The organism is Pilosibacter rotomagensis, assembly GCF_045062245.2.
Lineage (GTDB): Bacteria > Bacillota > Clostridia > Lachnospirales > Lachnospiraceae > Pilosibacter.
In genome coordinates this window covers 1,636,241-1,693,911 of sequence record NZ_CM170323.1, presented here as the reverse complement: position 1 = coordinate 1,693,911, position 57,671 = coordinate 1,636,241, and the positions used below count along the sequence as shown (strand labels likewise).

Genomic DNA, 57,671 nt, shown 5'->3' with positions numbered 1-57,671 from the left:
TTTCTTAACGAGCAGGTAAGCTGCACCGATTAAAAGGGCAATTACGGAAACCTCACCGATGGTTCCCGGAATCTTACCAATGAACATAGCTGCAAGATCATATGTATCACCGGCTTTGATCGCCGCAAGAGGAGTTGCACTCGCAACTGCGTCTGTTACCGGGTCTGTGAACTTTGTCATAGCCTGTGCAAAGGAGATCAGCATAAAGCATCTCGCTGCCAGAGCCGGGTTCATCCAGTTCTGACCAAGTCCGCCGTAAAGCTGTTTTACGACGATGATTGCGAATACACCGCCAAGGATCGGCATCCATAACGGAATTGCCGGCGGCATATTTAAGCCTAAGATCATACCTGTGACAAGGGCACTGCCGTCACTGATGGTAACCGGCTTGTGCATCAGTGTCTCAAAAAGGTACTCACTGAGTACACAGGAAAGAACCGTTGCAACAACAACGATAAGGGAATAGATACCGAACTGCATCACGCCCCAGATCGTAGCCGGAAGCATTGCGATCGCCACATCGTACATTAAGTTCTTCGTGGAAACACCGCAGCGTACGTGAGGGGATGATGATACGTTTAATAATTTACTCATTTGTCACACCTCCTACGCTTTCTTTCTTCTGGCTGCCATGACAGCTTTACGCATCTCTTTGAATGCCTGTGTCAGCGGTCTGTGGGCAGGACAGATGAAAGTACAGGAGCCGCATTCGCAGCACTCCATACCATTTAATTTTTCGAACAGGGCAAGATCATTTCTTTCTGCTGCCGCCATCATCATCTGCGGAACAACATGACCTGGACATACCTCGATACAGCGTCCACAGCGGATACACGGAGATTCCGGATTTGCCGCAACCTGATCTTTTGTGAAGCAGGTCAGGGCAGAGGAGTTCTTCATAACCGGAATGTCCAGAGAGAATAATGCCTGTCCCATCATAGGACCACCGGAGATCATCTTCTCCGGCTCTTCCTTAAAGCCGCCTGCAGCTTCAAGGATCTCGCGGTAGCACATGCCAAGCGGAACCTGGAAGTTCTGCGGGTTTTTAACCGCATCACCGGTAACAGTAATGATCTTACGAATTAACGGTGTGCTCTCGCAGACAGCGTTATAAATAGAAATAACAGTGTCTACGTTATCTACGATACATCCTGCATCCGCCGGAAGCATCGTGGAGTTGATCTCGCGTCCGCCTGTAACCGCATAGATCAGGAAACGCTCGCCGCCCTGCGGATACTTTGTCTTTAACGGACATACCGTGATCTTTGGCTCGTCTTTTACGAGACCTTCCAGAAGCTTGATCGCCTCCGGCTTGTTCTCCTCGATTCCGATCACGCCTTTCGCGTTCGGGAACATGCTTAACATGACTTTGATGCCGCCGATCAGTCTCTCCGGCTGCTCCATCATCAGGCGATAGTCACTTGTCAGATACGGCTCACACTCAGCCGCGTTTACGATAATGTGATCGATCGCATTGTCATCCTTCGGTGCAAGTTTTACGTTGGTCGGGAAACCTGCGCCGCCAAGACCTACGATACCGGCTTCTTTTACGATATTCCGGATCTCTTCCTTGGAAAGTTTTGTGTAATCGCGTTTTTCGCCAAAACCTTCGATTGCTGTGTACTCGTTATCGTTCTCAACGATAATGGACTGTACGATTGCTCCGTTCGCAACCAGACGCGGTTCGATTCCCTTTACTGTACCGGATACGGAACAGATAACATTTGCGGAAATGAAGCCGCCTGCTTCAGCGATCTTCTGGCCAACCAGGACCTTGTCACCCTTGGCAACAAGCGGTTTCGCCGGAGCACCGATATGCTGGGAGAGAGGATAAACCAGCTCACCCTTCGGCTGGATCACCTGAATCGGCTTATCTGCGGACAGTTCTTTTCCCTCATAAGGATGAACGCCGCCTATAAATGTGCTCAGACCCATTTAACAAACCTTCTTTCTATAAAATTTCATAGTACCCATCACCTCGTAGTATAGCATATTTGGAATTTTTCTACAATTAGAAATCGGTTAACTTTTTAACAGAAATGGCCTTTTTCGGCGTTTGTATCAAAAAAAAAACAAAAATAAGGTGGGAGACCACTTAAGAAAATGAAGTTTTCAACAAAAAAAGCGGACAGGAACCGCGATTCCGTCCACTTTTTTCCATTTTCTGTTAGTTTTTACTAATTTAATTCAGCCATACCTGTATACAATCGGTAATAACGTCCTTTTTCTTTCAGGAGATCCTCATGATCACCGCGCTCAATGATCTCTCCATTCTCCAGAACCATGATGGCGTTGGCGTTGCGCACGGTGGAGAGGCGGTGGGCGATCACAAAGGTGGTCCGTTCTGCCATCAGACGATCCATGCCCTGCTCGATGTGCTTTTCCGTTCTCGTATCGACGGAGCTCGTCGCTTCATCGAGGATCAGGATCGGTGCCCTGGATACCGCCGCTCTCGCGATATTAAGAAGCTGCCTCTGGCCCTGGCTCAAGTTCGCGCCATCGCTCTCAAGAACGGTGTCATAGCCCTTGGGAAGCCGCATGATAAAGGAATGGGCAGATGCCATCTTCGCCGCCTGAATAACTTCCTCGTCGGTGGCATCAAGCCTTCCGTAGCGGATATTCTCCATGACCGTTCCCGTAAACAGGTGGGTGTCCTGAAGAACCATGGCGATGTGGCGGCGCAGCTCGTCCCGCTTAATATGGCAGATATCAACGCCGTCGATGGTGATGGTCCCGCTCTGGATATCGTAGAAGCGGTTGATGAGATTCGTGATCGTCGTCTTCCCGGCTCCCGTGGAACCCACGAAGGCGATCTTCTGCCCCGGCTTTGCGTAAAGGCTGATATCCTTTAAGATGACCTTGTCCGGGTTGTAGCCGAAGGTCACATGATCTAACACCACTTCCCCGTGCATGCCGTCCATGGATACTGCGTCCTTATCATCCTCCGTCTCCGGCTCCTCATCCATCACGGAGAAAACGCGCTCCGCTCCGGCGAGGGCTGAGAACACGTTGGAAACCTGCATGGAGATCTCGTTGATCGGTCTCGAGAACTGTCTTGAAAAATTCAGGAATACCGTGAGCCCGCCGACATCGAAGTTTTTCACCACGCAGAGGATCCCGCCGATGCACGCCGTCAGGGAATAGTTTATCTGGCTTAAGTTGTTCATCACAGGTCCCATCATGCCCCCAAGGAATTGGGCGCGGATCTGTTTTTCGCGGAGATCCCTGTTTAATATATCAAATTCTTCCTCCGCGATCTCCTCATGGCAGAAGACTTTTACTACCTTCTGTCCGGTGATGGTCTCCTCGATGTATCCGTTTAAAGCACCGAGAGCCGACTGCTGGGCGCTGAAGTATTTCTGACTCCGCTTTGCGACTTCTCCGCCGGCCCGCAACATGAGCGGGATCATGATCAGGGTCACAGCTGTCAGCCAGATGTTCGTGTAAAGCATGAGGAACAAGGTTCCGATGATGCTTAAGGTTCCGGAAAAGAGCTGCACAAGAGTACTGCTCAGCATATTTCCGATGGTGTCCACGTCGTTTGTGAAGCGGCTCATCAGATCCCCATTGGAATTTGTATCGTAAAATCTCACCGGAAGCTTCTGCATCTTTGTAAAGAGGTCTGTCCGGATCCGCACAAGGGCGCTCTGGGCAACCTCTAACATCAGTCTTGACTGGAGATAATTTGCGATAACCCCCAGAAGATAGACGCACGCCATCATGGTCAGCCCTTTAAAAAGTCCCGCCACATCTCCGGGACTTCCGTCCGGCGGTGCAATAAAGCGGTTGATGATCGGGCGCAGCATATAGGAACCGGTCAGTGTCGCCACCGTGTTTACAATGACACAGAAAAATGCGATCCCCATCCGGAGCCTGTCCGCTTCCAGATAAGAAAGCAGGCGCTTTAAGGCCGCTCCTGTGCTCTTTGGGCGTCCTCCGCCTCTGGGAGCACCCGGTCCTCTTCCCATTCCTCTCCTTTTCGGTGCGGCTGCCACGCGTCCGGCATATCGTTTTTTCAGACTCGCTTCGCGGTCTGCTCTCGTGACGCTCATACTGCCGCCTCCTCTCCTGCCCCAATGGACTGATTTCCGATCTGGGTCGTATAGATCTCGCTGTATGTCTCACAGGTCTTTAAAAGTTCCTCGTGGGTTCCGTGACCGATGATCTTTCCGTCCTCCAGTACCAGAATCTGGTCTGCCTCCTGAACGGAGGAGATCCTCTGGGCGATGATGATCTTTGTGGTATCCTTGAGATCATGATAGAGACTCTCCCGGATCTTCGCCTCCGTCGCCGTGTCAACAGCGCTGGTGGAATCATCCAGGATCAGGATCTTCGGGCGCTTTAAGAGTGCTCTCGCGATACAGAGACGCTGTTTCTGACCGCCGGAGACATTGACGCCGCCCTGCCCCATCTCGGTGTCGTACCCGTTTTTGAAGGTCTTAACGAAGGGATCTGCCTGGGCGCTCTCTGAAAACCGGATCACATCCTCCATCGGCGCGTCCTCATTTCCCCATCGGAGATTTTCCTCGATCGTTCCCGAGAAAAGGACATTTTTCTGAAGGACCATGCCGACACCCTCACGAAGGTGTTTTAAAGAGTACTCTTTGACGTTCACGCCGTCGACAAGGACTTCACCTCCGGTCACATCATAGAGTCTCGGGATCAGCTGCACAAGGGAGGTCTTTCCGCTTCCCGTGGAGCCGATGATCCCGATCGTCTGTCCCGGTTCTGCCGTAAAGGAGATCCCTTCCAGAACGAGATCCTTTCTCCCGTTCTCTCCGCTGTAGCCAAAGCTTACATTCTTAAACTCCACACGGCCTTCCGTGACTTTTTTATCCTTATTTTTCGCATTATCATCATTTAAGCCGATCTCTGTGTCGAAGATCTCATTGATCCGCTTCATGGATGCGCTGGCGCGGGAGCTCTGTAAGAATACCATGGAAAGCATCATGAGGGACATCAGGATCTGCACGATATACGTCGTAAACGCAGTGAGATCCCCCACCGGCATCTTTCCGGCAATGATGATATTTCCTCCATACCAGACGACAGCCAGTGTCGTCACGTTCATGGCGAACATCATCACCGGCATCGTAGTGATCACGATCCGGAGGGCCCGGAGACTGCTCTCCTTTAAGTCGCGGTTCAGTCTGCTGAATTTTTCGATCTCATGAGCCTCCCGGACAAAGGATTTGACCACGCGGACATTCGTCAGGGATTCCTGAATCCCGGAATTCAAACGGTCCAGTCTCCTCTGCATCTCTCCAAAACGCGGGAATGCAGTCTTTAAGATCAGAATGATCGCCGCGAGAAGAAGTGGGATCACGATGAGGATGATGACCGCAAGCTGACAGTTCATCATAAACGCCATGATCAGGGCGCCGAGGAACATTCCGGGCGCTCTAAGCGCCATACGGAGCCCCATCATCAGGACGTTCTGAACCTGCTGGACATCGTTCGTGAGCCTCGTGACGAGAGAACCGGTGCTGTAACCGTCGATGTTCTCAAAGGAGAACTGCTGAACCTTTCTGAAGAGGTCGTTTCTCATGTCACTGGTAAAGGAGATGGACGCCTTTGCGGAAAAGTAGGCGCCGAGGATCCCACCCACCGCCATAAAGAGAACGGTCAGCACCATCAGGGCCCCCATCTTTCCGATATAGGCGAGATTCCGATCCGCAACGCCGTTGTTGATGATCATGGACATAAATTTCGGGAGCATGACCTCTCCCGCCACCTCGGTGAGCATCATCAGCGGACCAATCACGAAGGCACTGAGATACGGGGTGATGTATTTTTTGTATCGTTTCAATTCTGTTGTTTCCTTTCTGGTCAGATCTGCATTCGTTGGATTCTTTTGATGCAGTTTATCACGCATCTTCCCTCGGAAGTTTTCTCCTAACGATATAGAAGCAGATCATATGGGCCGTCGCCGTGACGATCCAGGTAAACGGATAAGATAAGTACAACACCGTCAGGTTATGGTATACTTGGAACACCGTAAAGATCCAGACGATCCGGAGTCCGCACGCTCCCAGAAGGGAGACGCACATCGGTATGACGGAATATCCGAGACCGCGGATGCTGCCCACCATCGTATCCATGATCCCACAGAGGAAATATGTCGTTCCAAAGACCACAAGTCTTCTCATTCCGTATACCATGACCTCCGGGTCCGAGGAATAGATCCGGATCAGGGCATGTCCGCAAAGATAAGCCGGAATTCCCATTCCGAGTCCCACGGCCGTTACAACGCCAAGGCAGGTAAACATGATCCGGTTGATCCTCGAATACTTTTTGCCGCCGAAGTTCTGGCTTGTGAAGCTTAAGTTTGCCTGATAAACCGCATTCATGGCATTATAGATGAATCCCTCAATATTCTGGGATGTCGTATTTCCTGCCATTGCGACAGAACCGAAGGAATTCACAGAGGACTGGATCAGAACATTGGAAATAGAAAATACTGCGCCCTGCATCCCCGCCGGAAGGCCTACCTGAATGATCTGGCGGAATTTTGAGCGGTGGATCTTCAGAGCTTTTAAATGAAGCTTCAGACAACCCTCACTCTCCATCAGGCAAAGGATCACCAGACACGCCGAAATCGCCTGAGAGATCGCGGTCGCCAGAGCAACTCCCGCCACATCCATCCGGAACATGATCACAAAAAAGAGGTTTAAGACCACATTGATCACGCCCGCCGCCGTAAGGAAATACAGCGGGCGCTTCGTGTCTCCCACCGCGCGGAGAATCGCGCTTCCGAAGTTGTAGATCATATTCGCAGGCATGCCGATAAAGATGATCCGCATATAGATCGTAGATTTATCGATCACATCGTCCGGGGTTCCCATGAGTTCCAGCATTGGTCTCGAGAGAAGCTGACCCACAATGATCAGAAAAAGACCGCTGACGATGCTGAGTGCCATGGCCGTATGGATCGTATCCTGCACGTCTTTTTCCCGCTTCGCTCCGTAATATCTCGCCACGATGACATTGACACCCACGGACAGTCCGATAAAGATATTGATCATCAGGTTGATCAGCGCCGTTGTGGAACCCACCGCCGCCAGAGACTGGCTGCCCGCGAAACGTCCCACAACGATCACATCCGCAGCGTTGAACAGAAGCTGCAGGATTCCGGAAAAGATCAGCGGAATCGTAAAGGTGAGCAGTTTTCCAAGGATCGGGCCGCTGCACATGTCCATCTCGTAATTTTTCTTCATAATACTCCTTTTCCCGTATCTGTATTTTCTTTCCGGCAGCATCCGGAAAGAAAAGCAGACTGGCATTTCCCGTCCCTGTCCGTCCGCTCATTCTATCCACGGCTGCTCCCGGTGCCGGAATGCGTAAGGCACATTCCTTTTATCTATTACGCAAATTATAGACGATTTTTACAAATAATGCAATCCTGCCACAACACGCTTCAGTCCTCAAGGACATACACCCGGAAGAGGCCGGACCACGGATTTCCGATAATATAGCAGGTGTAGGCTCTTCCAGCACGAACATTGACGTTGAAGGTGAGAAGTGGATTCGGCACGGTGCAGGTCGGACAGGAAACGCCGACGATAGAAGAAAGGACAAGGACCGGAAGCTCGCCTAATGCCGAAACTGCATACTGGGAACCTGTTACAAAGAAGGTATAGGTTCCGCTGGATGTCTGTTTATAGCTCGTCACTTCCTTGTATCCGATCCCCGCAAATGCTGTCTGGTTGTTGAAGGTCCGCACATCGTAGCTGGATCCCGCGTAGGACATGTTCGCGACACGGAGGCAGCCGTAACCTGACGGAACGTTCGTACAGCCCATGTCGGAGACACGGGTCAGGGACACTCCGGAAACCGTGTCTAAGATCACCATCGTGAGCCTCTCACCGGACACAAAGGCAATCGTCTGCTGATAATAGATCTGACCGTTGGTCCTGCGCACAGTGACGGTATGGAATCCGTCCGTCACGCGGATATAAGAAGAGATCGTGGCAAATTCGGAACCGGAAAAGATATTCCGGCCATCGATATAGACGTCCAGAGTTCGGCCCGACGTGCTGGCATTTAAAAACCGGACTCTGCTGTAGTAATTTCCTCCTGAGACCGTCGGATATGTGACCGGAAAAGAAATCGTCGGAAAGCCCGGGCGTCCGATGGTATTGTCGGGATAGACAGGGCGACCGCCAGACGGCGCGACCGGTGTCGTTGGGATTCCAGCGAGATCGTCATCCCCAGGATAAACAGGTCTTCCGCCCGGTGAAGCGATGGGCGGCACAGGGATTCCCGCAAGATCATCGTCTCCCGGATAAACAAAAACTCCTCCTAATGGCTCGACCGGTGTCTCCGGTACATTTGCGTCATTCTTCCCTGCTACAACCTCCGCTGTATTCTCTCCCGACGGTTCCGGCATTGATGTTGGATTCTCTGGCATATTAACACCTCAATATCTTTTTTACTACAAAATATGAAAGCAGAACGGAAAATGTTCCCTGCACATGTTTGAACCTCCATGAGCTTTCCGAGGAATTGATCTTTTTGTATGAAAAATTTATTCAAATTTTTTTGTTTTTATCGTTGACAAACCTGTTGATCCATGATACTATATTGGAGGTTCGAAAAACACAGTAAATGTGTTCGCTGCCTTGGCTCAGCTGGTAGAGCGTCGCCTTGGTAAGGCGGAGGTCGGCAGTTCAAATCTGCTAGGCAGCTTAAACCATGAGGCTTTCCGGAATATCCGGGAAGCCTTTTTTCGTGTTACAGGGAATTTCCTGTTGTACGAAAAGGTACGAACGCGCCAGTGATGTACACACACGCAGGACGCCCGGACATGTCAGAGCAATTGTTTATTACAATTGATAAGACTCCCGCCTCTTTCAGGCGGTGAGTACTTGCAGGAAATCCTTCGCGCACAAAAAAGACCCGGGAAACTCCTCTCCACGGGTCTTTTTTCATAATCAAAATTTTAAATTCTATGCCTTCGCCAGTCTCTGTCTCACGATCTCATACGCGAGAACACCTGTCGCAACGGACGCGTTCAGGGAATCGATATCACCCTTCATTGGGATCGACGCGATCATATCGCATTTTTCCTTCACAAGACGGCTCACGCCCTCCCCCTCATTTCCAATCACAAGGCCGATCGGTCCGGTGAGGTTTAAACGGTACATGCTCTCTCCACCCATGTCAGCGCAGACGAACCAGATGCCGCGTTTCTTTAAATCCTCGATCGTCGCCGCCATATTGGTGACCTTTGCGACCGGCGTATAGTTTAACGCACCTGCGGAGGTTCTCGCAACCGTCGCAGTAAGTCCCACCGCACGGCGTTTCGGAATGATCACTCCGTGAGCGCCCGCAAGGTTCGCGGTACGGATGATCGCTCCAAGGTTGTGCGGATCCTCAATTCCGTCAAGCAGGAATAAAAACGGCGGCTCGCCCTTCTCTTCCGCGATTTTCAAAATATCTTCCACTTCAGCGTACTCGTAAGCAGCGGCATACGCCATCACGCCCTGATGGTGTCCCGTCTCGGACATGGAATCCAGACGTTCCTTCGGAACAAAGTTTACGATCGTGTCATGCTTTTTCGCCTCTCTCACGATCGTGCGCACCGGTCCGTCCTGACATCCGTCAAGGACAAACAGCCGGTCGATGGTCTTTCCAGAGCGGAACGCCTCCAAAACAGCGTTGCGCCCTTCAATCGTCAGTTCTTCATATCTCATCGGAGTTCTCCTCTTTTTGTTTTTCCGTATCGCCGGAGTCAGCTTTTCCGGTCTTTGTCATTGCCAGCGCCACAAGATCCACCATGCGTTCCGTTCTTCCGGACAGGTAAAGATATCCCATCAGAGCCTCAAAGCCTGTCGCCATCCGGTAATCCTTCATCGTCGCGTTCTTCGCCATGGAAAAGGATTTTGCATTTCTTCCCCGCTTATAAACGGCATGTTCCTCCTCCGTGAGGTCTTCCTCGATCGCCATCAGGAATTCCGCCTGTGCGGCAGCCTTTACGAGAGCCGAAGATTTTTTGTGCAGCTTATTGACCTGCATATTTCCCTCGCTCACAACGATCGTCCGAATCAGGATCTCATACACCGCATCCCCGAGATAGGCGAGGACCAGTGGGGAATACTGGTTCGCGTCCGTCTCTTTTAAGTGAAATTTTTCCTTTAAGAGGATTAAGCTCTCTTCCATTTTACGCCCTCTCTTGTGTCCTCGAGAACGATTCCCATGTCGAGAAGCTTTCCTCTGATCTCATCTGCAAGTGCAAAGTTCTTTGCCTTTCTCGCCGCCTGTCTCTGGGCGATCAGGTCCTCCACCTCGGAGTCAAGAACCTCTTTCTTCTTCTCCGTGATGATTCCCATCACATCGCAGAGTCTCTGGATCTCATTCTTCATCCAGGAAACATATGCCTTTGTGCTCGTCTCGGATACTGTAGAGTTGGAGAGCTTGATAAGTTCGAAGATCGCAGAGATCGCGTCCGCGGTGTTGAAATCATCATCCATCGCCGCCTCATACTTTGCAACGAGCTCCATTGCCTTTTTCTGATTCTCCTGCTCTTCCGCTGTCATCGCGTCTCCGGATACCTTTGCCTCCATCTCGCGGAGTTTCTCCATTCCGGTTAAGATCCTCTCAAGACCGTTCTTGGAAGATTCCATCAGATCTGCGCTGAAGTTTAACGGACTTCTGTAATGTGCGCTCAGCATAAAGAAACGGAGTACCTGGAGATCATATTTCTCGCTGATCTCGCGGACAGTGAAGAAGTTTCCGAGAGATTTGGACATTTTCTTATTGTCGATATTTAAGAATGCGTTGTGCATCCAGTATTTCGCGAAGGGCTTTCCGTTTGCTGCCTCACTCTGGGCGATCTCATTCTCATGGTGCGGGAAAATTAAGTCCTCGCCGCCCGCATGGATATCGATCTCATCACCGAGGTATCTCTTTGCCATAACGGAGCACTCGATATGCCAGCCCGGACGGCCTTCGCACCACGGGGACTCCCAGTACGGCTCACCTTCTTTTTTCGGCTTCCAGAGAACAAAGTCGTTCGGGTCCTGTTTTCCTTCCTCACCGGTTACCTTGATCTCACGGAAACCGGACTGAAGATCATCCAGGTTCTTGTGGGACAGCTTTCCGTAATCTTTAAACTTGCGGACACTGTAATAAACCGTTCCGTCCGCAGCAACATAGGCGTAGCCTTTCTCGATCAGGGTGCTGATCATGTTTAACATGCCGCAGATCTCTTCCGTCGCGAGCGGATTCTTTGTCGCCGGTTCGATATTCATGCCTTCCATGTCTTTTTTGCACTCTGCGATGTAGCGTTTGGAGATCGTCTCGGCGTCAACGCCTTCCTCGATCGCTTTCTTGATGATCTTGTCATCGACATCGGTAAAGTTGGATACATAATTGACATCGTATCCTTTATATTCAAAGTAACGTCTCACCGTATCAAATACGATCATCGGTCTTGCGTTTCCGATATGGATAAAGTTGTACACGGTCGGCCCGCATACATACATTTTTACTTTTCCCGGCTCGACCGGAACAAATTCTTCTTTTCTCTTTGTAAGTGTATTGTAGATCTTCATACCTTAGCTCCTTCATCTATCTTTCTGTCTGTGAGTCTCTTTTCATCCCTGCTGTTTACAGCCCGGGCAGCCTCCACAGCCCCCGGAGATCACTCCGACGCGGTCCTCCGGCGCGTAATCCGCAACCGAACTCAAAAGCGCGATCGCCTGGGCGGAGATTCCTTCCCCGGCCCCGGTAAATCCAAGACCTTCCTCCGTCGTCGCCTTCACGCTCACCTGATCAGGCTCGATCCCCAGCGCATCCGCGATATTTTTCGCCATCTGCGGACGGTACGGCAGAAGTTTTGGTCTCTGCGCGATCACCGTGGAATCGATATTCTCGATCAGATATCCGTTTTCCTGCAGGATCTTTCCGACTTCTTTTAAAAGTTCAACGCTCGAGATCCCTTTATATCTTTCATCTGAATCCGGGAAGTGCTGACCGATATCTCCGAGAGCCGCAGCCCCTAAAAGCGCGTCCATCACCGCGTGAAGAAGGACATCCGCATCCGAATGTCCTAAAAGTCCCTTTTCATACGGGATCTCCACACCGCCGAGGATCAGTTTTCTCCCTTCTACCAGACGATGTACATCATATCCCTGTCCGATTCTCATGAGAATCTCCTTTCCATAGCTGTTCATCTTCTTCCGTTTATGGGCAGTCCAAGACCGACCCCGATACCACCTCAAGAACCGATCATCCGCATCCGCTTCGGGATACAGCGCACCACGAGATTCTGCTGGCACATACAGCTCTCACCGTCCATATGGACCGCGAGCGGTCTTGCCAGATGGACTTCCGCCTCGCTGCACTCAAAGACCCGGATCCCACGTTCTTTTTTCCGGACCCCCATCACAAGGTCCCGGAGGATCGGGATCATTTTTGTCTTTCTCGCGCTGTTTCCGATATAAACCGTCATCTTGCCATCATCATTCATCAGTTCGCTGTTCTTCCGTTTCTTCTTGTCTTCCCTGCGGACCATAAACGTAATGAAATATATATGATTAAACTCCACTTTCTGCGTCCCGTCAAGCAAAATATATCCTTTTGTCGGTTTTGCGAGAAAAAGCTGCTTGAGGCCAAGGCCGAATCTGAGTATTTTCGTCAGATGAAGTCTCGTCATCTGGTTTCTCACCGGGCAGCACAGAAGATTATGGCAGATCGCCGCGTCCAGTCCGATCCCGCACCGGCCCGCAAACCGCCTGCTCACGATCTCCTCATCTCCGAATGTTGCGACCCCATAGTCCAGCATCCGGTAATATTTCGGATGAAGGATCCGTTTTGCCTGACAGTTGACCTTCCAGAAGGATTCAAATCCCTTCGACAGCGCATTCCGAAAACCCGCCGGTACATATCCGAATGTCAGGAGTCCCCGGAAGGATACGCCATTCAGCACTTCATTATAAGTTCCTTCCCCGCCGACGATCACGATCACTTTCGCGTCATCCCGCTCGGCAGTCAGTACTTTTGCGATCTCAGCCGCGTCCCCCTGGTGTTCCGTAAAAAAGACCCGGTACTCCCGGCTGTCCATCTCCAGCTGATGTTCCAGTCGTTTCCAGATCCGGTATCCTCTTCCGGCACCGGCACTGGGATTTACGATAAACTGATACATAACGTCCTCCGAATCTTATATGTTCAGAATTTTCCGTGCAGCCATACACATCCTGACCGGGTCAGTACCATATGACATACGATATAGATTATAGTATATCACATAACCGCTAAAAAAAGGCTAAATTTTTTCTAAACTTCATGCAAGTGCACCGCGGGCACGTTACTGTTCGTTCCTTGCACAGACAGTAACTGATTTTGCCGAGGCTTCGCATTCCAAATCAGCGAAATGCACACACCACTCTATTGTCCGGAATTTTCAGTTCAGAAAATTCCTGCCCGCATACAGTAGCACGGACACATCCGCGTTGAAACGTAAGGAAATAGTAAATATCTCTTTCTTGTCAGCCAATATCTGTATCGATTATAATAAAAACAGATATAAGAAGCAAAGATATATAATTTTATGAACCCAAGCTCTGAAAGGAGGTCCCTGCTATGAAAAAAAGAATGCATGTCAGGCTTTTCATGTTGCTGTTCTATCTGATCTTTACAGTCACAGCACTTCCGATCACCGCAAAAGCTGATACGGGTCCAAAGCCCTCGGTGCGCATCCAGTTCAAAAATATGGGCGATGATCTGTGCTACGGCACACTGCTTTCAAAGGAGAAACGTACAGGACCTGCACGTGTCTGGGACGGCACCGCCAGAAATGAGCAGCTCTATGATCTTGACCGGAACATCTGGAAAGCTTTTGTAGATTACAAGGATCCTGACGGATATTATTTCCTTCAGAGGGGCTGGACGGTAAGCGAAACAGGCGAGATTGCGTGGACCTATTATCCACCCGAGGATTTTAAGATCCTCCTGTATTATCCGGAAACCGGGACCTTTGTATCAAGCGGAAGCTATGGGCGTTATGCATTTGATACTTATTACACCGTTGACATGGAGGGCGTCCGGATCGGATCCGTGGAATACAATGAGGGCCTGAGCACAAACGAGCGGATCAACGCGTATCGTTCCTATAATTATCGAAAGGAGCTTTTATCGCTCGCGGTCCGTATCCTTCTTACGATCGCAATTGAAATGGTCGTCGGGCTGTTATTCGGCTTCCGGCAGAAAAAACAGCTGCAGATCCTTGCGCTTGTAAATATCACGACGCAGCTTCTCTTAAATCTGCTTCTCAATATCATTCATTACAATGCCGGTCCGTTGGCCTTTATCACAAGCTATGTCTTTTTCGAGGTCATAGTCTTTGCGCTGGAGGCAGGTCTGTATTGCAGGTTTTTGAAGAGAGTGTCCCCCAAAAAGGAAAACGGTGACTTCGTTCTCTATTCGTTTATCGCGAATTCAGCATCATTCTGGGTCGGATATTATCTTGCGACAGTATTACCGGGAATCTTTTAAGTGAGAATCCAGGCACCGACAGAGCCTCCCTTATGTCTGCAAGATCATTGCGGATGTTCTTTCCCGTTTTGGTGCAGCAGAATATTTCAGAAAAATTATTATGATCGAAAAAAATCCCGGGATTCTTCTCAGATTCTCGGGATTTCCAATCGTAGCGGAAGGGAGATTTGAACTCTCGACACCACGGGTATGAACCGTGTGCTCTAGCCAACTGAGCTATTCCGCCATAGTAGCGGAAGGGAGATTTGAACTCTCGACACCACGGGTATGAACCGTGTGCTCTAGCCAACTGAGCTATTCCGCCATGATCAATATGAAATTTTTCATATAAATGGGACCTATAGGGCTCGAACCTATGACCCTCTGCTTGTAAGGCAGATGCTCTCCCAGCTGAGCTAAGATCCCATTAAGTAGCGGAAGGGAGATTTGAACTCTCGACACCACGGGTATGAACCGTGTGCTCTAGCCAACTGAGCTATTCCGCCATAACATATGTATTTTCATATGAATGGGGCCTATAGGGCTCGAACCTATGACCCTCTGCTTGTAAGGCAGATGCTCTCCCAGCTGAGCTAAGACCCCATTACTTCCGACTGACGTTTCCGTCAAGCGCGATTGCTTGTACAGTTTAACCTATTTTTTCGGAATTGTCAACAGTTTTTTTAAATTTTTTGTGATGATATTTTTCCTTTTCTATACTACACGATTTTTAAAAAAGACTGACATCTTCTTTTTTTCTCTTGCATTCCCGATACATCTTGTTATATAGTATAACGTATAGGGAACCAGTTTATGGATTCCAATATTATGAAACCTGCACAGGAGGGATTATCATTATGCCAAGAGGAAGAAAGAAAGTCGAAGTTGCTCCGCAGGATCTTTTAAACGAGGTCCTCACTTCCATTGAAGAGACAGAGCAGAAATTAAAAACATTAAAAATGCAGAAAAAGGACATCGAAAAACAGATCGAAGCTAAAGAGATGGCTGAATTATACGCGATCGTGAAAGAGAAAAACATGTCGATCGAAGATGTAAAAACGAAACTCGGCGCAGAATAAGTTTTGCACTTCTGCCTGAACATAAAAGGAAGATCCACATTTCCCAGATATCAGAGATGCGGATCTTCCTTTTTTATTCTATTTTACCTGTTTCGCGAAACCAGCAGTCCCACGCAGATCTCAGTCAGGTCCCGATCATTCTAATTCTTTTAAGATCGACTCCCCGATCATATTCTCCGCTTTCTTCAGTCCGAAGTTATCGAGCACTGTCGCGCCGATGACACCGAAGGTCTTCTGTTCCTCAAACATTCCCTTCTCTTTCATAGATGGGGAATAGGCAATAAATGGAACTTTTTCTCTCGTATGGTCTGTTCCCGTGTAAGTCGGATCATTTCCGTGATCCGCCGTTATCATCAAAAGATCACCTTCCCGGAGGTTTTCAAGGAGTTCGCCAAGCTTCACATCAAAGCGCTCCAGTTCTTCCCCATAACCCACCGGATTTCTCCTGTGGCCCCAGAGGGCATCAAAATCCACGAGATTCACAAAGCAGAGTCCCTTGAAATCCTTATCTTTGCAGATTTCAATAGTCTGTTCCATTCCATGGACGGAGCTCTTGGATCGGAATGCCTCCGTGATGCCCTGGCCGTCGAAGATATCCCGGATCTTTCCGACAGAGATCACATCGTATCCGTTGTCCTTTAAGATATCGAGCGCCGTTGTCCCGGTCGGCTTTAACGCATAATCGTGGCGGTTGCTGGTGCGGACAAATTCGCCTTTCTTCTTTCCGACATAAGGTCTCGCGATGACGCGGCCCACGCGCCACTCTTCCTTCATCGTGATCTCTCTGGCGATCTCGCAGCAGCGGTACAGCTCGTCAAGCCCGAATGTCTCCTCATTTCCGCAGATCTGAAGGACGGAATCGGCAGATGTATACACGATCATGTGACCGGTAGCGATCTCCTCCTCTCCCAGCTCATCCAGGATCGCGGTTCCGCTGGCGCTCTTGTTTCCGATCACCTTGTGTCCGGTGCGTTTTTCCAGCTCCTCGATCAGCTCTTTCGGGAATCCATGATCCGTGAACGTCTTAAAAGGCTTCGTCGTGTAGATCCCCATCATCTCCCAGTGGCCGGTCATCGTATCTTTGCCGTTGCTCGCCTCCGAGAATTTTGTGAACCGTCCCATCGGCGCATCCACCGGGTCCACGCCCTTTAACGGTCTTAAGTTTGCGATCCCGAGTTTCTGAAGATTCGGGATATTGAAATGTTCCATATGTTCCGCGATGTGTCCGAGAGTGTCCACTCCCACATCTCCAAATTTTTCAGAATCCGGCATTGCACCGGTTCCGAGTGAATCAATTACGATCGTAAAGATCCGATTATATTTCGGCATCTAAATCTACCCCTTTCTTTGCCTGTTCTACAAGTCTGCTTGTTCCGAGGCGGTCAGCCCCCAGACGGACAAACTCCGCCGCATCGCAAAAGTCTGCGATACCGCCGGCCGCCTTGATCTTCTTTTCTGCGGCCATGTGGGCCTTCATGAGCGCCACATTCGGCTTTGTCGCCCCTGCGGCGGAAAATCCTGTGGATGTCTTGATAAAGTCCGCGTCTGAGGCTGATACAGCCTCACACATCTTTATCTTCTCCTCCTCTGTGAGGAGACATGTCTCGATGATGACTTTCAGGATATGATAGCCGCAGACCTCTTTCAGGGAGTTGATCTCTTCCAGGATCTTATCGTACTGTCCCATTTTGACCCAGCCGATATTGATCACCATATCGATCTCCTCCGCTCCGTCCTTCAACGCCTCTTTCGTCTCAAACACTTTGACCGCCGTCGTGTTGTACCCGTTCGGAAATCCGATCACGGTACAGACCGGCATCTTCTCTCCGAGGTACTCCGAAGCCTGCTTTACGAAAGACGGCGGGATGCAGACCGACGCGGTCCCGAATTTCACCGCATCATCGCAGATCTCCCGGATCTGTTCCCAGGTGGACGGCTGCTTTAATAATGTATGGTCCACTCTCTTTAAAACATCTCTGTATGTCATTTTTCTTATCGTTCCTTTCCGCTTCTTTTCCGGCGGCTCAAATTTCCAGCGCTTTCCCTGTAAATCCGAGCGGAAGAAGCTCCTTCAAAAGGTATTCCCGGATCTCGCCCGCGCCATTCATGAGGATGATCCGGAACGTCTCCGGATCGCAGAATTCCGCCATCACCTGGCGGCAGACGCCGCAGGGCGCGCAGAAATTTTCCGGTTCTTTTCCTTTTGGACCTCCGACGATGGCGATCGCCCGGAATTCTGTTTTTCCTTCACTGACTGCCTTAAAAATCGCCGTGCGCTCCGCACAGTTTGTCGCCGGGTACGCCGCATTTTCAATATTGCAGCCGGTAAATACCCTGCCATCCGCGCAGAGGAGCGCCGCTCCGACGGCAAAACCGGAGTACGGGCAATACGCCTGTTTTCTGGCCTTCAATGCTTCCATGACCAGCTCTCTATTTTCCATGAATTTCCTCCCTTCCGGTCCGAAAATCCGAATATTCTATGTTCTCTTACCATACCATAAACACGGAGCAATGTCAAAGCAGCTTCCGGCACCCCCGGACATTCCCCGCCCAGGAAATTCCTGCCCGCGGAACACTTTCTGACACCTTTGTTACAGTACACGGGCACTCCATGCCCGCATACTGTAACAGGATTTTGCCGATGCTTCGCATTCCGAATCGGCAAAATCTGCGACCACAACGGTATTGTACGGAATTTTCAGTTCAGAAAATTCCTACCCGTAAAAAGTAACACCTTTCTTACGTTTCGATAAAAATTTATTCATGGGGGTTGAAACCGCAAAACCAAAGTGCTATAATGTGGCAACATAAAGGAAATATGACAAAATTGTTACAGAACATAAATTCAGAAAATAAAGGAGGTCATCCTTTGAAAAAGCTGATAAAAAAATACGGACATATATGGATGTTATCCTACGCATTCATCTATCTTCCCTGGTTCTCAAGACTCCAGGAAAATGTGAACAAGCCTTACCACGTCATGCACACGGCGCTCGACGATCTGATCCCGTTCAACGAATATTTTATCGTCCCTTACCTGATGTGGTTTTTGTACGTTGCCGCGACCATCGCGTTTTTCTTCTTTAAAAACCGCGATGACTATTACAGGCTCTGCACTTTCCTCTTCACAGGAATGACGATCAGTCTTCTCGTCTGCACCCTGTTCCCGAACGGAACCGATTTCCGTCCGGCGATCGATCCGGATAAGAACATCTTCTGTTATTTGGTATCGAGACTCTGGAGCATCGATCCATGTATCAACGTTTTCCCGAGCATCCACGTTTACAACTCCGTGGGTGTTCACATCGCGATCTGCCACAGCGAGGAATTAAAGAAACACCCGATGATCGTCCGGGCATCCGGCGTTCTGATGGTTTTGATCTGCCTCGCAACGATGTTCTTAAAACAGCACTCCGTCATCGATGTCGTCGGTGCACTCTTAATGGCATCCGTCATCTATCCGATCGCTTATGCGCCGGAGGCGGAGAAGAAGAAAAAATACGAGACGAGCTTCTAATAAGGATTCAGAAATATTTGCAGGGCAGCTTTTCAGCTGTCCTGTTTTTTCGCGCGAAGATGAAGATCGTCGCAGGCGACCGCGCTCAGCGCGAGAATGTTCCAAGACACATTCGGTCCTCTCCCCACTGTCTCCCGGGTCTAACTTCATCTTCACGCAAGTGTCCGGTTCCGGTCTGCCAGTGTTTTTTATCCAGAATTTTTACTGCTATAGAAAAACAGCCGCCCTCCTGCACGCTTCACGCGCGCAAAAAGGCGGCTGTCTTACTATTCCGGATCTACTTCCGGTACCCAGTCGCAAAATCCACCACATTCCGGTACGGTGTCCCGTTCGCCCACGCCGCGAGATTCTCTCCCGCGATCCTTACGATCCGCTCAAATGTCTCCGGAAGGAAGAAGTTTCCGGCCACATGAGGCGTGATCACGAGGTTTCCGAGGTCCCAGAGCGGACTGTCCGCCGGAAGCGGTTCCGGCTCCGTCACATCGAGTCCGCAGCCGCCGAGATGTCCCTCTTTTAAGACCTTGTAAAGTCCCTCCGGGTCAACGGCATTTCCGCGTCCGACGTTGATCAGGTACGCGCCCTTTTTCATCAGGCGCAGTCTTCTCTCGTCCATGATGTGGTTTGTAGCGTCTCCGCCCGGAAGCACCATCGCAACAATATCTGCTCTTCCGAGAAGCTCGTCCAGATCGTCCATCGTATGCTGCTCATCCAGATAATCCGGTTTATTCCGGTTCGTGCGGCGGACACCGATCACATGAGCGCCGAGTGCATGGCACTTTCTCGCGTAATCCCCGCCGATATCTCCGAGTCCGAGCACCAGGATCGTCGAACCTTCTACAGAGGTGATATTTCCCATGGACTGCCATATGTGCTTTGCCTGGTTCGCATGATACTGGTTAAAACGGCGGATCAGATCAAAAGTCAGCGCCAGCATATGTTCCGATACGGCAAGCCCGTAAGCACCCGTCGCATTTGCGAGCACCGCCTGTTCCGGAAGGATCCCCGGTTTGATGTACTGGTCTGCACCGGCAGAGTTTAACTGGAACAGTTCCAGATTTTTCGCCTCTTTTACAAGTGCCGGATCGACATTTCCGATGATCACGTTTGCCTCTTTTACATCCTCAGCTGTGACATCGCTGCCGTTCACATAGCGGACGCAGCAGTTTTTGTTGCCAGATGCAGCTTTCTCTTCCAGGAACTTTTTATGATCCTCATTTACCGGGATCACCACAAGGATATTTTTCTCTAGATCCGCCATGTATAATCCTCCCCGATCGGTCTTGTCGCCTCTTTTAACCACTCGTTCTCCTCCGCCGTCATAAACGGTGAAAGTTTCTCGTAGACCGCTTTATGGTACTCATTTAAGTTTCTCACATCGGACGGCTCCATCACGGAAATGTCCACCGCGTCGAGGTCGATCGGCGCGAAAGTCATGTTCTCAAAGCACATGAACTGGCCGTACTCGTTCTTTTCCGCTTTTCTGCACATCGTCAGGTTCTCGGTACGGATGCCGTGGCTTCCCTCAATATAAAGTCCCGGCTCGTCCGAAGTCAGCATTCCCTCTTCCAGGACGCAGGAGTCCTGGCGCTCCGGAACGATGCGCCAGCGGATACCGTTCGGGCGCTCATGAACCGCAGACAGGAAGCCGACGCCGTGACCGGTGCCATGGTTGAAGTCGAGTCCGCGCTCCCAGAGCGGGCCTCTTGCCAGATAGTCCACATTGAGTCCGCGGCAGCCATATAAGAATTTCGCATGCATCAGACGCAGCATTCCCATCATGACAAGCGTGAAATGAACCTTCATCTCGTCCGTGACATGGCCGATCGCGATCGTTCTCGTCACGTCCGTGGTTCCCTCATAATACTGTCCGCCGGAGTCAACAAGATAGAATCCGTCTGTTCCGACCGGGCTCTCCTGCTCCTTTGTCGCGTGGTAATGGCACATCGCGGCGTTGGATCCGAATGCGGAGATCGTCGTGAAGCTCGGTCCGAGATAACCTTCCTGGGCTTTCCGGTAATCCTCAAGACGCTCTGCAGCTTCTGTCTCCGTGAGAGCGACCTTTCCGGCGTTTTTCTTCATCCAGTACAGGAATTTTGTCAGGGCAACGCCGTCCTTTAAATGGGCCTTGCGGAGGTTTTCCATCTCCACCGGGTTCTTCACCGCCTTCATGAGGGAAGTCGGGTTCATGGCCTCCACAACGCGGTTGGATGCGTCGATCTTCTTATAGAGGGCAAAGTTTACCTTCTCCGGTTCCAGGAGAACCGTCTCATTCTTTAACTCCGCCACCGCATCATAGATCGCGTCGTATTTTTCGATCGTCACATGATTCTTTTCAAAATAAGCGCGCAGCTCCGGAGAGAATTTACGGCTGGCGATAAAGAGTCTCGCCTCGTCTTCCGTAATCAGGGCAAACGCCGGTGCGAGCACATTTCCGTCATCCGAATTCTTGCGGATATTGAAGAGCCATGCGATATCGTCAAGGCTTGATAAGATGTGGACGGACGCATTCTTCTCATCCATCTCGGATCTGAGGCGGATCAGTTTTTCCGTCACAGTCTCACCTGCATATTTCACATCGAGAGTCCAGACTTCCGGTGCCGGAAGGATCGGGCGTTCTTCCCATACTTCCCCGGCAAGGTCATCCCCCACGGAGAGAGTCGCGTGTTTCTTCGCCATCATCGCCTCAAATTTTCTTCCCTGGGCTGCATTGACCACGCGGCCGTCAAAGCCTAAAACTCCACCTTCCGGCATATGATCCGTCAGGTATTCCTCGATCGTCGGAACACCTTCCTCTCCCATCGCCATCAGACGTGTGTCCTGACCTTCCAGCTCTCTCTTTGCCTGAACGAAATATCTTCCGTCCGTCCACATGCCGGAAAAAGCCTGGGTGATCACCATGGTCCCCGCGGAACCTGTGAAGCCGGACAGGAATGCGCGGCATTTGAAATAGTCCTCCACATACTCAGAATCGTGGAAATCGGAAGACGGAACATAGTACGCGTCCACATTTCTCACTTTCATCAGGGTCCTGAGTTCCCTCAAACGTTCATTTGCCATTTTTTTACCTCCATAAGCAGGAAAAGTTACCGCACACATCTTTGTGGACCGTAACTGTTTTCCTGAATATTTAATACCGGTCAGGCTTGCGCCGCCGGGTCGTTCTCATAATAAGTCTGTGCAGATCCGCATCCGCCTGCTGCTTACAGCAGCGGAATTCCCGCCTTCTTCGCCTCCTCACGGACCTCATCCGGCCACAAGGAAGACTGGATCTCACCGATATGGGCTTTTCTTAAGAAGAACATACAGATACGGGACTGTCCGATACCTCCGCCGATGGTGTATGGAAGCTCTCCGTTTAACAATGCCTTCTGGAATGCAAGCTTCTCGCGCTCCTCACAGCCTGCCGCCTTTAACTGCTCGTGCAGGGAGATCTCGTCCACGCGGATACCCATGGAGCTTAACTCAAGGGCAATGTCGAGAACCGGATAGTAGACGATAATATCGCCGTTTAATTTCCAGTCATCATAGTCCGGAGCACGTCCATCGTGGGGCTCTCCGGATTTTAACTTTCCGCCGATCTGCTCGATAAACACAGCGCCGTGAAGCTTCACGATCTCATACTCTCTCTGCTTCGGGGTGAGATCCGGGTAGAGGTCCTCAAGCTCCTGGGATGTGATAAACTCGATGTGCTCCGGGAGAACACGGCCGATATAGTCGTACTCGTATGCCATATAGTCCTCTGTGATCTTTAATGCCTTATATACGGCACGGACAGTCTCTTCCAGTGTCTCGCGTGTTCTCTCCTCCTTCGTGATCACCTTTTCCCAGTCCCACTGGTCCACATAGATGGAGTGGATGTTGTCGGTGTCCTCATCGCGGCGGATGGCGTTCATATCGGTGTATAAACCTTCACCCGGCTGGAAGCCGTACTGTTTCAACGCGTAACGTTTCCATTTTGCCAGGGAGTGGACAATCTCTGCCTTTCTTCCGCCTTCCTTGATATCGAAGGCAACCGGGCGCTCCACACCGTTCAAGTTATCATTTAATCCGGATTCCGGCGTTACAAATAACGGAGCGGAAACTCGGGTCAGATTTAACTGTTTTGTAAGTTCCTTCTGGAAGAAATCCTTCACGACCTTGATGGCGATCTGGGTCTCTTTTAAGTCAATATCCGGAGTATAACCGGCTGGTACAATAAAATTCATTGTCGTGCTCACCTTTCTATGCAGCATTCAATTTCCTGTCTTTTCGCCGCTGTAAAATGCCTAAACAGCGGCATCTTTCCTTCGCGCTTTATGCTGCCGGTATCCATCATATCATTATTTGGCGGAAAATGGAAGAAAAAAGTGCCCCTGGGACATCTCCCTGGGACACTTTTCTTATTTCATCTGTTGAAAAAGCTCACGAAATGTTTAATTTTCCTTCCAGACTCCATTCTCATCCACGAAATATCCATCTGGTGTCTTTTCGTTCATATACAGCGAGCCGTAAGGTCTTCTGGTGTTTTCTGTGTCATAGATCCACATTCCGGAAGCTTCATCGTAAAACCAGGTCTGCGCCTCAGCGAATGGATTTAAGTACATATAGCCCCATCCAGGGATCAGCTGCCATCCAGTCAGCATCTCTCCTGTCGCAAGATCAAGATAATACCATCTTCCGTCCTGCGGGTCCAGGTACCAGCCCGTGAGCATTCCGCGTTTTTCGTCCACGTAATACCATTTTCCGATTGCCGCATCCCAGATCCATCCGGTCTTCAGGTAACCATCCCCACCGAATGCCCACCATGCGCCGTCGATCCGTCTCCATGCCACCTGTTCGCTCCGCACGCCGGATATCGGATCCGTCACATAGGAACCGGATACATATCTGCCACCCGGCAGCTCATACCACCAACCATTCTGATCCTTTTTCCAGGTTCCGTCAGAATGGCTTCTGGTCGTTGATGCCGGTTCTCCGGAATCGCCGGAATCATCGGAAGATCCGGAACTGGTTCCCGGTTTTGATGGAGTTGGGTTGTCCGGGTTCGGCTCGTCCGGATTCGGCTTATCTGGGTTCGGATCATCCGGATTTGGCTTATCTGGATCGACTGGCTCAGATGCCGTCTTCGTCCGCGCATCCAGTACTCCGCTCACTTCTGATGCCTCTGTATTCCGTCCTTCCTTCACTCTCACATAGAAATCATAGTCCGTGTCCGGAAGCAGTCCCGCAAACACTGCAGAATCCTGCCATTCCCCGTCTCCAAGGCGATATTCAAAGCCGCATAACTCTGGAATCTGAGTTCCATCCGTAAATGTTGTCGGCGGATTTAAAGTGATCGTATTGACTCCAATCCCTGCAGCTGTCGGAGTATCCGGTGTTTTCATTGCTGCTTTTTTGATCGTAAGTGTCAGAGTGATCGGGTCACACTCATAATCCGTATTATCGTCGCTGATCTTTACCGTGCATTTGTAGGTTCCTGCGTCTGTCGGTGCCACTTTGCTGTTATAATCGGTTCCGTTAATACCGCTGTAAATCACTTCATACTGATTCCGCAGATCCGCAGAGATATCGTACTCTCCCCATGATGCCCGAACGTCCTCATCAATTCGGTGCAGATTTCCATCATAGGTAAATTCTTTGTCTGTCCCCTCGATTTTGGCTTTTTTCTTCGCCCCAAAGATCACATTCGTCACAATGTCACATGCCGGCATCGTGAGAGATGCAGTCCAGCTTCCATCCGCCTGCTGTTTAAATCTCGGCGGGAACAGGACAACGTTTAAACCACCTTCGTAGGTAAATACCGCATTTTCCGTCGGATTGTCTTTCAGCCACTGAACGCCAGCTGGTGTCAACGTCGCTGTGATCGTTTCGCCAGCTTTGGCTGTTGGTTTATCCAAAGTATAGTAGCTGCTGTTTCCTGATTTCCGTACAATGTTATATGACGCGTTCTTATCATCCTTCACCTCAATATTTACGGAGATCATTCCAGGTCCGTCAAGATATACGTACAGGGTTGGATATTCTGTTGAATGATCCACATAGTACATTCCATTTTGTGTGAGAGAAGCTTTATCAGATACTTCCTGCGGACTGATCGGGTCTCCTTTATATTTGGATATTCCCTTGATATCAAATTTATCAAACAATTTACCATTGATGATATTTGTAATTTTAAGAGATCCGACCTTATCACTGTTTCCCCAGCTTGTAGTTGTGTAGGTCGCTGTCGTTCCCCATGTACTCCAGTCCTGTCCGACAAACCAGGTGTACTGGTAATATGTAATATCTGTTGCGTATTTTACTTCAATTTTGACATCACCGCACGGCATCGTGAAATGTCCGATAAACGGATCTATGCTGCACAACTTTGCTTCAAATGTTTTTCCATCTTTATCTGTTACCGCTATTTTGTTTACTACATCTTTCTCTGCAAGGTCCTTAAATTTCAGATATATCTCAGAACCAGCCTTGGCCTGGAATGTGATCGGGGAATCTGCTGTTCCTTTGCCTTCTGCCACCGGAGACGCATTCGATGCACCTTCTGCGTCCTCTCTGCTCCAATATACTCCGATCTCGGCATTTGGAGAGTTTTTAGTATCCTCACGGGTAATGCTGACCGTGTGCTCACGATTATCTACAGTAATCTCGCTGTCCGCCTGTTTGCTTTCGTCAAACTGGCTGACTGCAGTAACTTTGTAGGTACCAGCCGCTGCATCTTTGTGGACGGCCACCGTTCCATCATCTGTCACATGAACCGCTGCCGGATCGCTGCTGACCCATTTTACATCTCTTGATGCTCCATTCTTACTTTCAACCCTCGCTCTAAGCTTCAGACTTCCCCTCGGATAGAGAGTCGCCTGCTGCTGATCCAGACTGACACTGATAACTGACGGATCCATGTCCAGGGAGAGGGTTGGAATCATGGATTCTTTCTGTTCTTTTAATACAGGGAACAGGTAACCACTCTCTGCAGACGGCATGGTCCACACGTCTCCAAAGTCCCATCCAAGAGTATCCTGATAGAACTTCTCTGATTTCAGCCAGGCCTCCGACGCATCTGCTCCGTATGGCCGATTTTCACCAACATTTTCTGTCTTTGGTGTCAGAATGTTTCCGGATTTATCACTCGCTGTCGTTCCCACAAATCCATAGTTTCCAGAAAGTGTTCCGCCCTTGCTGATTCTGTTTACGGATGTCATTTCAGGGAAGATGCTGACGCTGTTTTGGATTGTTCCCATTTCAGCAAGACCACTTGTGTCACCTGCAACGATTCCCGTCGGAAGGCTTTCCCCTGCCGCATAGCTGTTCCTGATGACTGTGCCATTTCCTGCTCCAGCAAATCCTCCTATATGTTCTCCTGTTCGAATATCGGGAATCGCATAGCAGTTCTCAATCGTTACAATTCCGGTTCCTCCCGCCAGTCCAACAAATCCACCCACGAATGAATCACTTCCGGCGTTCTGTATTCTGGCATTCGCATAGGAAGAACGGATCGTTACATTTGATCCATCTGTGACATACCCGATAAGACCGCCTGCATCCGTTTTATATTTTTCTCCTGCTTCAATTACACCACTCACAAAGCAATTCTCAATCGAGAGCTTTCCACCATGTACTTTTCCTACCAGAATTCCGATATCCGGGGAAGCCTTGTCACGAGTATATGTGATTTTTGCGTTTTCAATATTCAGGTTCCTGATGCTTATATTATCGTTCGTCAATATTTGGAATAAACCTGTATAAATTAAACTTCCACTGACAATATTAAGTCCCTTAATGGAATGACCGCAACCGTCAAATTCTGACACTTTTTCTATTGCCTTGAAAGGATGACCGTTAAGGTTTATATCGCACATCAATTTTGCTTTTCCAAGGTCTTTATCTTGGAAATAGGCAAACTCAGCACCTGTACTGATCAGATAATAGCCCTCTGTATCTTGATCCGGTTTTTTCGTTTTAGTTCCATCCCATACATCATCTTCCCACATTGCTGTGAACGTGACATTCCCTCTCGGCATTGTATATTCTGAGTCTTTTTGATACAGTGTTCCATCCCCGGCACTCCATACGATAAAGTTCTTTCCGTATACGGTAAATGAATTCTCGGGAAGCTTGATGACAGTTCCTTCCGTCACATTTTCCTGTGTCGGAGCTGTTCCTGTGAATGTCTCACTACCGGCTTCAAATGTCACCTTAAATTTAGGCAGAATTTTGAGATCTACTTCTAATTCCAGCGTTTCAGAAGCCCCGTCAGTTTTGTTTAAAGTCAGAATGATCGTTCCCTGAATCCTGCCATCAGTTCCTGGATCAGCGCCATCTGTAGCGCTCTCAAGTATAAAACCATGCTCAGATGACCATGCAGCTTTAATTCTCTCGTTCGTACATACATTTGTAACTGTGTTAAGAACTACATCTTCAGTTGTCTCGTTCGTCACAGCCAGCTCTTTCAGCGCATTTTCTGCTGCCAGCTTCACATCCTGAAGGCTCTGCTCTGTAAAAGTATATGTTTCGCTTTCTGTCTCCAGACTTTCTTCATAAGTCTCATTTCCAAGCGCTTTTACCTTAAATGTATAGTCTCCCGTTTCCTTGATTTCAGATGTAAAGTCATAGCTCGTCTGAGACTGCTCGGAAATAGGCTGTGAAATTATCAGGACTTCACCTTTATACAGCTGTACCTGATATCCCGATGCGTTTTCAACTGCATCCCATACTGCTTTTCCTTTTACCGTATCATCCCACTTTGCATTTGCCGGCTTTAGAAGCTGAACTTTCCCGATTGTTTTCTTCAGTGTGATTTCACTGACCAGACTATTTTTGTAAAAAAGGTATGCCGTTTTCTTATTTGTAAATCCCAGATCCAGAGATTTTGCAAAGCTGATTTTCACATTTCTTGTATTCGACGTGTCAGATATCTCTGGTGTTTCAATTTCTGTAATGATCACGCCAGAATAATCCTTTAATTCCTTCTCTTCCGAAGACACTGCAAGATCCGATACCTCTAACGCATCTGTTCCAGCATAGGAAATTTCAATCGTATCCGATGCCATTGTTGATTCTAAATCGGTTGTTTTAAACTCTGCATTGACGATCGTGTCGGCTCCAAGTGTAACGGGATTTGCCTGCATCACAATTGTCACGTCCTCTGATGACGGAATCCCAATCTCCTCGTTGGTCACTGTCAGATATCCCGCTTTTTTCACGATAATCGTATAAGTGCCATCCGGAACTTCAATCGTAAATGTTCCATCTGGCGCGCTATTCGTAGTGATCTCTGTTCCATTTTCATTTTTAACTATAATCGTCGCTTCCGAAATTACAGTTTCATCTGCAGATTTCACAGTTCCACGGACTGTATTTGTTTTTGCCAGATAGATTGGCGGCTCTCCGCTTGTGAGCTCTTTTGCCGGGTCGATCCCAGATGTCTTTAACACCGGAAGAGATCCATCCTCAACTGTCCAGCTTTCACCACTCAAGCCAATCGTATCTTTCCAGAATTCCTTTGTCAGACAGGTCTCCTTCGAAACACCTCCTGTAAGTCCTACTGTGTTGAATTTACCAGTCCCTTTTGCTCCTCCAGACATGTTATTATATGCATAATTGCCTGTCCCATTAACACTGCCATATGAATTACCAAATATCTTTCCTACATAGCTAAGATATTCTAAATTTGTTATAACTTTTTCCTGCAATGCAACGCATTGAGAAATGTTAACGCTTCTACTATGTCCTCCTACCAGGCCTCCGCAGCCTTCCCCACAGATCGTACTTACTGTTCCGAGTGCTATGCAGTTCTTAATATTCAACTGGTTGTAAGAGCTGACACTTCCAACCAGTCCGCCCGCTAAGGGGACATTATTCTTCCTTGCATCTTCATATGTATTCGCTACATTTAAATCAACAAAACAATTCTCTATATATGTTATTCCCTGGCACTGTCCAACAATACCTCCCACCGGTTTGCAGGCACTTATTTCAACATTTCCACTTACTGCGCAATTCGTTATCCTTGCGTTATCCTGCGTATATCTTGCAATTGCACCGGTCTCTTTTGCCCCATTCTCTATTTCGACCTGCACTTTAAGATTTTTACCGTTCCGGTCACAACATAGAATAACGGCTGTTTTAGTCCACTGATTTCATATCCCCGTCCATCAAACGTTTTGCTTAAGTTTGATGCACTCCACTCACCAGCTTCACTTAAATCAATATTTTCTCCTAATGCAAAATATCCCTGTAGATTACCGTATTTATTATATTTCGTTCCCTGTGTCATCACCTTGACCCAGTCCCCAGAACTATAAATTACATAGGGATCATTTTCTTCTCCAGATCCTGTAATAGTAGTTTCCGCATCAAAAGAGCGCAATCTGTTCCTCTTTTTTGCTGCTTCCATCTCTGTCTTCGCATCCGCATCGGAATCCGAAATTTTCTTATATTCACCATTCGAATCCGACGCCGTAAGCGTCTCTTTATCTTCAGTGTTTACTATACCCCCCTGGGTATTTCATTTCCATATGCTGCTCCGCCAAACGGCACTGCGGTCACCATCATTACCGCTGCCATAATTGACGCTGCGATCCGCCTTATCTCCTGACGTTTTCTCATATGCCTGTCCTCCCTTTATCGATATTTTCTTACCATTGCACAGATTGATCCAGCTTTTCTCAAATTTTATCCCCTTCTCGTTTTATCGTCAATATTTCCTGCACAAGATGTCATTTTTCGACACAAGATGTAAAAGATTGATATTTTTTTTAACCACAAAAGGCTTACCATGATTTTTTACATTCTTCCACACTTTTCCCCAAAAACATGGTAAAATAACTTTAGCTTATTGCATCGGAGGTGCGGCAGAATATGAACATTGCGATCATTGATGATTTAAAAACCGATTCCGACCGGCTTGTCGGATTGATTGATACATATATGGAACAGCATCGGCTCCAGTGCCGGACCATGGATCTTTTTTCCAGTGGGGAGGACTTTTTAGACACCTTTACAGCCGGAAAATATCACCTTATTTTTCTCGACATCTACATGGACGGGATCACCGGAATGGAGACTGCAAAACGGATCCGGCAGACAGATCATGACTGCAGGATCATCTTTATCACCACCTCTCCGGAGTTTGCCGTGGAGAGCTACAATGTAAACGCGTCCTTTTATCTCCTGAAGCCGATCGGGAAGGACGGTGTTTTTTCCGCCCTCGACCGGTGCGGACTTCAGGCTGCGGAACAGTCCAGATCCGTGGAGGTTGCAACTGCCTGCGGAAAGACACAGCTTCTGATCCATGAGATCTCCTACACCGAATATGTAAGGCGGCAGGTCCTTGTGCATTTTAAAGATGGGCAGGAGCTGGCAGTCTCCATGAGTCAGAAGGACTTCTCCGCACTCCTGCTCCCGTACCCATGGTTTTCTGACTGCATCAAGGGGATCCTCGTAAACTTTGAAGATGTGGAAAAGCTCCTGGAAGATCGTTTTCTTTTAAAGAGTGGAGTCCAGGTCCCGATCAGCCGTTTAAAATATAAGGAAGTCCGGGAACAGTTTCTCGAATATTCCTATTCCATGGTCCGGGGAGGTCAATATGACAGAACTTCTTTTTAATGAATTTTGCAGCACCTACCCGTTCCATATGTTCGCGTACCTGCCCCTTCATGCATACCTTCGCTGCTCCGGAAAAAGAGCGATCCTGATCTCCGTTTTTGCGGAAACTATTTATCTGGCAATCTTCGCGATACTGGTATATTTGGGGTTTCCCGCCGTATATGTGCAGTATCTGGCGATCCCCATTTTTGGAGCCTTCCTCTACTATCTGGTTCAGACGAATATCGGCATCATCACGTTCCAGTACACCTTTGTTCTGGACTACCTGATGGTGATCCGCGCCTGCTCCTTTTTTATCTGCAAAAAGTTTTTTAACTGCGGATTCTACACCTGGCAGTCCGGCATTATCACACTGATCCTCGTACTCCTCACTGCCTGTTTTATGATGAAGCGGCTGATCGAGATCATGGACAGTCTCTCTGCCATACAGGCTCCTGCGATCTGGAAAACCGCCTGGCTCCTGCCATTTTCCACAACCATGATCATTTTTCTCCTGACCGGCAATATCCGGGACGGAAGCTTCAATCAGGCGCATCTTATCGCGAGGATTCTTCTTCTGGTCTGCATGTTCCTCACCAGCCACACACAGATCCTGCTGCTCCAGTTCTTTAAGGATCAGGCAGAGGCCGCCGCAAAATCCGAAACGATGGAAAAGCTTCTAAAGATCCAGTCGGACCAGTACAATCTTCTCACCGCCAGAATTCAGGATAACCGCCGGGCAAGGCACGATTTCCGGCAGCACCTGACTGTCATCAGGGATTGTGCCGACCGTGGGGATCTCGCTTCCCTGAAGGATTATCTGAGCGACTATGAGAAGATGTTCAAGCCTCAGGATATCCGCTCCTACTGTAAAAATTATGCCATCAACGCGATCCTCTCCTTCTACGCGGAACAGGCAGAAAAAAACGGGATCACCATGCAGGTCTCTATCCAGATGGATGACCCGCCGGTGATCCCGGAAACGGAATTTTGTGTTCTGATCGGAAATCTGCTGGAGAATGCGGTGGATGCGTGTGCAGGCATCGATGCGGAAATCCAGCCTTTCATCCGGCTCCATGTGGTCCAGACCGGCTCCTCCATGCTTTCCATCACCGCCGACAATACAAGCTCCGGAAGCCCGAACTGGTCCGGGGATAAGCTTCTCTCCACCAAGCACTCCGGTTATGGAATCGGAACGGAATCTATCCGCATGATCGCGGAGCGGTATCACGGGGATGCGCGTTTTGCGTGGAAAGACGGTATTTTCTATGCGTCGATCATGTTAAATCCGTGAATTACCCACCACTTAATTTTGAAGAAATTTGAAGTGGGGGCTTCTGGGGAATCCTTGGACTCCCGTTTAAGAAGTTTGATCTTTGAGTTTCCGCCCGCTCTCAGGCGATCCTTATTCTTACAGGCGTATCCACATCGCCTCTATCATATAGAGCCCTTAGGCTCACAATGTTACATTTACGCATGATATTTAAAGCACCATTGACATCAGCGTTGATCCGCCTTCCAGAGCGGTCCTGATACAGGCCACGGCAGATCCTGCGGCCGGAAAAGACCGGTGGCACAAGTCCTGCTTCTCCATATACGGGCATTTCATCCAGATCCCAGAAGGATGCCATGGAAGTATAGCTTTCCTCTTGTTCCACGTAGCGGATCCCATTCATTTCACACAGATATTTCAGTTTCCTGCGGAGTATCCCGAACGGAATTCCCACAAAGACCTGGTTCATCTGCCTGCCAAGGTCTGAGGAGCGCTGGAATGTGGTATTGTAGCCCACGATCAGGGTTCCGATATCGTTCCGGATGCAGTAGGTGACCACCTGTTTCGCTGCTTTACCCATGTAGTCACGGACCTGGTTGTTTCTCTTCCTCTGCAAAACGGCCTGACGTCTGGTTGTTTTCTTTCCGTAATGCTGCTTGTCTTTGACGCTCTGCAGGCAGGCGTTCCGCTTGTTGAACCACTGGTTGATGGATTTTAAGCGTTTCCCATCAATGAGGAAGCTTTCCCCTCTGTTGGAAACGGCCGTCATGAGATTGTCGATCCCGAAGTCGATCGCCAGTGCATGGGTCGGATTCAGATTTCTCTGAGCCGCTTCCACCTGATAGGTGTACTGGATCTCAAAGAACCTGGCGTCTGCTTTTGGGATGATACGGATCTCCTTAATGGTTTTATCTGCCAGGACCGGCGGGATGGTAATGGTGACCGGTTTATGATGCTTCTTATACGCTGCTGAGTACGGAAGGACAAACCGGTTCCCATTCAGTCTTACAAACCCGACGATCAGGGTTGCGTAGCCGTCTTTTGGAAGGTATTTGGGCAGCCTGCAGGATGAAAACGGATACTTCCCCTGCTTTGCCAGTTTCAACAAACCGAAGAAAGACTTAAAAGATCCATCCACTTCCTTAAGGATCTGCTGGGCCATGTTGGAATTCAGCAGCCGATAGTTTTCGGAAGTCTTTAAGATGGCGTAGTTTTTCTCATATGGGAGATACCGGCTATGTTCAAAGTAATGCTGCCGTACCTGGTAGATGGCCTGGTTGGTCAGGTTTTTGGCTGTGCGGCATAATTCCCGTAGAATGAGGAATTCATCTTTGGACAGATGCTTTAGCTGCTGGCATACGGTCAAATACAAAACGGTTCCTCCTTTCCTAATTGGTGCAGAACATATGTTCTGCACCAATTATAGCACATGGTTCCACAAAAGGGAAGAGAAAGAATTGTAATTGCTTACCGTTTTACATCTGTCTGTGTATCGTTATAGTGGCATTCATCCCGCCACCTACGAGGAATGGGGGTATTCTGCCGATTTTATGATAAAAAACTGTTTCACATTATATTCCCGGCACATACACGCCGCTCTCATTCACGTAAAGCCCGTCCGGCGTCCTTTCGCTCCTGTACATCGCTCCGCTTGACGGATCCAGATAATAGGACTTATTATACAGGGTGATCCAGCCGGTCGCCATATATCCGTCCTCCTGAAAATAATACCATTTTCCATTGATGTAAAGCCATTCTGCTGCTGCCCAGGTGCCATCGCCATAGTCCCACCACCATCGGCCGTCGGCACTCTGTTTCCAGGAACCTGCGGCGTAGGAGCCGATCTCCCCGGAGCGGACCCAGGCGCTCTTTGCATTGTTGGAGGACTTTACAGAGCGGACTTCAAAGCTGTAGGAACCCGTAGTTCCCATGAGTCTTGAGAAATCATATCCGGTTCCGTAGATCGTAAACTCATCCCCCGTGAGACTGCCGTCCTTTAAGAGACGGAGCTGGTAATATTTCGCCCCGTTGACGGCTGACCATATTCCCGTTCCGTAAGCATCCGGAGACCAGGACACACCCACAGGAGACTTTATGGTACTTGTTGTGGATGCGGTTGTCTTCTTATTGAACGTCAGGCGGAATGTCAGCTCGATGGTGCTTCTGTCATCTTTCTTTACCGCCTTCACGTACTCCGCTTTTCCGTAGCCATCCTTTGCGGAATCTGCAAGCGTCAGGCGGAAATCCTTTGAGGCTGTTCCCGAAAAACAGTAATTCTCCTCATCCGCAACTTCCAGCGTCACCGTGATCTTCGGAGGATTCGATTCCGTATAGCCGTTTCCGTCGTTGTTTTCGATATAAATGCTGCTCACATAGTAGAAATCCGTGTTATCCCCGTATGGCGTCACTGTGACGTCCTCAGAGTCGTTCTTAAGGCCTACCGTGCTGTCGATCGTCAGATAGATTTTTCCGACCGCTGACCTGCTTGCCGCAAAAGCCGGAACCGCCGCAGTCACTGCCAGAGCTGCTGCCAGCAGAAATCCTGCCAGCTTCTTTCCAAATCTCTTCATATATCGCTCTTCTCCTTCCCGGAAGAAGTTCTTCCACGCGCTTCTCTTTCTTTCCTCATATGCCAGTTTGTGCAGAAAAACGTCCCCGCAGAACCATCCTGCCGCACGTCCTCCTGCACAGATCTGTCACATATCCTTTATTTACCTGTTCTTAAAAATCTCAACGATCGCCTTCCACATCTGGACAAGCATGTTCCACATTCTCTGAAGCGGATTGACTGCTGCCTTCTCTGTCTCTGCATCGAGAAGCTCTGCATCATCATCCACGCTGATCTCCTCCGTGCGCATGATGATCTGCAGGGTATTCGGCTCCGCATTCTCATCGGAAGTAAAGGAAACCTTCTCCGCACTCGGATCCATATTTAAGAAGTTGGTGTCATCCTCAAGATCACTCCACTCATTGTCCATCGTATCCTTCATGGTGCGTCCGGCTTTTCTCATGGAGCTGGTGCTGTCGAGAACATTCAGGCTCTTGTTCAGGACATTCAGACTTCCCTTGATGGAATCCTTCGCCGCCGCATCAAGGCTGTCAGAGCTCGCACGGACCGTATTCTGTACAAGTGTCAGAGAGTTCGTGCTATTATTCAGCGCATCCGTTGTACGGTTCACAAGCTCTTTGGAATCATCCAGCGCAGACTGAAGATCCGGATAATAGACGTCCAGGGAATCCTTCAGAGCCTTCGTATCCTCGATCAGATAATCCATCTGATCCGTCGTCTGCGCAAGATATCTCGCGACATTCGACACATCATCCAGCATATTCGATGTGTCGGAAACCAGCGCATTGCTGGAGGAAGCAACCTGGCGGAGCGCTTTCTCCTTCTGTTTTAAGATCCCGATCAGCTCCTGGGCATTCAGCAGACCGGCGTGACCGGCGGAAGTATCTGCTCCCGCAGCCGCCTCGGCAAGTGCCTGTTCATCCGCATCCCCTGCCTCAACATCGTAGTAATCCGCAATCGTATCCTCCATGGATGCCTGGGATGATGCAAGATTTTTGATAAAGTCCACGATACTCTTCTGGAGCTGTGTGTCCAGCTTTTTGATCTGCTGGACTGCTGATACCACGTCATCAACGCTCACAGACGCACTTCCGGAGCTGCTCTTTAAACCGCGAAGACTTGTATCAAGCTTCCGGAGCGGTTCCTGCATATTTCCGAGCGTATTGACAACATCCGTCAGACTGCTGTGGGCAACCTCGGAGGCATCCTTCGCCGTCTGGATATACGGGATGATCGTTCCGAGCTGCTCGGAAAGGGCATTTAAGGATGCAAGTGCCTGGTCATTGCTGTCCAGGATCTCATCTTTGGAACCGCTGATGATGCCTCTCGCATTCTCCGCCTCGTTTAATCCCTGTTTCAGCTCGTTGACGCCGCTTCTCATGCTCTCCAAAGAAGCTGCCAGCTGGTCCATGCTGTCATATAACTGGTCTCCGGCACCTTTCCAGGTGTCCTTCGCATCCTTTAAGTCCACGATATGCTCAAGGTCTTTCATGGTTCCCGGGACCATCGCCATGATGACGCCGGATGTCTCGAATTTGTCAGAGCCGATCCGGATTGTATAGTCGCCGTCCTCGCCCGGAAGCGCCGTATACATGATCGCGGTCTGGGAACCGAGACTCTGCGTCTGCGCGCCTTCCGCCTCGACACTGTAGCATTTGCTCATATCGACGAGCATCGCGACAACGAGCAGCATATTGTTCTTATAATAATCTCTCGCCGCATCGTTCGGTTTCGCGGTCACATGGACCTCCACGAGTCCGGAAGCTCCGGCGAGCTTCTCTGCATCCGTCGGGACTCCGTTTAATTTGTAGGAGACATCCATCGTCCACGGAAGTGTCACCGTGTCCTTGTCGATCGCTCCTTTATAGTAAAAATATCCCTTTGTGTCGGCCGGGAGATTCCAGATAACTTTTCCGTCTCCGATCTCCGGGGTCGTATTGTTGGTCATATTTGTGACATCGAGATAATTTCCATAGTCCGTGAAGCTCGTGAGTCCGTTTAAGCTCACTCCTTTCACAACATTCACCTTATCTACAGAACCATAGTAATCCAGGTTCACGTACATCGATTCATCGACGCTCACAGACGCCTCCGCCGCATAGACCGGCGTGGAAACAAGGCTGGTGCAGAGCGTGACAGCTGCCATTCCCGCTGCCATGATCTTTCTATTTTTCTGTCTCATCACCGTTCTCCTCCATTCCTTCTCTATCTGTCATCTCCGGCTCCCTGCCTGCCGCCGCTTCGTTTTCATCGTCCTCGTAGGGATCCGCGCCTTCCTCTGTATCTTCTTCCGTCTCACCTTTTTTCGCGTTCCGTTTTTCTCTCCGGTTCTTCACCCGGCGGTGAAGACGTTTCGCAAGCGCCGCTGCCGGCTTCTCCCCGACGATAAAGTTGTCAAACAAAGTCAGGAGCAGCGGAAGCACTGTCAGTACCAATACAAGGCTGAACAGTCCGCCTCGTCCGATCAGGTGGCCAAGGTCGGCGATCGCCGTTGTGGACGAGATCATGTATACAATATATCCGGCCAGCGTGATGATGGAACCGGATGTAAAGATCGAGGAACAGGACGCCGCGATCGCTTCCACGCAGGCTTTTTTCTTCGAGAGCGTCTTTCTCTTCGCCAGATAGTTGTTTGCTAAGAGGATCGAGTAATCGACCGTCGCACCCAGCTGGATACTGCTGACGATGATGTAGCCCATGTACACCATCTCAACGCCCTGGAAATACGGCATCGCCATGTTGATGAAGATCGCCACCTCGATCGGGATGATGACGAGGATCGGCATGACTGCCGACTTGAAGCTCATCATAACGACGAGGAATACGCCCGCAAGGGACAGCACATTTACATTCTCATAGTCCTTGACGATGAAGGACTTGATATCCTGGGTCGACGGCGTCTCACCGACGAGATAGCTGCCATCCGGATAATATTTCTTTACGATCTCCTGGATCGCATCGGAATCCTTGAACGCCTCCGTACTCTCCGTCTTTGTTCTTGTGTAGATCAGCATCCGGCAGTAGCCGCCTTTATGTAAGAGTTCCACCGTGGACTTCGGAAGGAACTCTTCCGGAATCCCCTCCGGCAGCGTGTCTGCCAGGGCCGTCACGCTCTTTACATAGGAGAGATCCTTGATCTCCTTCGCCATCGCCCGCTCATTGACCTCCGAAGTGTTCGGATACAGGGCGAGCAGCATGTTGCTTCGTCCGAAGATCTTCGTGATCTCCTGGTCATCCTCATAGACCTGGGTTCCTTCCGATGCACCCATGGAATCATTTCCGTAGAGGAAGTCGTTTAATCCCTGCGCTGTGTAGGCAAGCGGCGTCACAAGGACGATCACCGCGAACACGATCGGGCGGATCCGGTAGATCACCTTTCCAAGGCCGTGGAAATCCGGCATGAAGGAACGGTGTTTCGTCTTCTCATTGAGCTTCGCAAACTTCAGGATCATTGCAGGCATGAAGAATACGACGGTCAGAAGGCTGAACACGATACCTTTCGCAAGGACGAGACCTAAGTCAAAGCCGATCGAGAACTTCATCGTTACAAGGGCGAGGAAGCCGACGACTGTCGTCAGGCTGCTGGCGAAGATCGAGTTGATCGCCTCCTGAACGGCGTTGATGATCGCGTCCTCCTCATTCATTCCCTGTTTGCGGTAATTCATGAACGCATCGAGCAGGAAGATCGAGTAGTCCATGGACGTCGCCAGCTGCAATATGATCGAGACGTTTTCCGTCAGGAACGAGACCGTTCCGATAAAAATGTTCGTTCCTTTGTTTAAGAGGACCGCAACACCCATAACCAACAGGAATAATATCGGTTCCGTCCATGCCGTCGTCGTCACGGAAAGCACTGCAAAGATCATGACAACGGCCACCACGAGGATCTTGCTCATCTCGCTCTCCATGGACTCGGTCATGGATTTGTTCTGGACCGCCATTCCGACATAACAGCCTTTGTCGCCGAGAAGATTTTTCATCTCATTGATCGCGTTGGAAGTCCGGCTGGAATCGCTCTCCTCGACAAACGTGATATCGAAGACTGCGTTTCTGTCCTTATAGTAATCCTTGATGTCGCTCTCATTGATGAAATCTTCCCCGGCGTAGATGTTGACGGAACTGTCGCACCACAGCACCTGGTCCACGCCGTCGATCTCGGCGATCTCATCTTTATATTGCTTCGCCTCATATAGTGAGACATCCTTCACCATGACCCGCGCAGTTCCCGGATAACCGAACTTGTCACGCATGACGTCAAGTCCGATCGCCGATTCCGCCGTGTCCGGAAGGTATTTTGTCAGATCGTAGTTTACATTGACGAAATTCATCGTCAAAAGTGATAAGAGACAGCCGATCACAAAGACTGTCTCGATCCACGCGCGTTTATGGATGATGAACGACGCAAGCATATAGGAAAAGCCGCCGCTCTGGCTCTTTTTCTTCTCCTTATGCCCGCGGAGCGCATTCTTTAACTTCTCTCCCATGTCCTCTCTCCTTCAATTCTGAAATGCAGCCGGTCCTGCACCGCGGATCTGGCGCGGGACCGCCCGGTCATTTCTTTTTTCTTACCGCTCCAGAACTACCATATAGTAGTCTTTTCCGTCTCTGTTTTCATGGGCGATTCCCATTCTGCGGTAGTATTCCAGAGAATATTTTTTATCGTTCTTCCGGTCCGCCTTTTCCTGCATCCGGATCATGACAGAATCATACGGATCGTACGTCTCCTCCGGTCCCCAGAGGTACATCTCAAAAAATGTCGCACTCTTTCTCTCCGGAAGTACGTTCTTTATGTAATCGCTCACCGTTCCCTCGCCCGGGATCATATTTCTGCTCTTCGAATATCCCTTCTCCATTGCGAGAGAGAGCCGTTTCTCTGCGATTTCATTTAACGTCTGGTCCAGGACAAAGCTCGCCTGCCCATCGTAAAACTCTACATCCCCGTTGTCATAGTCGTCCTCGGCATCCGGATAAGCATCAAAAAACAGGTCGCTCTTCTCATCATTCATCTCATCAAAGAGTTCCTGTTCCTTCTGATCCAGCATATCAACAGGGTACGCTCCGCCCCGCGTGTTCGGATTTTTCCTCGCATAGGAGAAGATCCCGTCCTTTGTGAACGTGTAGCATGTATTTTCATCCTCGATAAAATCTGTGCTCCAGGCACCGTTTCCCATAAGGTAGTACCAATTTCCGGAAATCTGATTCCAACCCGGCTTCGCTCCGAGCGTCTCCGGAACTGCCGCATAGGCAGGGATCCCGGACATTCCGGTCATCACGCAGAGGATTGCTGCCATTCTTCGTACATCTTTCTTTCTGATCATCCGATCGCCTCCGCTTTTCCTCTCCTGCTCCGGCTGCCTTTCTTTCTCGCACACCCTGCAGCAGGATTTTTTTTTCATTCCTTTTACTTGCAATATTATCTATGTTTATGTTAAAATACTCAAGAACCAGTTTTCAAAAATTGTGCCAAATGAGACAATTTGAGTGTTTTTGTCCAATTTGGAATGGATAAAGGAGTTTTGTGCTTTATGTTAAAGCTGCCTATACAGGAAGAGCATGTCTCTGTCCGCAGAACCTACCTGCTTTTGATGAAAGCGCTTCTGGATCTGCTGGCGGAAATGCCGTTTGAAAAGATTTCCCTGACGGATATCTGCCGGGTATCCATGGTCTCCCGCTCTACCTTCTACCGGTATTTTGAGGATAAGTACGATCTGCTCCACTACTGCATCAAAATGTATATTGAGGGACTTCGTCCGGTGGAGGACCTTTTATATTTCAGGAACATGAACTCCCTGCGGATCTTTTTGACGTTCCTGCTCTCACAGGCGCAGGAAAACCTTGCCCAATACCAGAAGATCTACCAGGTAAATAAAAACGGGTCCCTGATGTTCCTGATCCAGCATGATCTCGCTGAAATCCTGGCTGAGAGCGGATGGCACGGGGAAAGCAAAGGGTACCGCCTGAAGATCGCGATGCCGCTCTATGTTTCGTTTATGTCAAGTTTTTACCTTACAACGCTAAAATCCTACCTGGAGCTGGCCGATGACTACACGATCGCTGATTATGTGGAAAATGTGTGCCGGTTTGTCCAGAGGGATTTCTGGGAGGCAAAGGAAGACGAGACATGACAAAATGCCGCCTGTCACCGTTTTTTACCAGGTGAACAGACGGCATTCTTTCTATATTTTATATATTCTATTTTCTCTTCTCTGCGTGTTCATCCCACACCGGAACATCGATCCCCGCAACTTTCGAGGTAAACGCGGTTCCGTCATTCTTTTCAAAGTGTTCCCACGCCCGAAGCACATATTTGAATCCGATATACTGTAACGGAAGGTTGCAGTAAACCATGAGGATATTCGCAAAATCACTGAGATCCCAGAGAGCACTCAGATCCATGCCGGCAATATTTGTGATGACGCCGAAGGAAATGACAACAAGGCAGAGCACACGGATCGTATTGATAAATGCAGGCCGTGTCGAGATCCGGTTCGCGCACATCTCCGTGAAAGACATAAAGCCTACCAAGCAGGTGAACGCAAACAATCCGAAGCAGACGCTGACGAGCATCGTCACAAGATGGTAGATGGTTCCGGTTCCGGTGAGTGCGCCGCATGATGTCAGGAAACGGTCAAGTTTTCCGAGCTCAAACCATGCCGCACTGTCCTCCGTGAGCCACATTCTTCCCATGACAACGACAAAACCTGTCAGGGTGCAGATCACGATCGTGTCGAGGAATACGCCGAGTGCCTGGACACAGCCCTGATCACACGGATGGTTCGCATCTGCTGCCGCTGCCGGCATCGTGATGGTTCCCTGTCCTGCCTCATTTGACATCAAGCCGCGCTTGATGCCCTGGCTTAATGCGATGCCGAACGCTCCGCCGAAGACTGCTTCCGGACGGAATGCCTCGGAGAAGACTGCTCCGAAGAACCACGGGATCCTCGGGATGTTAAAGACGATGAGGAGGACAACCGTCAGGATATAGATTACTGCCATGACCGGAACTAACAGGTCTGTGACCTTTGTGACTTTTTTGATCCCGCCAAAGCTGATGATCGCCGTCGCAACAATGAGAACTGCGAAGGAGATCCAGTAAAGGGACGAATTCGTCTCAATCACGGTCCCGGTAAACACGCCCGCGATCGCGCCGACCGCAGAGATCGTGTTGAAGCCCTGTGCCGGGAAGCAGAGGAACGCGTAGATAATATAGAGGACACTGAGCGCCGCTCCTGCCCACGCTGCATTCTTCAAAAGTCTTCTTCCGTAGAATGGCAGGCCGCCCACATACTCATCATCTTTTCGCTCTTTAAAGATCTGGGAGAGCGTCGCCTCCACGAAAGCCGTCGACATTCCGAAGAACGCAGAGATCCACATCCAGAACAGAGCGCCCGGACCGCCCGTGGAGATCGCGCCGGTGACACCCAGGATGTTTCCGGGACCGACACGCATCGCCGTCGACAAGAGGAATGATGCGAGGGATGAGATTCCCGTTCCGCTGCTCTTCTGCCTCATCAGGACATGGAGTCCGTAGCGGAATTTCCGCACCTGGATAAAATGCAGACGGAATGTAAAATAAATTCCTGTTCCGACTAAAAGAATGATCGCCAGACTGAAATTCCCGAGGATCGGGATCTTCGCATACCAGTCAAAGTTTGTCGGAAAATCCCAGAACAGGTTTGAGACGATCTGGATCTTCCCGCATATGGCATTTACGGCCTGAAACAATGCTTCCATAGCTTTTTCCTCCTCATGATCTCTTATTTGTGTGAATGACCGGATCGAACGCCCCGGCATTTTCACACGCCGCAGTCGAATTCAGATTATCGTTCCACGCTGCAAAATTTGCGCATTGATTTTCGATATTCCGGACTCGTTTTTGTATATGTTTCTATAATATCTCTGATATTTGGTATTTTCAAGAAAAATTTGTCATATTTCAGAAATTTGCAAAGTTCATGTTCCTTCCACATTTCATTCCGGTATACTTTCAGAAACACACAGCGCCCCATACCCCAATCTCGGATTCGGATACTCCAGCTCGGACGGCAGCCGTTTCGCCCCTTTCCTCAGGTACGCTTTCACTTTCTCCCCATAAAGGTACGGGTCATTCCCTCTCACGATCCCCCACTCCATGAGAAGCGCCGCGGCTCCGGCGACGAGGGGCGCCGCAAAGGACGTTCCTGTGACCGCCTCATATCCGCCTCCGCTCTTCGGAGCCATGATCCCGACGCCCGGCGCTGCGAGATCCGGCTTCTGGGCATGGTAGATTCTGGTGTCCCCGCGGCCGGAAAACGGGGCATAGATCCCGGTCCGGCTGTCGTAGGCGCCGACAGTGAGCGGACGGAACGCCGTGGACGGGATCGTGAGCGTCGTCTCCGGCGACGGTTCGAGAAAAGCCGTATTCTGCCCGAGTGCGGCGGATGACGGAAGCCAGAGATCCACATATGTATCTTCCCGCCCCTTTCCGAGAAACCGGAAAATCCAGATTCCGCTCTCCACATACGCCTGCTCCGGAACGAACTCGATGTAGATCTCCTGGGCGGCATTAAACGGGGACGGCTCCCCGTAATAGATCAGAAGCTCCGTCTCCCCGATCCGGATCCGGTCCGTCCCACGTATCGGAAGCAGTTCGAACTCCGCGTCACCGGACGGATCTCTCAGAAAGATCCGCATCCCGTCCTCATAATTTTTCCAGATCTGTACTCCGAATCCCATTTCATAATTGCCCACCGAAAGGCGGACTTCCGCGATCCTTCCGGGCACGATCACCGGTCTTGCGTGTCCTCCGGAATCCCCCTCGTTCCCCGCTCCGGTCACAAATACGAAGCGTCCCATCTGCGCCAGGGAATCGAGATACCTCTCCAGAAGTCCGCCGCCGTCATGCGACCCGTATGTATTTCCGAAGCTTAAGTTCACCGCCATCGGTCTCCCCAGCTCCAATGCCTTTCGCACAGCAAGATCCATCCCGCTCATCAGCTCTGTCGTCCTCGGAAATCCTGCCGGATCCGGGATCCCAAGACGGACAACGATCAGCTCGCTCTCATATGCGGCCCCGCGGTACAGCCCGCCGCTTGCTCTCCCGTTTCCGGCCGCGATCCCCGCCACCGCTGTCCCGTGACCACTCGTGTCAAACGATGGACTTCCGAAATTTCCTGGTGTTTTCTCCCCGCGGAGCAGCTCATCGATTTCCGCCTTTTCATATGTCTTCCCGGTGACCTGATCGTCCAGATACAAAATTCTCGTAGTTCCATCTTCATTCCGGAAATCCTCGTGAAACAGATCGATCCCGGAGTCGATCACCGCCACCAGAACGTCTCTTCCTGTGAGTCCCTCATTTCCGCTCTGTGACGGAAGAAAGCAGGAAGCCGCTCTCGCCCGGTTCAGGGCAAAGAACAGCCTCTTTGGTTTCTCCGCATATTCAATTTCCCGAAGTACAATCACTCCCGGGACATCCCGCTCCGGGATCCGGAGGATCGCAAAATCATTTAAAAGATATGTCCCCGAAACAGTTGGGAATTTTTCTCTCAGCACAGACGCAAGATCCCCGTGGTATTTCACGATGATCTCCCAGGTCCGGTCCGCCCTGTCATATCCAATATTCAGCTCCTTTGTCCGCTCTCTCGTCTCCTCCGGAACGGAAAGTGCCAGATTTAAGAGATTTTCAGCCTTCTGATCTTCCATATCCGCCGTGCCGCATCTCCTCTGTCCCCTGCCTGTCTCACGCCGGCGAAACTTACACGCCGGATCCCACATCATCACGATCTGACGCAGATTCCAACGCAGACAGATTCATTCCGGATATTTTATGCAGTGACTGCGGATCCTGTTCCGAACCTCTATCCGAAGATTACAAACGTCTGCATCAGGTACATGAACACCGGGATCGTCACCATGCTGATCACGGTTGTCACAGTGATGACGGTACAGGCAAACTCATAGTCCCTGTCATACTCCCGCGCCATGATCCCCATCTGTGCCATCGCCGGCATCACGGTCAGCATGAAGAATACCTCTCTCATCTCCTGTGTCACCGGCAGGAGTCTGAGGAACACAACGGCGGTCGCCGGCACCATGATAAACCGCATAAGGACCGCCACAACGATATCTTTTCCGATCCTGATCGATGATGTTTCCATGTTCCGGATCACGCTTCCGATAAACACAAGTGCCAACGGGGATGTGACCCCGCTGATCATAGACAGCGGTTTCAGGATAAAATCAGGGACTTCAATCCTGAAAAAGACTGCTGCCATTCCAAGAAACATTCCTACGACCGTCGGGCAAAACAGATTTTTGATATTCTGCGCCCATCTCGCACTCTTGCCGTTTTTTTCTCCCCGCTGCAGCAGACTGATCCCCAGCGTCCAGAAGAGGACTGTGCTCGCGATATAATAGATCGCGCCGACGGAAGTGATCCCCTCTCCCCAGAGCGCCTGGATCACAGGAAATCCGATAAAAACGACATTCGGGAAACCCGCTGCCACGATAAAAGTATCCCGCCTGTCCTCCCTGATGCGGCACACCTTTGCCGTCACTGCCGCTAAACAGACGCACATTAAGATCAACGCAAACACATACGGCACCTTTGTGATCAGGAACAGAAGGCGTTCCCGGCTTTCCAGGTCTCGATAGATATTATAAAACATATAGAACGGGAGCGTCGCCTCCACCGTAAATTTAGAAAGAAAATCCATTCCGTTTTTTCCGAACCATTTCTTTCTGGCGAAATAGAAGCCCATTCCGATCAATATCAACAGTGCAAAAATACTTTTTATCGATTGTAAGACCATTCCCATCCCCCTGAATCCATAAAAGAGTCGTAACTGTTCAGTACCCTCACAGTTACGAGCAAAAATCCATTCCAGATCGGCTTCGCCGATGGGATTTTTGCCTTCCGTCCCATGTTTTATTACGGTCAGCGCAGCAAGTGCGCAGACCTACTGAATAGTTACAAAGAGTCTATAAAAAGACCCCCGGAGCCATCAGACCCGGGGGCATCGTGCAAATGACACGTTTGATTCTGTTACTGTGCAGTTGTAATATTCATGACAATGCTGTCAAGAGCACTTGCATTTTTGATCCTTCCGTTGGTATAGATCACAACCATATATCCATCCTGTTTCCGGCAGTAGTAAGTGTTTGTTGTCTTCTTTCCGGTTACTGACGCTTTGTAATACTGCTGATTTGCGATCGTCACAGCAGCAGCCTGCGTTGCCTGGCCTTTCTGTGCTTTCTCAATACCGACAAGTGTATTTACAAATGTCTGTGCATCCATATCCGGTTTATTCTTCATATCGAGATAATAAATCTCAACATCACCGTTATCTGTGCTCATGCAGAGATCCTGTGTGCGGTACGGGTTTCCGATCGCATTATATTCGCTGCCGATATAGTCGTCACCGACATCTTCTTTTGTCTCCGTTGTTCCGATGATCTGCGGGATGCAGAGGTTCGACCAGGTATTGTAATATCTTCCTCCTGTGATATGTCCCTTCGGAGCAGTTGTTCTCGGCGCTACCCAGCTTCCATCGTCACCAAATGTATAATCAACGCCGTCAATGTTTCTTGTGGTGTTGGAGACCATAATGTGGGTTGCCGGATCGATATAGTACCATACTTCATTTCCGCGTCCGTCTCCCTCTTCGGATTTGATCCATCCGCTTGCGAGGTTTCCGTCCTTGTCATAATAACGCCAGTTGTTTTTTGCGTCACTCTCCCAGCCGTACTTTGTTTCTCCGGAAGCAGTCTCATCTGCAAATGCAGTCACCATATTTACACTGCCGATCGCTGCAGCGAGCGCTGCCATAAGCATAACTTTCTTTAATTTCATTTTCAATCCACTCCTTCATGGGTTTTTATCAACTAATGCCATTATACAGGGATTTTTTTGAGAACGCAAGCGCTAAGAACTGGAGGATGGCAGGATTTATGAAAAATTAAGAAAAAAGCGGCAAATTTTGTCATTTCTGACATAGATTTGCCGCTTTTTCCACTTGTTTGTATCTCTGATCCCTGCATCCGATATCCGTTCCCGGCAGCGATGTTCCGCTGCAGTTTCCGGTCATCGATCAGGATTACTTTCTCATGATGATCTCGTCTCTTCCCGGTCCGTTGGAAACCATGGTGATCGGCACTCCGATCTCTTCCTCGATCGTCTCGATATACTTCTTGCAGTTCTCCGGAAGATCCTCGTAGTTCTTGATTCCGCGGATCTCGCACTTCCAGCCCGGAAGAGTCTTGTATACCGGTTTTGCCTTCTCAAGCTCCGGAGTTGTCGGGAAGTCTTTTGTTACCTTTCCGTCGATCTCGTAGCCTACACAGATGTGAAGCTCGTCAAGATATCCTAAAACGTCAAGAACCGTGAGGGCAACCTCTGTGGAACCCTGGATCTGAACGCCGTATCTTGTAGCAACAGCATCGAACCATCCCATTCTTCTCGGACGTCCTGTTGTCGCACCGAACTCACCGCCGTCGCCGCCGCGTCTTCTTAACTCGTCTGCCTCGTCTCCGAAGATCTCGCTGACGAATGCGCCTGCGCCGACTGCGCTGGAGTAAGCCTTAACGACTGTTGTGATGTTCTTGATCTCGTACGGCGGAATGCCTGCGCCGATCGCGCCGTATGCAGCCAATGTGGAGGAAGATGTAACCATCGGGTAGATACCGTGATCCGGATCCTTTAAGGAACCGAGCTGGCCCTCTAAAAGGACATTCTTTCCTGCCTTGATCGCATCGCGAAGGTATTTGGATGTGTCGCATACATACGGAGCGACCATCTCCTTGTACTCCATAAGAGTATTGAAGATCTCCTTCGGATCAAGAGCCGGCTGATGATATAAATGCTCTAACATTACATTTTTCAGTGTGCAGACATTCTCGATCTTGTCCATCAGTTCCTTCTCGTCGCCGAATAACTCGTTGACCTGGAAACCGATCTTTGCATATTTATCAGAATAGAACGGAGCAATTCCGGACTTTGTGGAGCCGAAAGACTTACCAGCCAGACGCGCTTCCTCGTAAGTATCAAATAAGATGTGATACGGCATTAAGATCTGTGCTCTGTCGGAGACAAGGATCTTCGGCATCGGAACTCCCTGGCTTGTCAGGTCATTTAACTCTTTTACAAGGAACGGGATGTTTAATGCCACACCGTTTCCGATGATGCTTGTCGTATGATTGTAGAAAACACCGGACGGAAGCAGGTGAAGGGCAAATTTTCCGTAATTGTTGATGATAGTGTGACCAGCGTTGCTGCCGCCCTGGAAACGAACGATAATGTCGGATTCCTTTGCCAGCATATCTGTGATCTTGCCTTTTCCCTCGTCGCCCCAGTTGGCGCCTACGATTGCTCTAACCATGTTCTAATATCCTCCTTTGGACGTTCAAACGGAATGCACTTTGCGCATCCCGGCGTCTTACGCAGTTGTAGCTGTCATATTCATGACACTTTCATAGTTTACAACAAAAGTCTCCATAAGTAAAGTCAATATTTATTATGAAGTCCATAATAGCAGTTTATGCATTGCTATACACGGCCGGATCCGTCACCCCCGACGTTCCCTCAGCACTTCTAAAAACCGCTCTCCCGCCGGTGAGATCGGTACCTTCCGGTCCGTCACGACGCAGATCTCGCGCTCCGGCATCATCTCCCGGAAGGCAAGCTCAAAGAGTTCTCCGCTCTCGATCTTCTCCTTCGCGAATTCCTCCATCACACAGCCGATCCCCATGTTCCGGATCGCGAACTGGACGATCATATCACTGGTGGCGAGCTCAAACTCTGGTTCCAGGACGATCCCGCGCTTTTCCAGGAAACGGTCCATGAACTTTCTCGTACTCGTATCCTTTTCAAGGAAAATACAGGGCAGATGCTCCAGTTCCCCGTACTCCATCCGCTTTCCCTTCAGCGTCCAGAACTTGTTTCCGGCGACAAAGGTATTCCGGATCTTCTTCACCTCAAAGGCTTCCACCTCCGGTCTCGCGTCAAACGGCGTGCTCACAACGCCGAAATCGATCTTTCCCTCGTACAGAGACTCGATCGTCTCCGGCGTCGGCGCATTGGAGACCATGACCTTGATATTCGGATATCGCTCGTGGAAGGTCTCCAGATACGGAAGCAGGTAGAACTGCAGCGTCATATCGCTCGCGCCGATCCGCACCTCTCCCATGTCCATATCCACGAGGCGCTTTAACATCTCCTCGCCGTCCAGGATGTTTTCCATCCCGCGCTCCACATAAGGATACAGGAGTTTTCCCTCCGTGGTCAGTTTTACGCCTTTCTGGGTCCGCAGGAAAAGTTTTGTGTTCAACGCCTTCTCCAGCTGTTTGACCGCCTGGCTCGCCGCAGGCTGGGAAATGCAGAGCGCCTCTGCTGCAGCGGTAATGCTGCCGAGGCGCCCTACATAATAAAATACTTTATAATATTCTGTACTGATGCTGCTCGCATGTTCCATTATACATTGATCTCCGCTTTTACTCCGAGAAGATCCGCATTTTCCTTTAAGATCGGGCGGACAACCTCATCAAGGAACTCATCAACCTGTCTCGGTGCGCGGCCGACATACTTCTTCGGATCCATAGTCTTCTTTAACTCGTCGAGGCTTAAATTGAAGGACGGATCTGCAGCGATAAGCTCTAAGAGATTGTTGTCCTTTCCTTCCACTTTGACGTTCTTTCCTGCCTCCATGGAGAGCTCACGGATGCGCTCATGGAGTTCCTGTCTGTCTCCGCCGGCTTTTACCGCATCCATCATGATATTCTCGGTCGCCATAAACGGAAGCTCTGCCATTAAGTGTTTCTCGATCACCTTCGGATATACCACAAGACCGTCGACAACGTTTAAGTAGAGGTCCAGGATGCCGTCGATCGCTAAGAATCCTTCCGGAATGGAAAGGCGCTTGTTCGCAGAGTCATCAAGGGTACGCTCAAACCACTGGGTGGAAGCGACGAGCATCGGGTTCATCATATCGGACATCACATAGTTCGCTAAGGAAGCGATACGCTCACTTCTCATCGGGTTTCTCTTATATGCCATCGCGGAAGATCCGATCTGGTTCTTCTCAAACGGCTCTTCCACTTCTTTTAAGTGCTGGAGAAGGCGGATATCATTGGAGAATTTGTGGGCGCTCTGCGCGATCCCGGCAAGAACAGAGAGCACACGGCTGTCGATCTTTCTGGAATACGTCTGTCCGGATACCGGGAAGCACTGGGAGAATCCCATCTTCGCAGCGATCCGTCTGTCCGCCTCGCGGCACTTCTCATGATCCCCGTCAAAGAGTTCCAGGAAGCTTGCCTGGGTTCCTGTCGTTCCCTTGGAGCCAAGTAATTTCATGGAACCGATCACATGGTCAAGGTCCTCAAGGTCAAGGCAGAGTTCCTGCAGCCATAAGGTCGCACGCTTTCCGACCGTTGTCGGCTGCGCCGGCTGGAAGTGTGTGAAGGCCAGTGTCGGAAGTTCTTTATATTTATCCGCAAAGTCGGAAAGTTCTTTCATCACGTTGATGAGTTTCTTTCTGACGAGCTTTAACGCCTCTGTCATAAGAATGATGTCTGTATTGTCGCCGACGTAGCAGGAAGTTGCACCCAGATGGATGATCCCCTTTGCCTTCGGGCACTGGAGTCCGTAAGCGTATACATGGGACATGACATCATGGCGGACAAGCTTCTCTCTCGCTTTTGCTTCCTCGAAGTTGATATCCTCCGCATGGGCTTTTAACTCTTCGATCTGCTCATCTGTGATCGGAAGACCGAGTTCTTTTTCTGTCTCAGCTAATGCGATCCATAATTTTCTCCATGTGCGGAATTTCTTCTCCGGAGAGAAAATGTACTGCATTTCCCTGCTTGCGTATCGCTCAGAGAGCGGGCTCTGGTATCTGTCGTTCATGACAAAATCCTCTTTTCTAATTCAATGTTTTTCTAATTCAATATATTTTCACGAATTCTCCGCCAACTGCGGAGCTTTGTGGAACGTTGAATTTCCCTGATTATTTTTCGTAACTTCCGCGGATGTCTTCTTCCGGCGGATCCACCGGATACTCTCCGGAAAAGCATGCCGTACAGATCGGAAGTCCGTTTGCCATTTCACTTAAGCGCTCCATCTTTAAGTAGGCTAAAGAATCTGCTCCGATCACCTTGCAGATCTCATCGACGGTACGATTGTGGGCGATGAGCTGTTCGCTGGACGGGATATCGGTTCCGAAGTAGCACGGGTAAAGGAACGGCGGCGCGGAGATCCGCATATGGACTTCCTTCGCTCCTGCCTCACGCAGCATATCCACGATCAGGTTGCTGGTCGTTCCGCGGACGATAGAGTCGTCGATCATAACGACGCGCTTTCCTTCCACGGCCTCTTTTAAGACGTTCAGTTTGATCCGGACCGCAGACTCACGGCTGCTCTGTCCCGGTTTGATGAAAGTTCTTCCGACATAGGAGTTCTTTACGAACGCCATCGCATACGGGATTCCGGATTCCATGGAATATCCGAGGGCGGCAGCATTTCCGGACTCCGGAACGCCGACAACAATATCTGCGTCCACCGGGGAATCCTTTGCAAGGCAGCGGCCCGCATAGATCCTGGAGTGGTAGACGCCGACGCCGTCAAAGACGCTGTCAGGTCTCGCAAAGTAAATATATTCAAAAATACATCTCGCCTCTTTTTTCGGGTCATGCATCGCGAGGTTGGACTTGATGCCATCCTTATTGATCGTCACGATCTCGCCCGGAAGCACGTCGCGGACAAAGGTAGCACCGATCGTGTCAAGCGCACATGTCTCGGAGGTCAGGATATAGGCATTATCGCGCTTTCCGATACAGAGCGGTTTGAATCCCTGCGGATCGCGGGCGCCGATCAGCTTTCTCGGGCTGGAGATCACAAGGGAGTAGGCACCCTTGATCTTCTTCATCGCGTTTGCCACGGCTTCCTCAGCGGTTCCCACCTTGCAGCGCTCTCTGGCGATGTGGTAGGCGATGACCTCGGAGTCGATCGTGGTCTGGAAAATCGCTCCGTCGTAAGCGAGCTCTCTGCGGAGCTCCGGCGCATTGACAAGGTTTCCGTTGTGCGCCAGCGCTAAAGTTCCCTTCACATAGTTTAAAACGAGCGGCTGGGTATTCTCGATCGTACTGCTCCCGGCCGTGGAATACCGGACATGACCGACACCGATATTTCCCTTTAATTTTTCCAGTTTCTCTGACGTGAAGACTTCGTTGCAGAGTCCCATCCCCTTACAGGCATTGACAACACCTTTCGGTCCGTATGTATCGCTCACCGCGATTCCGCAGCTCTCCTGTCCGCGGTGCTGTAAAGCGAACAATCCGTAGTAAATGGTAGACGCAACATCATTTCCGTCCAGATCGTACATTCCGAAAACGCCGCACTCCTCGTGCAGCTCATCTGTTCCCCAGTCTAAAGTAAGTGATTTCTCCATAAATGCTTTTCATCCTCTGATTTATAAGTTTTTACGATAAAACAGCAGTGTTTCAGTAGAAATTATAATACATACCATATGGAAAATCAAGAAAAAGTTCAGTTTCCGGGCGTCCTGCGTACTTCTTTGTGAAACCAGAACAAATTTCCGGCTCCTTTTTCGATCCCGATACCATAAATTTCCCCTTCCGTCTCAGAGACAGATTCCCCGGAGTGTCCCGCCTCCAGCTCCGGCACCAGGAAGGTCTTCTCCGCCATCCCGGATCTCGCATACGAGTATGCGAACCAGAGAAGCTCCAGCAGCAAAAGGATCCTTGCAGTCTTTACAGCGGCTTTTCTTATCTTTTCCCTTCGGTATCCGTGTCTCCACGGATGGTATGGACGATACAGATAGCGGATAGCGTTCCCTCCTTTCAGGATTTTTTAGGGTTCGTTTTCACAGTTTAACGGTTTCCTATGTAGTTTTTCAATATGCATTCTTATTATATCTTTTTTCCCGCATTTTCTCAACTGAAAAATGGCCCGCAGGATCATACTGCGGTATTTCACATTCCTGCACACGGGCGGGAATTTTCCGGCCGGAAAATGCCGCATGATACCGTCGCATTGGTTCCCGACATGCCGGTCCGGAATGCAGGGCATCAGCAGAAACATGTTGCAGCACACGGGCATGGGACGCTCGTGTACTGCAACGGTTTCGCGTTCCCTCTTAGTCTGCCCGGGTTGTCTCCCGCGCGCTGCTCTCCGCTCCCGCCGCGGTGGTCCCCGACATGCCGGTCACATCGTCCGTCAGGTTATTGATGCCGTCTCCCACATCATCTACCATGTCCCTCAGGACTCCTCCGCTCTCGCCGGCCGTCTGGGACGGGGCGTTCGTACTCTGGTTCGTTCCATCGGTCCGGCTCTCCATGGTCGTTCCCGCTCCGGCGCTTCCCGTATCCGGAGCCGTGGTCATATTATTTCCGTTCTTTCTTCCGCATGCTGTCATGACGGTCACGGTCATCACAAGAAGCACACATACTCTGATCCATCTGATTTTTCCCATAAAAAACAATCTCCTTTCTACGGCTATTATGTGCCATAGAAAGGAGAAGTATTTTGGAAAAAAATGGATATCAACCGATCACGTCGGACATATCATAAAGTCCTGCCGGTTTTCCTGCGAGGAATTTCGCAGCCTCCACAGCGCCCTTTGCGAAGATCTCGCGGGAGTAAGCGGTGTGTGTGAAGGTGATGACTTCATCGCGGCCTGCGAACATGATATCATGCTCGCCGACGATGGTGCCGCCGCGCATAGCCTGGATCCCGATCTCCTTCGGATCTCTTGCGACACGCTCGGAGGAACGGTCATATTTATAGTGGTAGGTATTGTCAAGACTCTCATTGATAGCGTCTGCAAGAGCGATGGCTGTTCCGCTCGGCGCGTCGATCTTACGGTTGTGGTGCTTCTCCAGGATCTCGATATCAAATCCTGCTGCCGCAAGGACCGGGGCAACCTCTTTTAATGTCTTCATGAGAAGATTGATCCCGATGGACATATTTGCAGAGCGAAGGACTGCGTCCACTTTGCTCGCCTCTTTTACATGGTTTAACTGATCCTCAGAAAGTCCTGTGGTACATAAAACGACCGGAACCTTCTTCTCCTCACAGTAATCCAGGAGTCCGTCAACCGCTTTCGCTGTGGAGAAGTCGATGATGACATCGGCCTCCGGGCACTCAGCGAGAGATTTGAATACCGGATATCCTGCGTAAGTTTCTGTGTTCATATCCACGCCTGCGACGATCTCGATCGCGTCATCCTTTGAGATAATATCCGTGATCACATGTCCCATCACACCGTGGCATCCATTCATAATTGCTCTGATCATTGTTTTCTCCTCATCTGAAACCGACCGGCAGTGCGCCGCCATGCTGCAGCTCCGCCGCGGCTTTTTTCCTATCGTTTCCTACAGGATACCGAAATCCTGCATTGCCTTCTTTAATACTTCCTGGTGCTGCGGCTCCATCACTGTAAGCGGAAGTCTCGGCTCGCCGACATTCTTACCCATTAAGTTTAACGCTGCCTTTACCGGGATCGGGTTTACCTCAGAGAACAGAGCTTCGATCAGCGGAAGAGCCTTTAACTGGATTCGTCTGCTGGCTTCCACATTGCCTTTGAAGAATTCTGCACACATATCGTGGGTCTGCTTCGGAGCAACGTTGGAGAGAACGGAGATCACGCCCTTTGCGCCGAGTGCCAGCATCGGAACAACCTGGTCATCATTTCCGGAATATACATCCACATATCCGCCGGAGAGCTGGAGGATCTTCGCAACTGCGGAGAAGTTTCCGCTCGCTTCCTTGACTCCGACGATATTCTCGACATTCTTGCAGAGATCAACGATGGTCTCCGGAGCGATGTTGACGCCGGTACGGCTCGGTACGTTATAGAGGATCGCCGGGATCTTGATGGAGTTTGCGATCTTTGTGAAATGTGCCTTTAAGCCATTCTGTGTCGCTTTATTGTAGTACGGGGAGACTAACAGGACACCGTCCGCACCAGCTTCCTCAGCCTCAACGGAAAGTTCAACCGCTGTCTGCGTACAATTGGATCCTGTTCCGGCAACGACCGGAATCCTTCCGTTTACGACTTCGCATACGAAACGGATCACCTGGATGTGCTCCTCCTCGGATGTTGTCGCGGACTCGCCTGTGGTTCCCATCGCTACGATACAATCAGTTCCGCCTGCGATCTGTTCCTCGATCAGGCTTTCCAGTACCTCATAATTTACTGATCCATTTTCCTTAAATGGCGTTACAAGTGCTACGCCGGCTCCTTCAAAAATAGCCATACTGCGTCCTCCTCTTTATTATGTAAAATATCATGTCAAAAGAAAAGGAGCTGAGATCAAATAAGATGTCAGCTCCCGGATCTTCCAGATTAAGCAGCCCTCCATCTTTTTCTAAAGATGACAGTCATACGATTCTTCACCGCATGCCCAGAAACGGGAACCCTAGGGACTTATTTTCCTGTCTCTTCGGCGCCCTCCCCTTTTCTCCGGCAGCCATTTCCCTCTATCTGCCGGTCTACTCTTGTCAGGCGCGACCTCTACTTATCATTTATGGTATCATCATTCCTGATGATTGTCAATGTCTATGTTTTCTGCCTGTGAAATCCGTGAATTCTTTCCTGTGGAAACTACAGAAATTTCATCCGCATACTTCTCGATTCCCTCCGGACACACACGCCCGGTCATGACCAGATCGGTCTCCTCATCTCTTGCCTCAAGGAAACTCTGGAATTCTTCGGCTGAGATGATCCCCTGGTCCACGATCCCAAGGATCTCATCCAAGATCAGAACGTCACACTCCCCCGTTGTCATTACCTTTTTCGCGAAATTGAAGCCGTTTCGCAGATTCATCAGTTCCTCGTGCTTCTGCTCCTCCGGAAGGTCCTCAAACCGTTCCTTTGAATGTTCGAAGCAGAAAAATTTCAGATCCGGCTCCAGACGTTTTAAAACGTCCGCCGCTTCCTCTCCGATCATTCCTTTCAGGAACTGTACCATAATGACCCTTTTTCCGCGGAAAACTCCCATCATTGCGTATCCAAGCGCCGATGCGGACTTTCCGTTACCCGCTCCGCAGATCACACGGACTCTGCCACTTGCCATGATCATTCCCTCTCTTTGTGTATACCATTCGCTGAAGCTTTTCAGGGCTTCTGCTATGCTATATTATCACACCTTACTTCCGTTTGCAAGAGATTTGCCTGTATGCCGGCGGGATCCGGACGGCAGTATGCTGCAGTACACGGACACTCCATACCCGTGCACTGCAGCAGGATCTTCTACACTTCTGCGTGTTCCGCGCATTCCAGTTTGCTCACGGATACCTCGTACGCCACGCGTTTCTCGCACTCTGTCTCACTGACTTTTTTTGTGTACTCCCTGCTCTGGACACGCCCCCAGATCAGGATCCTTGTTCCGACACCGAATCCGGATGCATATCTCGCGTTCCTGCCCCAGGCGATGCACGGGATATAGTCAGATTTTCCGTACGGCCGGTTCACTGCCACGAGAAGATCCGCGATCTCTCTTCCGAGCGGGGTCTTCCGGTAGACCGGCTCCTTGCATATGTACCCGTCCAGGAAGATCTGGTTCGTCTTCGTATAATCCGTGAACTCCTCCATGAAACGGACTTCTCTGACAAACACAGACAGGACCAGACGGTTTTTCGTCCCCTCATGGCGGTTGTAGGAGCGGAACTGTCCGGAAGCTTCCATTGTACAGCCCCGGTAATCTTTCGTCACATCGATCAGACGTTCTGATATCATAAGCGGGATCGTGTCCGCCTGCTCACTCAAACGATTTACGAGAAGATCCACCAGATAGAATCCTTCCCCGAACACTGCATGACTGAATGTGAATCCTGAAACGATCGTTCCGATTACGGTTACTTTGTTGTTCTCCATTCCTTTTTCTGTCATAGTATTTTCTCCTTTTTGATTGTTTTTTCCGCTATACAGCTTTTACCGTATATTTGTATGTAATCAGAACGTATTTCAGAACCGTTTTGTGTCCGTTTTTTCCCTGTTTTTGTCGACAATGCTCCTTTTGTTTTTCCGGTTTCTGACAGGATCCCCCCATTTTTACCATATGCAGGCAGAATTATTACTTTTCGCGGATAAGAATTTTCCGAGCTGAAAATCCCGGACAATGCAGTTACGACAGCAGATTTTCCCTGGAACTCTTCACGGGACCTCTTCATTTTTGCCTGTACTTGTTATTTTTTTCTGTTCATGTTAATATTTTATAAAGATCGTCGTAACTGTTCAGTACCCTCACCGTTACGGGCAAAAATCCATTCCGGATCGGCTCCGCCGATGGGATTTCTGCCTTCCACTCTATGAATATATGAAAGGACAACAGCCCTGGGATCCCTGGGCTGTTGTGAAAAGGAAAAGACTTTTATGATCCACCTGCTTCTCTTCGGACGACAGGTCTATTTGAAATATTCTGCGGACGAAATGTCCGTATATGCCGCACAGGCATCATTTTTCATCATAATGGCGGCATTCCCGTTTTTCATGGTCCTCCTGGCCCTGATCCAGGTCGCTCCTATGATCCACGAAGCGGACCTTCTCCGCTTTCTGCTCCCGGCGATCCCGGACCGCTTTCGCGGACTCTTGATCTACCTTCTGGACAGTCTGCGCTCCGACTCCCCGGCAGCCCTGATCTCCGTGACTGCGCTAGCCGCCATCTGGTCCGCATCAAAGGGGATGCTCGGGATCGAAAAGGGCTTAAACCGGGTATTTGGAGTCACGTCCCCGCGGAATTATATTCTCCGCAGGGCACTCTGCAGCGTTTACACGCTCTGTTTTTCCCTGATGTGCGTGGCAAGTCTCGCGCTCCTCGTCTTCGGAAACTTCCTTCAGGGAATGCTCTTAAAATGGATCCCTGCCCTGGCGTACCTCTCGGGAACGATCTCCCTGTGCCGCGGTCTTGTCATGTTTTTCATGCTGACGATCTTTTTTATTGCGCTTTACACTGCGCTTCCGCACCGCAGGCTTTCAATCCCCGGACAGATCCCCGGTGCAATGTTCTCCGCCGCAGGCTGGGCACTCACTTCCCTGGCATTCTCTGTCTACTTCCGGTATTTCGGCTCATACGCTGTCACCTACGGAAGTCTGACCGCCGTGATCCTTTTTATGCTGTGGCTCTATGCCTCCATCTGCATTCTGTTTGTGGGGGCGGAGATCAACTGGTTTCTGCTGTTTTACAGGGAAAGGATCCAAATTTCAC

Annotated in this window: 46 protein-coding genes, 6 tRNA genes and 1 riboswitch (2 of these 53 running past the window's edge); of the genes, 8 read left to right on the top strand and 44 right to left on the bottom strand. The window is 49.9% G+C overall.

Features of this window, described 5'->3' with window-relative positions; translation table 11 throughout:
* The 6 genes from ACI3EW_RS07505 to ACI3EW_RS07480 all read right to left on the bottom strand — a co-directional run.
* Window positions 1–594, bottom strand: the 5' portion of a protein-coding gene (locus tag ACI3EW_RS07505; protein ID WP_015554661.1) for an RnfABCDGE type electron transport complex subunit D. It extends 351 nt beyond the left edge of the window; the window shows 594 of its 945 coding nt (coding positions 1–594); its start codon is at window positions 592–594; the stop codon falls past the left edge of the window.
* Between the two features lie 12 nt (window positions 595–606).
* Window positions 607–1,935 (bottom strand): electron transport complex subunit RsxC, encoded by a 1,329-nt coding sequence (gene rsxC / locus ACI3EW_RS07500; protein WP_021904897.1) that lies wholly within the window; start codon window positions 1,933–1,935, stop codon window positions 607–609.
* A 242-nt stretch (window positions 1,936–2,177) separates the two neighbouring features.
* Entirely contained in the window at window positions 2,178–4,052 is a 1,875-nt protein-coding gene (locus tag ACI3EW_RS07495; protein WP_485663344.1) for an ABC transporter ATP-binding protein, read from the bottom strand.
* A complete protein-coding gene (locus ACI3EW_RS07490; protein ID WP_329752262.1) occupies window positions 4,049–5,809 on the bottom strand; it encodes an ABC transporter ATP-binding protein in 1,761 nt (586 codons plus the stop codon). Before ACI3EW_RS07490 ends, ACI3EW_RS07495 begins: the two co-directional genes overlap by 4 nt.
* A gap of 58 nt (window positions 5,810–5,867) precedes the next feature.
* Window positions 5,868–7,217: an MATE family efflux transporter gene (locus tag ACI3EW_RS07485; RefSeq protein WP_405580243.1), complete on the bottom strand. Its 1,350-nt coding sequence runs from the start codon at window positions 7,215–7,217 to the stop codon at window positions 5,868–5,870.
* Between the two features lie 200 nt (window positions 7,218–7,417).
* Entirely contained in the window at window positions 7,418–8,410 is a 993-nt protein-coding gene (locus ACI3EW_RS07480) for a DUF4397 domain-containing protein (RefSeq protein WP_405580240.1), read from the bottom strand.
* A gap of 205 nt (window positions 8,411–8,615) precedes the next feature.
* On the opposite strand from ACI3EW_RS07480, the gene ACI3EW_RS07475 reads away from it, so the two are divergent.
* Window positions 8,616–8,688, top strand: a tRNA-Thr gene (locus ACI3EW_RS07475).
* 260 nt (window positions 8,689–8,948) lie between these two features.
* Here the strand turns inward: ACI3EW_RS07475 and rlmB are convergent.
* The 5 genes from rlmB to ACI3EW_RS07450 form a co-directional block, all read right to left on the bottom strand.
* Window positions 8,949–9,695: a 23S rRNA (guanosine(2251)-2'-O)-methyltransferase RlmB gene (gene rlmB / locus ACI3EW_RS07470; protein ID WP_015554667.1), complete on the bottom strand. Its 747-nt coding sequence runs from the start codon at window positions 9,693–9,695 to the stop codon at window positions 8,949–8,951.
* Complete coding sequence (locus tag ACI3EW_RS07465; protein WP_118531945.1) at window positions 9,685–10,161, bottom strand: Mini-ribonuclease 3; 477 nt, start codon at window positions 10,159–10,161, stop codon at window positions 9,685–9,687. The genes rlmB and ACI3EW_RS07465 overlap by 11 nt, the downstream gene beginning before the upstream one ends.
* On the bottom strand, window positions 10,146–11,555 hold the full coding sequence (cysS, locus tag ACI3EW_RS07460) for a cysteine--tRNA ligase (RefSeq protein ID WP_118531943.1): 1,410 nt from the start codon (window positions 11,553–11,555) through the stop codon (window positions 10,146–10,148). The genes ACI3EW_RS07465 and cysS overlap by 16 nt, the downstream gene beginning before the upstream one ends.
* A 42-nt stretch (window positions 11,556–11,597) precedes the next feature.
* Window positions 11,598–12,149 (bottom strand): 2-C-methyl-D-erythritol 2,4-cyclodiphosphate synthase, encoded by a 552-nt coding sequence (ispF, locus tag ACI3EW_RS07455; protein ID WP_118532113.1) that lies wholly within the window; start codon window positions 12,147–12,149, stop codon window positions 11,598–11,600.
* 71 nt (window positions 12,150–12,220) lie between these two features.
* The gene (locus ACI3EW_RS07450) at window positions 12,221–13,147 is read right to left on the bottom strand and encodes a diacylglycerol/lipid kinase family protein (RefSeq protein WP_405580235.1); all 927 of its coding nucleotides are present in this window, start codon (window positions 13,145–13,147) and stop codon (window positions 12,221–12,223) included.
* A gap of 437 nt (window positions 13,148–13,584) precedes the next feature.
* On the opposite strand from ACI3EW_RS07450, the gene ACI3EW_RS07445 reads away from it, so the two are divergent.
* Window positions 13,585–14,496, top strand: a complete 912-nt coding sequence (locus ACI3EW_RS07445) for a hypothetical protein (protein WP_405580232.1) — start codon at window positions 13,585–13,587, stop codon at window positions 14,494–14,496.
* Window positions 14,497–14,648: 152 nt separating this feature from the next.
* Here ACI3EW_RS07445 and ACI3EW_RS07440 read toward each other — a convergent pair.
* The 5 genes from ACI3EW_RS07440 to ACI3EW_RS07420 form a co-directional block, all read right to left on the bottom strand.
* A tRNA-Met gene (locus tag ACI3EW_RS07440) sits at window positions 14,649–14,722 on the bottom strand.
* Window positions 14,723–14,726: 4 nt separating this feature from the next.
* A tRNA-Met gene (locus ACI3EW_RS07435) sits at window positions 14,727–14,800 on the bottom strand.
* 28 nt (window positions 14,801–14,828) lie between these two features.
* A tRNA-Val gene (locus tag ACI3EW_RS07430) sits at window positions 14,829–14,901 on the bottom strand.
* Between the two features lie 6 nt (window positions 14,902–14,907).
* Window positions 14,908–14,981, bottom strand: a tRNA-Met gene (locus tag ACI3EW_RS07425).
* 24 nt (window positions 14,982–15,005) lie between these two features.
* Window positions 15,006–15,078, bottom strand: a tRNA-Val gene (locus tag ACI3EW_RS07420).
* Between the two features lie 254 nt (window positions 15,079–15,332).
* On the opposite strand from ACI3EW_RS07420, the gene ACI3EW_RS07415 reads away from it, so the two are divergent.
* Window positions 15,333–15,554 (top strand): hypothetical protein, encoded by a 222-nt coding sequence (locus ACI3EW_RS07415; RefSeq protein ID WP_118533554.1) that lies wholly within the window; start codon window positions 15,333–15,335, stop codon window positions 15,552–15,554.
* 135 nt (window positions 15,555–15,689) lie between these two features.
* Here ACI3EW_RS07415 and ACI3EW_RS07410 read toward each other — a convergent pair whose 3' ends face one another.
* The 3 genes from ACI3EW_RS07410 to cdd are packed head-to-tail and all read right to left on the bottom strand — an operon-like array spanning window position 15,690 to window position 17,995.
* The gene (locus ACI3EW_RS07410; protein WP_405580229.1) at window positions 15,690–16,883 is read right to left on the bottom strand and encodes a phosphopentomutase; all 1,194 of its coding nucleotides are present in this window, start codon (window positions 16,881–16,883) and stop codon (window positions 15,690–15,692) included.
* A complete protein-coding gene (gene deoC / locus ACI3EW_RS07405; protein WP_405580223.1) occupies window positions 16,870–17,541 on the bottom strand; it encodes a deoxyribose-phosphate aldolase in 672 nt (223 codons plus the stop codon). Before deoC ends, ACI3EW_RS07410 begins: the two co-directional genes overlap by 14 nt.
* A 37-nt stretch (window positions 17,542–17,578) precedes the next feature.
* Window positions 17,579–17,995: a cytidine deaminase gene (cdd, locus tag ACI3EW_RS07400; RefSeq protein WP_215702255.1), complete on the bottom strand. Its 417-nt coding sequence runs from the start codon at window positions 17,993–17,995 to the stop codon at window positions 17,579–17,581.
* A gap of 428 nt (window positions 17,996–18,423) precedes the next feature.
* Here cdd and ACI3EW_RS07395 point away from each other — a divergent pair, with 428 nt between their 5' ends.
* On the top strand, window positions 18,424–19,071 hold the full coding sequence (locus tag ACI3EW_RS07395; protein WP_405580220.1) for a phosphatase PAP2 family protein: 648 nt from the start codon (window positions 18,424–18,426) through the stop codon (window positions 19,069–19,071).
* 277 nt (window positions 19,072–19,348) lie between these two features.
* On the opposite strand, the gene ACI3EW_RS07390 is transcribed toward ACI3EW_RS07395, so the two are convergent.
* From ACI3EW_RS07390 to ACI3EW_RS07370, 5 genes are all read right to left on the bottom strand, one after another.
* Complete coding sequence (locus tag ACI3EW_RS07390) at window positions 19,349–20,329, bottom strand: D-2-hydroxyacid dehydrogenase (RefSeq protein WP_405580217.1); 981 nt, start codon at window positions 20,327–20,329, stop codon at window positions 19,349–19,351.
* The gene (locus ACI3EW_RS07385; RefSeq protein ID WP_485663343.1) at window positions 20,317–22,128 is read right to left on the bottom strand and encodes an aminopeptidase P family N-terminal domain-containing protein; all 1,812 of its coding nucleotides are present in this window, start codon (window positions 22,126–22,128) and stop codon (window positions 20,317–20,319) included. Before ACI3EW_RS07385 ends, ACI3EW_RS07390 begins: the two co-directional genes overlap by 13 nt.
* A gap of 143 nt (window positions 22,129–22,271) precedes the next feature.
* Window positions 22,272–23,276: an aspartate--ammonia ligase gene (gene asnA / locus ACI3EW_RS07380; protein ID WP_118533574.1), complete on the bottom strand. Its 1,005-nt coding sequence runs from the start codon at window positions 23,274–23,276 to the stop codon at window positions 22,272–22,274.
* A gap of 207 nt (window positions 23,277–23,483) precedes the next feature.
* On the bottom strand, window positions 23,484–28,631 hold the full coding sequence (locus tag ACI3EW_RS07375; protein ID WP_405580210.1) for a carboxypeptidase regulatory-like domain-containing protein: 5,148 nt from the start codon (window positions 28,629–28,631) through the stop codon (window positions 23,484–23,486).
* Window positions 28,632–29,110: 479 nt separating this feature from the next.
* Window positions 29,111–29,443 (bottom strand): hypothetical protein, encoded by a 333-nt coding sequence (locus ACI3EW_RS07370; RefSeq protein ID WP_405580207.1) that lies wholly within the window; start codon window positions 29,441–29,443, stop codon window positions 29,111–29,113.
* Between the two features lie 464 nt (window positions 29,444–29,907).
* Here ACI3EW_RS07370 and ACI3EW_RS07365 point away from each other — a divergent pair, with 464 nt between their 5' ends.
* Together ACI3EW_RS07365 and ACI3EW_RS07360 are read left to right on the top strand one after the other, a co-directional pair.
* Window positions 29,908–30,654, top strand: coding sequence for a LytR/AlgR family response regulator transcription factor (locus tag ACI3EW_RS07365; protein ID WP_118533568.1), 747 nt, complete (start codon window positions 29,908–29,910; stop codon window positions 30,652–30,654).
* The gene (locus ACI3EW_RS07360) at window positions 30,635–31,927 is read left to right on the top strand and encodes a GHKL domain-containing protein (protein ID WP_118533570.1); all 1,293 of its coding nucleotides are present in this window, start codon (window positions 30,635–30,637) and stop codon (window positions 31,925–31,927) included. The genes ACI3EW_RS07365 and ACI3EW_RS07360 overlap by 20 nt, the downstream gene beginning before the upstream one ends.
* A 100-nt stretch (window positions 31,928–32,027) precedes the next feature.
* Here the strand turns inward: ACI3EW_RS07360 and ACI3EW_RS07355 are convergent, their stop codons facing one another.
* The 5 genes from ACI3EW_RS07355 to ACI3EW_RS07335 all read right to left on the bottom strand — a co-directional run bounded on the left by ACI3EW_RS07355 (window position 32,028) and on the right by ACI3EW_RS07335 (window position 39,793).
* Window positions 32,028–33,278, bottom strand: coding sequence for an RNA-guided endonuclease InsQ/TnpB family protein (locus ACI3EW_RS07355; protein ID WP_405580203.1), 1,251 nt, complete (start codon window positions 33,276–33,278; stop codon window positions 32,028–32,030).
* A gap of 199 nt (window positions 33,279–33,477) precedes the next feature.
* Window positions 33,478–34,476 carry a hypothetical protein gene (locus ACI3EW_RS07350; RefSeq protein ID WP_118531622.1) on the bottom strand — a complete coding sequence of 333 codons (999 nt, stop codon included), beginning with the start codon at window positions 34,474–34,476 and terminating at the stop codon, window positions 33,478–33,480.
* 141 nt (window positions 34,477–34,617) lie between these two features.
* Window positions 34,618–36,657: a hypothetical protein gene (locus tag ACI3EW_RS07345; protein WP_485663342.1), complete on the bottom strand. Its 2,040-nt coding sequence runs from the start codon at window positions 36,655–36,657 to the stop codon at window positions 34,618–34,620.
* On the bottom strand, window positions 36,641–38,959 hold the full coding sequence (locus ACI3EW_RS07340) for an efflux RND transporter permease subunit (protein WP_118531630.1): 2,319 nt from the start codon (window positions 38,957–38,959) through the stop codon (window positions 36,641–36,643). The genes ACI3EW_RS07345 and ACI3EW_RS07340 overlap by 17 nt, the downstream gene beginning before the upstream one ends.
* 81 nt (window positions 38,960–39,040) lie before the next feature.
* Window positions 39,041–39,793: a hypothetical protein gene (locus tag ACI3EW_RS07335; RefSeq protein ID WP_147352730.1), complete on the bottom strand. Its 753-nt coding sequence runs from the start codon at window positions 39,791–39,793 to the stop codon at window positions 39,041–39,043.
* Between the two features lie 207 nt (window positions 39,794–40,000).
* Here ACI3EW_RS07335 and ACI3EW_RS07330 point away from each other — a divergent pair, with 207 nt between their 5' ends.
* The gene (locus ACI3EW_RS07330; RefSeq protein ID WP_182426803.1) at window positions 40,001–40,600 is read left to right on the top strand and encodes a TetR/AcrR family transcriptional regulator; all 600 of its coding nucleotides are present in this window, start codon (window positions 40,001–40,003) and stop codon (window positions 40,598–40,600) included.
* A 67-nt stretch (window positions 40,601–40,667) separates the two neighbouring features.
* Here the strand turns inward: ACI3EW_RS07330 and ACI3EW_RS07325 are convergent, their stop codons facing one another.
* The 15 genes from ACI3EW_RS07325 to ACI3EW_RS07255 form a co-directional block, all read right to left on the bottom strand.
* Window positions 40,668–42,209 (bottom strand): alanine/glycine:cation symporter family protein, encoded by a 1,542-nt coding sequence (locus ACI3EW_RS07325; protein WP_118531638.1) that lies wholly within the window; start codon window positions 42,207–42,209, stop codon window positions 40,668–40,670.
* Between the two features lie 237 nt (window positions 42,210–42,446).
* The gene (locus tag ACI3EW_RS07320) at window positions 42,447–44,156 is read right to left on the bottom strand and encodes a S8 family peptidase (RefSeq protein WP_118531641.1); all 1,710 of its coding nucleotides are present in this window, start codon (window positions 44,154–44,156) and stop codon (window positions 42,447–42,449) included.
* 155 nt (window positions 44,157–44,311) lie between these two features.
* A complete protein-coding gene (locus ACI3EW_RS07315; protein WP_182426804.1) occupies window positions 44,312–45,265 on the bottom strand; it encodes an AEC family transporter in 954 nt (317 codons plus the stop codon).
* Window positions 45,266–45,498: 233 nt separating this feature from the next.
* Window positions 45,499–46,305, bottom strand: coding sequence for a hypothetical protein (locus tag ACI3EW_RS07310; RefSeq protein WP_118531647.1), 807 nt, complete (start codon window positions 46,303–46,305; stop codon window positions 45,499–45,501).
* A gap of 244 nt (window positions 46,306–46,549) precedes the next feature.
* Entirely contained in the window at window positions 46,550–47,830 is a 1,281-nt protein-coding gene (locus ACI3EW_RS07305) for an adenylosuccinate synthase (RefSeq protein WP_118531649.1), read from the bottom strand.
* Window positions 47,831–48,016: 186 nt separating this feature from the next.
* Window positions 48,017–48,922 (bottom strand): LysR family transcriptional regulator, encoded by a 906-nt coding sequence (locus tag ACI3EW_RS07300; RefSeq protein ID WP_118296729.1) that lies wholly within the window; start codon window positions 48,920–48,922, stop codon window positions 48,017–48,019.
* On the bottom strand, window positions 48,922–50,352 hold the full coding sequence (gene purB, locus ACI3EW_RS07295) for an adenylosuccinate lyase (RefSeq protein ID WP_118296731.1): 1,431 nt from the start codon (window positions 50,350–50,352) through the stop codon (window positions 48,922–48,924). The genes ACI3EW_RS07300 and purB overlap by 1 nt, the downstream gene beginning before the upstream one ends.
* A 100-nt stretch (window positions 50,353–50,452) precedes the next feature.
* Window positions 50,453–51,892, bottom strand: a complete 1,440-nt coding sequence (purF, locus tag ACI3EW_RS07290) for an amidophosphoribosyltransferase (RefSeq protein ID WP_118531651.1) — start codon at window positions 51,890–51,892, stop codon at window positions 50,453–50,455.
* A gap of 98 nt (window positions 51,893–51,990) precedes the next feature.
* Complete coding sequence (locus ACI3EW_RS07285; protein WP_118531653.1) at window positions 51,991–52,197, bottom strand: hypothetical protein; 207 nt, start codon at window positions 52,195–52,197, stop codon at window positions 51,991–51,993.
* 403 nt (window positions 52,198–52,600) lie between these two features.
* Complete coding sequence (locus ACI3EW_RS07280) at window positions 52,601–52,936, bottom strand: hypothetical protein (protein ID WP_118320958.1); 336 nt, start codon at window positions 52,934–52,936, stop codon at window positions 52,601–52,603.
* A gap of 70 nt (window positions 52,937–53,006) precedes the next feature.
* Window positions 53,007–53,759, bottom strand: a complete 753-nt coding sequence (gene dapB / locus ACI3EW_RS07275; RefSeq protein ID WP_118296741.1) for a 4-hydroxy-tetrahydrodipicolinate reductase — start codon at window positions 53,757–53,759, stop codon at window positions 53,007–53,009.
* A gap of 78 nt (window positions 53,760–53,837) precedes the next feature.
* The gene (gene dapA / locus ACI3EW_RS07270) at window positions 53,838–54,722 is read right to left on the bottom strand and encodes a 4-hydroxy-tetrahydrodipicolinate synthase (protein ID WP_118320957.1); all 885 of its coding nucleotides are present in this window, start codon (window positions 54,720–54,722) and stop codon (window positions 53,838–53,840) included.
* Between the two features lie 86 nt (window positions 54,723–54,808).
* Window positions 54,809–54,990, bottom strand: a riboswitch (Lysine riboswitch).
* 11 nt (window positions 54,991–55,001) lie between these two features.
* Window positions 55,002–55,541 carry a cob(I)yrinic acid a,c-diamide adenosyltransferase gene (locus ACI3EW_RS07265; RefSeq protein ID WP_118531897.1) on the bottom strand — a complete coding sequence of 180 codons (540 nt, stop codon included), beginning with the start codon at window positions 55,539–55,541 and terminating at the stop codon, window positions 55,002–55,004.
* 176 nt (window positions 55,542–55,717) lie between these two features.
* Entirely contained in the window at window positions 55,718–56,356 is a 639-nt protein-coding gene (locus tag ACI3EW_RS07260) for a single-stranded DNA-binding protein (RefSeq protein ID WP_118296745.1), read from the bottom strand.
* The gene (locus ACI3EW_RS07255) at window positions 56,353–56,637 is read right to left on the bottom strand and encodes a hypothetical protein (protein WP_118531655.1); all 285 of its coding nucleotides are present in this window, start codon (window positions 56,635–56,637) and stop codon (window positions 56,353–56,355) included. The genes ACI3EW_RS07260 and ACI3EW_RS07255 overlap by 4 nt, the downstream gene beginning before the upstream one ends.
* A 202-nt stretch (window positions 56,638–56,839) precedes the next feature.
* Here ACI3EW_RS07255 and ACI3EW_RS07250 point away from each other — a divergent pair, with 202 nt between their 5' ends.
* Window positions 56,840–57,671 carry the 5' portion of a YihY/virulence factor BrkB family protein gene (locus tag ACI3EW_RS07250; RefSeq protein WP_405582348.1) on the top strand. The gene runs 38 nt beyond the window's last position, so 832 of the gene's 870 nt are visible here — the first part of the coding sequence; its start codon is at window positions 56,840–56,842; the stop codon falls past the right edge of the window.

Excerpts from the sequence above, each read along its gene's own strand:
- rsxC (WP_021904897.1), bottom strand. The coding sequence starts at position 1,935 with ATGGGTCTGAGCACATTTATAGGCGGCGTTCATCCTTATGAGGGAAAA.
- ACI3EW_RS07495 (WP_485663344.1), bottom strand. The coding sequence starts at position 4,052 with ATGAGCGTCACGAGAGCAGACCGCGAAGCGAGTCTGAAAAAACGATAT.
- ACI3EW_RS07485 (WP_405580243.1), bottom strand. The coding sequence starts at position 7,217 with ATGAAGAAAAATTACGAGATGGACATGTGCAGCGGCCCGATCCTTGGA.
- ACI3EW_RS07480 (WP_405580240.1), bottom strand. The coding sequence starts at position 8,410 with ATGCCAGAGAATCCAACATCAATGCCGGAACCGTCGGGAGAGAATACA.
- rlmB (WP_015554667.1), bottom strand. The coding sequence starts at position 9,695 with ATGAGATATGAAGAACTGACGATTGAAGGGCGCAACGCTGTTTTGGAG.
- ACI3EW_RS07465 (WP_118531945.1), bottom strand. The coding sequence starts at position 10,161 with ATGGAAGAGAGCTTAATCCTCTTAAAGGAAAAATTTCACTTAAAAGAG.
- cysS (WP_118531943.1), bottom strand. The coding sequence starts at position 11,555 with ATGAAGATCTACAATACACTTACAAAGAGAAAAGAAGAATTTGTTCCG.
- ispF (WP_118532113.1), bottom strand. The coding sequence starts at position 12,149 with ATGAGAATCGGACAGGGATATGATGTACATCGTCTGGTAGAAGGGAGA.
- ACI3EW_RS07450 (WP_405580235.1), bottom strand. The coding sequence starts at position 13,147 with ATGTATCAGTTTATCGTAAATCCCAGTGCCGGTGCCGGAAGAGGATAC.
- ACI3EW_RS07445 (WP_405580232.1), top strand. The coding sequence starts at position 13,585 with ATGAAAAAAAGAATGCATGTCAGGCTTTTCATGTTGCTGTTCTATCTG.
- ACI3EW_RS07415 (WP_118533554.1), top strand. The coding sequence starts at position 15,333 with ATGCCAAGAGGAAGAAAGAAAGTCGAAGTTGCTCCGCAGGATCTTTTA.
- ACI3EW_RS07410 (WP_405580229.1), bottom strand. The coding sequence starts at position 16,883 with ATGCCGAAATATAATCGGATCTTTACGATCGTAATTGATTCACTCGGA.
- deoC (WP_405580223.1), bottom strand. The coding sequence starts at position 17,541 with ATGACATACAGAGATGTTTTAAAGAGAGTGGACCATACATTATTAAAG.
- cdd (WP_215702255.1), bottom strand. The coding sequence starts at position 17,995 with ATGGAAAATAGAGAGCTGGTCATGGAAGCATTGAAGGCCAGAAAACAG.
- ACI3EW_RS07390 (WP_405580217.1), bottom strand. The coding sequence starts at position 20,329 with ATGGCGGATCTAGAGAAAAATATCCTTGTGGTGATCCCGGTAAATGAG.
- ACI3EW_RS07385 (WP_485663343.1), bottom strand. The coding sequence starts at position 22,128 with ATGGCAAATGAACGTTTGAGGGAACTCAGGACCCTGATGAAAGTGAGA.
- asnA (WP_118533574.1), bottom strand. The coding sequence starts at position 23,276 with ATGAATTTTATTGTACCAGCCGGTTATACTCCGGATATTGACTTAAAA.
- ACI3EW_RS07375 (WP_405580210.1), bottom strand. The coding sequence starts at position 28,631 with ATGTCTGGAGGAGCAAAAGGGACTGGTAAATTCAACACAGTAGGACTT.
- ACI3EW_RS07370 (WP_405580207.1), bottom strand. The coding sequence starts at position 29,443 with ATGGAAGCAGCAAAAAAGAGGAACAGATTGCGCTCTTTTGATGCGGAA.
- ACI3EW_RS07365 (WP_118533568.1), top strand. The coding sequence starts at position 29,908 with ATGAACATTGCGATCATTGATGATTTAAAAACCGATTCCGACCGGCTT.
- ACI3EW_RS07360 (WP_118533570.1), top strand. The coding sequence starts at position 30,635 with ATGACAGAACTTCTTTTTAATGAATTTTGCAGCACCTACCCGTTCCAT.
- ACI3EW_RS07350 (WP_118531622.1), bottom strand. The coding sequence starts at position 34,476 with ATGAAGAGATTTGGAAAGAAGCTGGCAGGATTTCTGCTGGCAGCAGCT.
- ACI3EW_RS07345 (WP_485663342.1), bottom strand. The coding sequence starts at position 36,657 with ATGAGACAGAAAAATAGAAAGATCATGGCAGCGGGAATGGCAGCTGTC.
- ACI3EW_RS07340 (WP_118531630.1), bottom strand. The coding sequence starts at position 38,959 with ATGGGAGAGAAGTTAAAGAATGCGCTCCGCGGGCATAAGGAGAAGAAA.
- ACI3EW_RS07335 (WP_147352730.1), bottom strand. The coding sequence starts at position 39,793 with ATGATCAGAAAGAAAGATGTACGAAGAATGGCAGCAATCCTCTGCGTG.
- ACI3EW_RS07330 (WP_182426803.1), top strand. The coding sequence starts at position 40,001 with ATGTTAAAGCTGCCTATACAGGAAGAGCATGTCTCTGTCCGCAGAACC.
- ACI3EW_RS07325 (WP_118531638.1), bottom strand. The coding sequence starts at position 42,209 with ATGGAAGCATTGTTTCAGGCCGTAAATGCCATATGCGGGAAGATCCAG.
- ACI3EW_RS07320 (WP_118531641.1), bottom strand. The coding sequence starts at position 44,156 with ATGGAAGATCAGAAGGCTGAAAATCTCTTAAATCTGGCACTTTCCGTT.
- ACI3EW_RS07315 (WP_182426804.1), bottom strand. The coding sequence starts at position 45,265 with ATGGTCTTACAATCGATAAAAAGTATTTTTGCACTGTTGATATTGATC.
- ACI3EW_RS07310 (WP_118531647.1), bottom strand. The coding sequence starts at position 46,305 with ATGAAATTAAAGAAAGTTATGCTTATGGCAGCGCTCGCTGCAGCGATC.
- ACI3EW_RS07305 (WP_118531649.1), bottom strand. The coding sequence starts at position 47,830 with ATGGTTAGAGCAATCGTAGGCGCCAACTGGGGCGACGAGGGAAAAGGC.
- ACI3EW_RS07300 (WP_118296729.1), bottom strand. The coding sequence starts at position 48,922 with ATGGAACATGCGAGCAGCATCAGTACAGAATATTATAAAGTATTTTAT.
- purB (WP_118296731.1), bottom strand. The coding sequence starts at position 50,352 with ATGAACGACAGATACCAGAGCCCGCTCTCTGAGCGATACGCAAGCAGG.
- purF (WP_118531651.1), bottom strand. The coding sequence starts at position 51,892 with ATGGAGAAATCACTTACTTTAGACTGGGGAACAGATGAGCTGCACGAG.
- ACI3EW_RS07280 (WP_118320958.1), bottom strand. The coding sequence starts at position 52,936 with ATGGGAAAAATCAGATGGATCAGAGTATGTGTGCTTCTTGTGATGACC.
- dapB (WP_118296741.1), bottom strand. The coding sequence starts at position 53,759 with ATGATCAGAGCAATTATGAATGGATGCCACGGTGTGATGGGACATGTG.
- dapA (WP_118320957.1), bottom strand. The coding sequence starts at position 54,722 with ATGGCTATTTTTGAAGGAGCCGGCGTAGCACTTGTAACGCCATTTAAG.
- ACI3EW_RS07265 (WP_118531897.1), bottom strand. The coding sequence starts at position 55,541 with ATGGCAAGTGGCAGAGTCCGTGTGATCTGCGGAGCGGGTAACGGAAAG.
- ACI3EW_RS07260 (WP_118296745.1), bottom strand. The coding sequence starts at position 56,356 with ATGACAGAAAAAGGAATGGAGAACAACAAAGTAACCGTAATCGGAACG.
- ACI3EW_RS07255 (WP_118531655.1), bottom strand. The coding sequence starts at position 56,637 with ATGAAGAGGTCCCGTGAAGAGTTCCAGGGAAAATCTGCTGTCGTAACT.